The sequence below is a fragment of the Paenibacillus macquariensis genome, assembly GCF_900156375.1.
Taxonomy (GTDB): Bacteria; Bacillota; Bacilli; order Paenibacillales; family Paenibacillaceae; genus Paenibacillus_AQ; species Paenibacillus_AQ macquariensis.
This window is the reverse complement of record NZ_FTNK01000017.1, coordinates 57,672-115,342: the sequence shown is the minus strand read 5'-3', so window position 1 is coordinate 115,342 and position 57,671 is coordinate 57,672. Positions and strand designations below refer to the sequence as shown.

Here is a 57,671-nt window from a genome sequence, read left to right as displayed (position 1 = left end):
ATTACGATATCTGCGCTCGTCCTCCTAACAAATATGACTTCATCCGTATGGTTGATGGCTCCATTTGGTGCCAGTTGTGTCTTAGCATTTGGAATGTGGAATGCACCATTATCTCAGCCTAGGAATATTATTGGAGGTCATCTCATATCAACGTTTGTTGGCCTAGCGACATATACGATGTTCGGTAACGCGCCTTGGGTGATTGGCTTGGCGGTTGGTTTAGCTATTGCGCTCATGATGCTGACCAAGACAACACATCCACCGGCTGGAGCTGACCCACTCATTGTTATACTTGGTGCTTATAGTTGGAGTTATTTAATCACGCCAGTGTTGCTCGGTTCGTTAATCATTGTGTTCTTCGCGTTGATCTTGAATAATTTACGTAGTAACCGACAATATCCAACTTTTTGGATATGATATGAGTCTGTCCTAATGTTTGGCTATGGTTATGTTATGGAGTGAATGTAGCAAAATATCGAATTAACTTTAAAACACCGAGTAGGTGTTTTTTTATTATTTCTGAGACTTAAAGTGTGAGTTCAAAAAGTCAGATTTTCAGCACCGAGTTGATGCTTACGATGCTGCGTTTCTTTGAAACGCTTCAGAAGGTTGGATGAAGTAAGGGAGTGATGCGTCGAGGACAGAGTCTTGTAGTCTGGGCGATTAACGAAGGTCGTCAGGCTGCTCGTGAGGTCGATTGTTATCTCATGAGAAGTAGTACTTTGCCATGATAGGGTATAAGTTGGGGCACCTTAATAGGCTAGTTATGGCGTGTGAATAACGAGTAACGGGTCAAACATGGTGCCTATGGTATGACATCATAGGAGCGGGAATATCATTTATTTATAATAAGAGCAGTTGCTACAGAGATTCTCTCCGTAATAACTGCTTTTTGGATCGCATGCAGGAAATATACGTCAAACAAATCTTGACAAATGAACGTGAATATTAGGAAGATGTATCTAGAAACTGCCAAAGATTAGAATACGAGGTGGATACAGATCCAATGTTAGAGAACATTGATGGTTATGTGATAGATCTAGATGGAACGGTGTATAAAGGAAAACAGGTTATCGACGGGGTAATGGATAGCATTGCTTATATAAGGTCCATCGGCAAACGCGTAGTATTCTTGAGTAATCGTGGCAATATATCGAGACATATGTGCCATGATAAATTGGTCGGGATGGGCATCGATGTTAGGGAAGAAGAAATCCTGCTGACTTCCACTGTAACGGCCACCTATTTAAGAAACCATGCTGAAGGCGCTCAGGTATGGGTATTGGGTGAACAAGGATTGCGAGATGAGTTAGTCCTTGCTGGGCTTATGTTAGCAGAGAAACCAGAAGAGACAGAATGGCTTGTCATTACGTTACATGAGACGCTTACCTATAAGGAATTAAATGAAGCTTTTAGGGCTGTAAGGCATGGCGCTCGGATGATTGCTACGAATGCAGATAAGACTTTCCCAGGAGATGAAGGGGATTCCATTGATGTTGCAGGCATGATCGGTGCGCTAGAGTATACGACGGATCAGAAGGTGGAGGTTGTGATAGGCAAACCTTCCATTTTGATGGCAGAAGCGGCACTTGAAGTTCTGGGTCTTCCAGCTGAACGATGTATGATGATTGGTGATAGTCTAGTGTCCGATATTGGACTCGGTAAGAATGCTGGTATGATAACAACACTCGTATTGACTGGTTCCGTAAGTAGGGAAGAAGCGGAATTGAGTGATGTCCAACCGGATTACATATGGAATTCACTAAGCGATTTGAAAGAGATACTGGAATCAGAAACAGTTCCAAAGTAAGCATAAGCTTACAACACACAGAAATAGGAGTAGGAAGAGGAATAGGAGGGATAAATCAATGATACAACCATACTCATCAGATCATTGTATACGTAACGAAAGAGAGGCAGGAATAGCCTTACTAGCAGATCAATTAGCTATAAAATTTGCAGAACGTGCATCGAAACATGACAGAGATGGTTCATTTCCCTTTGATAATTTTGTAGACTTACGAGATTCTAGATATCTGAAACTAACGGTACCGAAGAAATATGGTGGGGAAGAATTATCCCTATATGAAATGTTACTAGCACAGGAGAGAATTGCACGTGGAGACGGTTCTACGGCGCTAGCTGTCGGTTGGCATATGGCACTTATTCTCAGTCTTAGATATACGAATCGTTGGTCTGAAGACTTGTTCTCACGTTTCAGTGCTGAAGTGGTGAAAGACGGAGCTATCATTAATCATTTTGCTAGTGAGCTGGCAACGGGAAGTCCAACCCGTGGCGGTAAACCTCAGACTACAGCCGCTAAAGTAGTGGGTGGTTGGTCCATTAGTGGACGTAAAACGTACAGTACGTTAAGCCCGATTGTAGAGCATTTTACGATTTCAGCAGGGATTGAGGGTAATGATGAGGTTGGTGAGTTTTTTGTTCGAAAGGGTCCTGGATTTAGCTTGGTAGAGACTTGGGATACACTAGGTATGCGTGCCACAGGCAGTCATGACGTTATTCTAGATAACGTATTTGTTCCTGACGAAGAAGTCATTAGCTTGTCTGGTCTAGAGAAGCAACGTCAAGTGACGGATGATGGCAGCGGATCACTTATGCATATTCCTGCATGTTATATCGGTATCGCTTATGCAGCTCGTTCCTTTGCAATCGATTTCGCTAAGAACTACAAGCCGAACAGTCTGCCAGGACCCATTGCGGATCTTCCACGTATTCAGCAACAGATTGGGGAGATGGAAGCTGATCTGATTACGGCACGTACACTGCTCTATTCCATAGCTGATCGATGGGATCGAGATCCTGATGGAAGAGTGGCTCTGAAGCCTGATCTTGGTCTTGCTAAATACATTGCAACCAATCATGCCCTACGTATCGTAGACAAAGCCATGCGTATCGTTGGAGCGACGAGTCTTTCACGTAACCTCCCATTAGAGAGAATGTATCGTGATGTACGTGCGGGGCTCCATAACCCCCCAATGGACGATGTTGTCCTTCAGAACTTAGCTAAACGTGCGATTCAAGAATAGCACAATTAAATTTCTCGTAAAAGAAACGGTTATCGTCCTTGAACAAGAGGGCGGCAGAGCCGTTTCTTTTTTAAATATATATGCAAACCATTTTTTCATTTTAAAATCCCCCCAATGATAGAATCCATCAAGGAAGATTACTATTTATGACGTATGATGTTTTTAAATATTATATTGGAAGATTGGGTGACTTCAGGTTCGGGTAATCATTTTGTAGTAAAATGAAGATAATGGTAATTTAATAGAAGGGGACTTAGATCGAAGTATAGGAACTTAGTAGGAAAAAATCATGTAAATGCTCGAATTCCTAATGTTTTTGTCTCCATTTGCCGATATTTGAAGTAACTATACTAATCTAAAATGAGAACTGGAGGGAATTAACATTGATTATTAGATTCAAACAATCTTTCATTATGACATTAATCCTAATTGTAAGTTTGGCTAGTGCGGGGACGTCTTGGGCAGCTGAAACTCCGACAGTGGTATTGGAGAAACTTATTCTTTCTAAGAATGAAATATCTGTTGAAAATGGGACACAGGCAACAGTTACTGTAGCGGCTCTTAGCAGTGATGCTACAAAGAAAGATGTAACAGAATTAACGAAATGGACCAATCCTGATGATACGATTGCAACGATATATAACGGTAAGATTGTTGCTAAGAAGGAAGGTACCATCACAGTCATTGCTAATTACGGAAATAAGACAGAAGAACTTAAAATTATTGTAACCAAACAGGTGAAATCTTTAACGAAGAGTGTAAATAGTCTTGAGCTTCGTAAAGGGAAAACGGGAAGCATTAAATTAAAAGCAAATTATACGGATAATTCTACACCTGAGGACGTTACGGTTAAAGCCGATTGGTCTTCTAATAATGAGACCATCGCGACAGTTGTAGATGGTGAAGTTACGGCACATAGTGCAGGAACAGCTACGATTACAGCTACTTACGGCAAACAGACGGTTACCGTAGAAGTGAATGTTGAAATTGTGTCCCGACTTGATCTTAGTGTGGATCAGCTGTCTTTATTGTTAAAGGAATCCCAACCGGTAACATTAACAGCGACGTATCCGAATGGGGAAGCGACGGATGTACCTACCGACGTAACTAAAGATGCGGTATGGACAACGAGCAATAAGAAGGTTGCAGATGTCGTTAAAGGTGTGGTTACTGCCTACGGGGCAGGAACAGCAACCATTACAGCTAGTTACGGAACGGAATCAATCAAACTTGATGTTGATGTTGATACGACTCGTAAATTGGTAGTTAGTAATCAGAATGTTTACTTAAGTCTTGATAAAGCGACAGGTAAGTTACAGGAAACACTCAAATTAGAGGCTGTATATCCTGATAATAAGAACGTCGATGTCACAAGTCTTGCAACATGGACTTCTAGCAATACTGCAGTCGCTTATGTTAACAAAGGAACAATCTCTGCTGAAGGATCTGGATCAGCAACGATTACTGCGAAATATGGGGATAAAACTGTAACGGTTAAGGTAGATGTTGATATTGCGCGCCACCTGGAACTTATTGAAAAAGTGGGAATGAGTGTTGGACAAAGTAAGGATTTGGAGCTTAATGCTTCTTACGCTGATGTCACTGGCAAAACAAATGTGGCTGATAAGGCTGTATGGAGTTCTAGTGATGAGTCTATCGTCTATGTATCAAAGGGTAAGATTTCAGCTTATAAAATGGGTGAAGCTACGATTACTGCCACGTATGGTGGAGTTACTGTAAAGACGAAGGTTAGTGTAGATGTTCCGATCTCTATATCACTGAGTACCAAAACAGTAGATATCAAAGAAGAGAAATCATATGCGGCGACGCTTGATGCAGTGTATGACATTAAAGATGCAACAAAGAATGTTAATTTGACAAGCAAAGCAGAATGGAGCACCAGTGATGAGAAAGTTGCTGAAGTAAACAGTGATGGCGTAATCAAAGGAGTTGCTAAAGGAACAGCTACGATTACTGCTTTGTATAACAAGACGAAATACACGTTGAAAGTAAACGTTGGATTGGTAAGCGTGCTTGAAGCAGATACACAACTTATTATACTAAGCTCTGTAGCTGATGTGGACAGTAAGATAGGGAAGACTAAAACTATCGTACTCAAGGCAAAGAGCTCAGCTGGTCTGAACGAGGAGATCTTGGCAACAGATGTGACTTGGAAGTCAAGTAATCCATCTGTAGCGGGAGTGTCAGATGGTAAAGTAACAGGGTATACCAAAGGTAAAGCTACAATTACTGCTGAATATGGCGGTCAGAAAGTGACTGTTTCGGTTGAAGTGGATATGATTCAAAGCATCGAAGCGACACATCATTCTGTTGATTTGAAAACAGGATTGAATGGACCGAAAGAGCAGCAGGTTAAAGTTACGGCTACATTCAGTGATGGAACAGCGATCGATGTCACGAATTCAGCTGAATGGAAGACTTCCAGTTATAAAATTGCAACAGTGAATAAAGGGAAAATAACGGCTGTAGCATATGGTAAAACAAAAGTTACCGTTAAATATGCAGGTAAAACGCTAAGTATTCCAGTAGAAGTAGATATGTTGAAATATTTACAGACGAATGAAGTTAGCCTGAAGATGAAAGTTAAAGATGAGGTTCAGATTACTGCAACAGCGACTTACGTTGATGGAAGCGAAGATAACGTATCTAAAGCAGCGTTATGGACTTCATCGAAGATCCTAGCAGCTACTGTGAAAGATGGTAAGATCAAAGCTACCGGAAAAGGGAAAGCAACGATCACCATTAGTTATGGCGGTAAGAAAACAAAAGTGATGGTTGTTGTAGAATAGTTCTAGTCAACAACGTATCAAGCGAACAAATAAAGAGTGGGCATCTGTTAAATACAGATGCCCACTCTTCTTGTTTATTTGCATAGAGAATATTTACATGTTCATTACTCGACATTCTCTACGTTAAATACGGGGATAGACGTTAACTCATCTTGTATATAAGTATCTTCATATCCTTTGAGGGTACCTGTTAACGTAACGTTACCCTCATAGAAGTTGAAGGTACCGGTAAGTTTGACGTAAGTGTCCCCCATCATAGCAAAGGCTTCACTATATCCAGGTTGGATGATTGTTGTGGTGAACTTAACCTTCCCATTAGGGTGTGAGAGGAGATCTTCCACGGCAATATCAATGAAATCTTGTTGTACACCAACAAATTGATAACTATCCCCGGTACGTTGGAACATGGCTACTTGCCCTACACCTTCTTCGGAGTCTGGATTCATCATGATCAACATTCCGCTAGAATCGACTTGGAATCCATCGGCATTTAGTTGAAACAGGGTGACCATAGTATCGGATTGTACCTCAATGGCTGTATAAAGGGCTTGTCGAGTAGAAGAATCTCCTTTAATAAGGATGACAGGGAGGTCCTTGGTACTCAGTGAACTCTCAATGGAAATGTCTTGGATCAATCCACCTTGTTGCAAATCTTGGCTTGTCAGCACCTTTATATTGTTCTCACTGTCGAGTGTTCCGTAGTAAACGATATTCTGATCATCCGTTCCAATCACGTATACTAAAGCCCCATAACGTTTACTTCCACTACTAACATGCTTAAATACGCGTGTAGCATCACCGTTTTGTAGGATACGGATCGGATCATGGATATTCCATGCGAGCTGAGCATCCTTCACTTCAAGGCTAGTATCCTTGAATTCTTTAATCCCGTTGTAGATGGCAAAGGCTTTCTCGAACTCTGCCTTAATTACGTTGCGCTTAGCAGCCTTCATCCAGGTACTTATTTGTTTATTGATGAAAGTCTCCACAGATGACTTGAAAGATACCGTGTGGACAAAGCCGATGTAGCTCTTAGCATGAGTAGCAAAGATTGAATAACTTTCTTTCTTCGCATCATTCTCTAAGAATGTTCTCACAAGAGCTTCGGATTGATTCGTAATCCATGTCGCTTGTACATCATTGGACTTATAGAGTTTGAGCATCGCTGCGGATTCATCTAATAGTGCTTGGAATTGGCCACTTGCAGCCATACGGGCCATTTTCCGATTATCATAGGCTGTGAATTTGTCATAGAGTTCAGATCTCTTTTGTTTCTCATCTCCGAAGAATACGTCCGGTATCGCTAATAAATTCCACTTGAAAGACTCATCAGTATATTGATTGTCATCTAGATTATGTTGCATTTGTTCTAAAAAGCTTTTTTTAAAGAGTTGGTAGTAACTTATGAAGTCCCCAGAAATGTCATATTTAGCAGATAACTGGCGATAATAGGGTTCATAAGGGTTATTTCCATTCATATAAATGCCTCGAACATCTTGTAAACTACGATACACCGTCATGAGTTGTTCGAAATCTTGATCATCGGAAGCCTTCTCAGCTAGTTGATCGATATCTCGAAGTTTGGCATTGATCTCCGTGATAGGTGCCAACTCCTGTAATCGGGAGGAAATCAGACTTTCTTTATAATGAATCGAATGGTTGCGATGAGCTTTCTCATACAAGGATTCCGCCTCAATTAAGTCTTTAAGAACATACAGGCGATCAGCCTCTGTTAGTGTAGTAATCTTCTGGTGGATGTTATAACCTTTCATACCAATGAGAATCAACATAGATGCACAACAACATATTAAAAGATTTCGCAGGGTTAGCATTCTTAATATCGTCATAGTCTTATAACCTCTTTAACTTATCTATTGAAAATCGGAATCCCATTCATATAGTTCACGACGGATTACAGCTACTTCTTCAGCTAGATTGCCCCAATAGGACTCTGGATGCTGTTGAATCATTCGGTATAATCGTAAGAATCGATCTTTGGGAATGTTGCGGGCATAACGTCGAATGAACTCGGGGTAAGCCTCCACATACTTTTTCAATCGAATAGCTGCTCCAGCGACACTTGAGAGAATTTCAACACCGTTCTCCATTTCCAGTATATGAGCTTCATAGGCTAGAATATAACGAATGGAGCTATTCTTGATGAGTTCGCGCTGAACCTTAGCAACTTCACCAATGTAGGCTGCGAGATCCGTATCGAAGCTGTCTATGAGTAGTGGTTCTACCCTTAGATCCATATCTTTACGCAGTACAAAAGATTGAAGGAGTACGACCTGTTGCAGACGGATTTTGTCATTCTGAACGAGTGTACTGATCTCCCGCAACATTTCATACGTTAGGAGTTCGTCGTCTTTCAAGGCAGCTACCGCAAGCTTTCGATTACGCTTGATATCCTCTATGATACGTGGCTGTTCTTGTTCGAATAGCGTCTCCATTTCTGAAGGAACTTCAAAAGGCAACATTCTTCTTTGAACGAACCACAGCAAAGCGATGAGTAAGATGGCAGCTGCAGCACTAAGGATCATTTGTAGGAAGGACTGACCGAAATAAACACCCACTAAACCAATGAACAATGCTATTAGTCTTTCATTGAGCATGGTACGCTTAACCTTAGAGGTTACCCGCTGAGGGATAGAGACAAGTGTAGCCTTACCACACTGACTGCATTCAGTTTCCCAAAGGACAGTGAAATGCTGGCAATGTCGGCACACCCTCAACTTTTCATAAGCATAACGCGTCTTAATATAGGGTTTAAAAGTAACGGCTCTTTTTTTAGTCATGGCGATCACTCTTTGGATTGATTAGGGATAGCAGTTTGAGATCTAACTCATCTAAAGAGGGGGTGTGTTTACGGTGTTTCATATAAATAGCCGATTTGACAGCAACAAAAAGAATCAAAATGGCCAAGCAAACGTATGTAATCATATCAGTTTCCTTTCTTGGATCGGTATGCGGCATTTTTCCTTGATACATTGAAGTTTTAAGGTTTTAATTATATCATAACATCATACTAATGGTAGAATTTAGCTTATGTAGGGACATCATCCATTCGTGTATTGATATTATTTTAATACTTCTTAAGGATCTACTAAGAGATTCTTAAGACTTTTCACCTAGAGTGGAATAGATGAGCCTTCACTTTCGTAATTCATCTCATAAAAAAAGGGGTACAACTATGCTTCGAAGAAACCAACTCACACTCCGTATACTGGTGGTTATATCGTTATTGTTACTTCCATCTTCTTACGTATTCAGAATACAGGAAGTTGCAGCTGCACAACAGTCTTCACAAATTGATGCCATGTTAGTCGTGGATGCAAGTAATTCCATGAAGAAAAGCGATCCCAATAAGATCGGTAACGAAGCAATGAAAATGTTCATTGATATGTTATCCGTCAAAGGTGACAAGGTCGGAATCATATCGTATACAGACCAGATCCAGCGAGAGAAAGCACTGCTTGAGATTCAATCTGCCGCAGACAAAGAAGATTTGAAGAATTTCATTGACCAGCTCGATCGGGGTGCATATACCGATACCGCTATAGGGATAAGAGAGGCTGTGAAAGTTCTACAACAGGGATCTGATCCCACACATGAACCCATGATCGTATTGCTAGCCGATGGTAACAATGATCTGAATGAGGCAACAGGTCGAACAGAGAAGCAATCAGCACAAGAGTTAGACCAAGCTATCGCAGATGCGAATAAAAAAGGTATTCCGGTATATACGATTGGTCTGAATGCCGACGGAAAATTAAATAAAGATGCATTAGCCGATATTTCAAAGAAAACCGGCGGTAAAGCATTCTCGACCAATACTGCGGATGATTTGCCACAAATATTAAGTGAAATCTTCGCCAGTCATCTGAAACTTAAGATTGTACCTATCCAGTCGATGACTGGGAATGGAAACTTCCAAGAGGTTACCATTAATGTGCCCAATGCGAATGTGCTAGAAGCGAACATCTCTATCATGTCAGCACAGCCAGTCGAGGTCAAATTAACAGACCCGACAGGAGCAGTTAAGCAGATTCCTGCAAATGACATTCTTTACTCGAAATCTAAAAGCTACTCGTTACTCAAGCTGATCACCCCAACAAAGGGAGATTGGAAGCTTCAAGTGAAAGGTGTAGCCAAGGATAAAATCGATATTAATCTAGTGTTTAACTATGATATTGAGCTTACGATGGATCCTCTTCCAAGTAGTACGTATAAGAAGGGTGACAAGATCGATATCGTCTCATATTTAACAAGTAATGGTCAAAAGTTACAAAATAGTACACTTTATCAGAATATGAATGCTAAGCTAGTTGTGAAAGATTTGGATAGTGGTGATACGAAAGAAGTACTATTAACTAACCCAGGTGACCGTTTCACAGGTACCTATAAGATCGCAGATGAGCATGATTATGAGCTCACAGTGATAGCGGAGGATAGCAGTCTTTATCGGGAGACAGAGGTCGTAAAGATTAGTGCCAAGCCCGGTGGAGCAAGTGTAACTCCAACACCTAAGCCAACAACACCCGTAACAGATGAGAAGAAGGAAGGCTTCCCTATTCTACTTGTAGTGGGCGGCGTGATCGCACTTGCTGCGGTTCTTGCAGCAGCATACTTCATTCTATCGGCATATAAAAAGGCTAATAAAGGCTTCATTGGACAGATGGTCATTGAAATTCGAGATGAGAATACGGGGGAGAAGACGTATCCACAATATAAGAAGTTGAACGGATTCAAAGGTAAGATCACCCTTCATCAGCTGTTACAGCTTGCACCTGAACTGAAGGAGACGGAGAAGATCCTCTTCGTACCAAGTAAGAATGACCGAATTCTAATCAAGAACGGGTCAACGGTGAATATCGAGAAATCAGGGCGCGTGATTGATGCTATAAATGGTTTTGAATTAAAAGGCGGAGATCGTATCACGCTTTCCTTACAGAGTGTAGATAAGACGATAATGTTAGAGTATTTGGTGTAAGTATAGGATCAAAATGTTAATAGAGCTACAAACATTAGGCTTACGCATGTCCGCTACGATAACGGATTGTCCTTCCGATCGCTGTTGCCCTCCGATTTCCTGATTATATACCGCTTCAGCGGTAGAAATCAGAGGGCAAAGGCGAACGCTATCGCTTCTTCAGGACAATTCCGCCATCTTCGCTACTTCTGGGCAACCCAGTGTTTTCTGCAAAATTAAAAGATTCTGAGCCTAGACATAGATAGTTTTAGCATAAAACCAAAGGATGCTCACGAAGCCGAGTAGTACTTCGTGAAATCAAGATAATGCTTACGAAGCGAGCTTTACTTCGTAAAGCTTTTAGGAGGAACAACAATGAAACCAGTAGTTAGAGAACATATTCAACAATTAGACGTTTCATTAGGCGGAGGGATCGTCAGTGATAAGATCCGCGTGGATACGATTGATAATCCAATCCTTATTATTGGGCTTGGAGGTACGGGGATTGATGCGTTATTACGTCTGAAATATCAGATTAACCGTAGATTTAAGTTGCCAGAAGATCCGTTGTCCAAGAAGAAACGCGATAAGCCGGATAATGTGGAGTTTCTAGCTTTTGAGACGAATGAACAAGATCGTGGTAAGAAGTACAAAGGTGTAGGACTCGATCCTATCAATGAGTTCGTGTTGCTCTCTAACGCTGAGATTGGTGGGTTGCTACAGAATCGTAGTGTGCTTGAACCATATATTACCGATTGGTTGTCACCTGAGATGAGCATTACAGATGGGATGAATGGGGCTGCTGGGGTTCGCCAAGCAGGTCGATTACTGTTATTCACGAAGATCAATCAAGTCGTACAGGCAATAGACAAGAAGATTAAGACGTTATCCGTCGGCACCAATAAGAAACTTATGGTGTTCATGCTTACGGGATTAGCCGGAGGTACGGGTAGTGGTTGTTTCTTAGATATCGCGTACATTGTACGAGGTATTATTGAGCGCGACCATGGTTCCGCAGGGGTTGACCGTGTGAATACACTGGGGTATTTGTTTACGCCAGATATTAACTTATCCAACAAGAGCTTGAGTGAACATACACGTGAATATATTAAGAAGAATGGTTATGCCGCACTTAAAGAACTCGATTATTGGATGAACGTGGACAGTCGCGGTGAGCGATTCCAGCAGCGGTATGGCAATATTTTGACGGTAAATTCACCACTTCCACCGTTTAACCTCTGTCATCTGATTTCTGCGACCAATACCGAAGGCAAGTTACTAGAGAATGCTTATGACTACTGCATGAACGTAACGGCTGAGAACATTACGAACTTTATGGCTAGTGAAGAGAAAGCTTCAGGTGAAGAATTCGCTATCCATGACTATATAAGCAACATTAGTACGAATATCGCACAGATGAACAAGATGTATCCAGCGAACTATGATTATAATATTATCGGTGCTTCATCCGCTGTGTTACCGATTGAAGAGATGACGACGTACTTGGCATTCCGGTTATTTGGCAAAATGGAGAAGATGTTCGAGAAGGCTCCAAGTCAGGATGAAGTCGAGACATTTGCCCGTAAGCTTGGGATTGATCTAGACACAATGGTGAAGACCTTTGAATCCCGTGTGCCAGAGCCACTACCAGGATTTGAGAATAGTGAGCGCTTAAGTTATAGCAATGTGGTGAAGAATCAGGTTGTTAATATGGATACGGAGCTTGAACAGAATTTCTTGGCACGTGCACGAGAAGAGTACATTAAAGCGAAGAAGCAGTTGCCAGGTGAGATTGTAGGACAGTTCACGGAGCAGATTCGTCGTATTTTCCTACATCCTGAACAAGGACCATTCTTTGTATCACGCCTTATTTATACGGAAAAAGGATTCAGTTTGCTCAAAATGCTACTCTCCTATATCGAGACACTTCGTGAGAACTTACACCGTATTCCACGTGATATTGAAGCAGCAAGAGAGCAAGCTAATGAGAGACTTGGAGATGCCAAGAGTGCATTTGTCTCGAAAGATAAGAAGAAGAACATTTATATCGAAGCGAAGATTAATGAATACTGGCTTCAAGCTGATGTAGAACGTACAGAGCAGATGATTGAGTTCTATGAAGATCTTCATGAACTCTTGAACAATGAGAATACTCGCATTTATAACGTATATACAGAAATTTTGAACGCATTGAATGCTATCTTTGAGAAAAATGGTGAGATTCTGATTGAAGGTGACGAACAGTCCGATCATAAAGGTAACAAAACATACTATTGGAATCTTGTGAGTGTGCCGGATATTTCGAAAGTCATTGGTAAAATGATGGAAAGTAAAGATGTGGATGATCTCATTCGTGACTTTACACTTGAACTTTTGAATCATTCGAATCAATGGGTGAGGGAACAAGAAGTAGATATTGTAAGCTCTATTTCGGAGTTCCTAGGGGATAAATTCGGTGATTTGATCACGCAGTCGATGGAAGATTTCTTAATCATGAAATTCGGCCATGAAGAATCTATCGAGAAATTTGTGGAGCGTAATATCGCAAGTAAGCTAGATGAGGAAGCCGTGCCTGTATTCCATTTGAGTAATAGTTCCGGCAACTTATATTTCCCTTCATGGGGATTTGTGTCCGTCCCTGTTGGGGCGCCGAGCATTCTTAAGGGAATTCGTAACTATCAGGATAATTCCGTTGGCAAGTCTCATTTCACGATAAAAGAGAGCCAAGTGAAGAACCGTATTTTCTGGTTGAATACGAAGAACGGCGTACCGTTGTTCGTCTACACACCACTTAAAGTGTATGAAGAAAGTTATGAGCGGACGATTCTAGATAAAGAAGGCATAGGTCGCCACTTGGTACAGACTGACAAGGCCAACTGGACGTATCTTCCTTCACCAATCCCTGAGAGATCTTGGGGCGAGACGTATATGAACACACGTGTTCAATCCTATAATGCTCGTGTGCGTAATGAATTTGTTAAGGCATTGTCATTGAAGGTTATCGTGGAGAAAGACATCGATCAGAATACAAGTAATCGATTTACAGTTGTGACGACGCAGCCTTTCAGTCTGAGCGAACACCTTCGTGGCTTCGATCTTCAGCTGGATTCAGCTAAACCGAATCTTGGAGAAGTGAAACGTGCGCTGAACGAGTTGAAGCGTTTGCTATCACAGGGACTTGAGAAAGTATCTAGCAAAGATATCTTCGGTAGTATTTCTGAAGATTTAGCCAAAGAGAACTTGATTCGTACTCCTGAGCTAATCACACGTGTACGAGAAGAAACAGCTAAATACGATATGATTAGTACCAAGGCTACTGAATTCGAATTATTGTTGAATCAGCACCAAGTGGAAGAGAAATGGTTCGATCAATTTATTGAAGCGCTATACACGGAGACGATTACAAAAAAAGGTGCACTCTATGTCTATGATCGTGATCCAGAGGAAGAAGCTTGGGAACCTTTCGCTAATCTGATGAAGAGTCAGAATTATGTGGAGTTCGAGGTGTTCGGGCATTTCCTAGGACTGGATGAGAAGAGTAAGAGCACATTACTTCGTAAATCAGCACGCCGTGGTACGGAGCTAACAGCATCAGAAGACATCACATCATTGATAGCGAAGCTAGATGAATTGTATGAAACGTTCCTTAATGGTCGAGATCAATTGGAATATGAGAAGATTGAACTTGCGAATGGAGAAGAAACGTATCAATTCTACAAGCAGATGTTGTCTAAATTAAACGATATTCGTAGAAAGTTGAAATAATCATGAAGGAACTACTGAAAAGGTTCGCCACGGAATATGCCATTGCGGAAGAGAAGCTCGATGGAAGGGAAGACGACCAGAGTAGCATTCATTATCCTGCTGTGTTTGTATTCATTGGCGATAAAGTATCAGATGCGATTGAACCGATCATGGAGATTCATGATAAGAAATGGGACAATAGTGCCGGAGTGATGTACGTTCACGTGGCTTCTGAAGGTGGGGCAGGGAATGATCATTCCCTGAAGCCAACGGATGGTCATTCAACGAATCATTCGGGTGTTCAATCTAGCATGGATCGTGACGACAAGTCGACGACGCAATCCCGTCTTACTCGGTTCGAACTACCTCGTCCGACAGAGGGCAGCGGAAACACGGGAGTAGGTATAGGTGAAAGCGCAGATACAAGTACAAGTACAAGTACAAGTACAAGTACAAGTACAAGTACAAGTACAAGTACAAGTACAGGCGTAAACACAAATGGTGCCAAGAGCCTGCGTAAAGATCTTTATACTAGCTTTTATGAGAATGAGCGCCATTTATTCGAGCTGAATCGTGCTCTGCGGCAAGTGAGTCATAACATATCGGATTTCGGTAGAATGTATTCCTCATTCGACCGAATCCATCTTACTTTCATTACGCGGGTCGATGACCCGCTTAATGTATTCTTACCGGAAATATCACTCCTAGCCAAATCCATCTTTAGCCAGTCTTTTAAGTCTGTGCAGATGGATTTGTATGGGTTAATCAGTGAGAAGGAAGTAGAAGCCTTCGGACATAGTCATTCTGTCGGGGTAGCGTTTCTTCGTGAACTGGAATACATGCAACAAAGCGATTATACGTTCTCGGCGAATCTTCATGTGACGGAGGATGGGATATCGATTCCTGTAACCCATGCACCGTCGCCACTTTTTGAACTGGCATATTTATTGTCGGATAAGAACGAACGTGGGATTTCCTTGTTCGATAATATGCAGGACAACTACGAGATTATCTGTCACGTTAATCTATTGAAGAACCGTAAGCGGAAAGATGTTCAGCAGCAATCGAGTAATCGGAACTACAATAATATGTCTTTCAAAAGTAACATCAAGTCGGAGTCGGGTCGGGAAGGGTTCGTATCTGCGGGATTCTCCAAAGTAAAACGGCCCAATCAGTCGATTGCGCTGGCGGTACTATACCACTTCTATAGACAGATGATTACTCGCATGAAGAATGGCGTACAGTTAACGAACAAAGGCAAACTAGCATTCTTCGGTATCGATCCGCAAGCGATCTCCAATCGGGTGAAAGCTCTGATGCCGGATGAAGATAAGATTGAAGAAATGACTGGTATAATGATGCATCAGACGAGCTTCAATGCATTGAAGCGTCTGACACTTCATGAAGCAGAGCATGAAGTGTATGGAGACGGATGCGAGACGTATTTCCGTAATAATTATGTGACAGAAATTCAAGCACGCTTAGACGATATCAAGATAGGCGATGAATTGTCGCTGAGCGTTAAGAAGCAGATGAATGAACGTCCAGAGATTGGGTTCTTCCAAGTCGCCGAATGGAGCGATGAGTTAGATCAATCGGGTAGTGTGATGAGTGATTTACGAAGTACCATTCGTGAGACTTCGAATGAACTTGAATCAGCGAAAGCTGAGCTTGCGCAATGTTACCTTAGCATTGTGGAGGAACAATCCTTCTCTCGTCTTCCTCTGATGGATAAGCATAATCTACGTAGTTTCATCCGTTATTTACTTGATACCGTATATCGGAGAAAACGTCATATTCTACAACTTGAAACAGAGCTTAAGCTTCATCAGCGTGTGGAAGCCGAGTTAAGTCATATGCATAAACATTATAGACAACAAGCGGAACAAATGGAGAGATTAGAAGAAACGCTACGTGTGGCAGCTCTGGAAAGTATCCGTACAGCAGATGATTATATCGGACAAAATATTATGGAATATTACGAAGTCGTGACCGAGGATGTTGTGCGTGACATTGAGGCCAAGCGAGGGACTTCCGTCTTCTTCGAAGACCGATACCTTGGGAGCATAACAGGACTTTTAGATGTAGGAATGGATCATTTGGTGGAGAGACTCATCCACATCTGTCGTAATAACATTCTAACAGCTGAGCCATTTGCCCAGACGTTCGAAGAGGAATTACTACGCCGCGCGAATGTTACAATCGATTATAGTAACAAACAAGTCTTATCGAAAGATGATTTGTTTAAGAAACTGTATCGAACGTTGGAAGATCATGCGGCAATTAACGTTCGGTTGTTGGATTACACGCAGGAACATCGCTACGAGGAGAAATATTTCTTTGGGGACGCAGAGAGTGAATTCATTCGCTACTCCCTTGGTGCAGACGAGACATCACGAATCTACAAACTGGGTTATGTTCATGAGAAACGAAGTAGCGGCGTAGAGAAGCTGAATTTAATGGGTGGATTCCATATCGAAGACCTGATGTACTATCGAAATGGTAAAATGTATTATGAGACTTACCTGAAGAATGGGTATGAGTTCCATGGTCTAGATCCGAGCCTATTATCCGAGCTTCGCTAATAAGACGCACGTTAATCCATTTTAGAGGGGATGTTTAAAGATGCAACGCAAAATAAATCTACTAATGCTGTTGTTCAGCGTTATTGGTGGTGCCATTGGTTGTGTAATTGGAGAGGTAATCTTGAACCGCCTATACGGAGATTGGCCGACGATTGTGGTCATAGGGTTATATTGTGGGGTAGTCGCGTTATCTATCGCTATCATGTGTCTGATTGCTGAGATGATTGATCCTCGGTTGAATGGTCCATCATGGAGACAACGTTATGTAGGAACATCATGGAAGTTACTAGTTCCTGCTTCGTTAGTTATGGTATTCATGGTTGGTCTGATACTTGAACTACTATACGGGCTAAATATAGGTACTGTAAAGCCAGTCAAGGATATTGTATTCGTCATCGATAATTCCGGAAGTATGCGGGAGACCGATCCGAACAACGGACGTTATGAAGCAGCTAAAAGCCTTGTTGGACAAATGGATAAGGATAAGCGAGTGGCGGTCATTGAGTTCAGTACTGAAGCGAAATTGATTCAACCTTTTGTTACGGTAAAAGACGCCGCTACGAAAGACGAAGTGTATGCTACCATTGATAGGCTTCAGGCGACTGATGGTGGAACAGATATTGCACTCGCGCTCAAGGAATCCATGCAACATATCAACGATCAACAACTAGGTAATCGAGGGACGATGGTTATTCTGCTCTCTGATGGATTTAGTGACATGGATTTGAATACCGTGTTAGCAGACTATGAGCAACAGGGTATCGTCATTAATACGGTAGGCATGAGTGCCGTCAGCTCGGATGGTTCGAGATTACTTAATGATATTGCTAATCGAACGAACGGAGAGTTTATCGATGTAGACAATGTAGATAATCTTTCATTAGCTTTTCAACAAATATATGACAGAATCGGAAATCGGACGCTTCTAACAGAACGAACTGGACCGATGCATGATAGCACTTACTATTCGGTGTTCCGCATTATTGCAATCATGGCTATAGGCGCAGCGATTGGTTTGGCACTTGGATTAGTATTTGATAACCGCCATCTTGCACGGAGCTTTGGTATTGGTGGAAGCGTGGCTGGGTTAATCTCAGGGTTAGTGCTAGAATTTGGTCTAACAGGACATTCGATGAGCGATAGTATGATTCGCTTGTTAGCTTGTCTAATATTAGCGGGTATTATAGCAGCCTTCACATTAATTGTGCCGATTAAAGAGAATGGTCGTATACAAGAAGGTAGACATAGACCAGGACACGCAGGTGTCATTACAGAAGGATATGAACGAAAAAAAGGTAGTAGTAAGGGATTTTAGTCGTAGGGGGCGAGTGAAGTATGCAATACATGCATGCGGACTTAGACACGCCAGTCATACGTGAGCTGGTACATCAAGTGGACGAAGATCGTTGTATTCTACGTTGGCATTGGCCCGAGGGTATTCAGGCCGTCTACATACATCGTGCTGCAGCGGACGAATCAATGCTAGAGGATCAACCAGCAATCCATAGCCTAAGGTTATATACCCGAGATGAGTATAAGGCTAATAAAGGGTATCACGAACGGATGCAGGGTATTGGTGGATGGGTGTATACAGTGTTTGCTTGTTGGATCGATGGTGGCGAACCCATGCTCATTCTTCAAGATGATGGACAGAACCGTAAAGTTGTAAGCACAGGCAAATCACAGATTAAATACGGCATTAAGCAGAAACATGGTTTATTTCAAAAGAATAAAACGATCCAAATGCGGGTGACGACAGAAGTCCCCATCGCCAAAGACGTTCTATGCTACGTTAGGAAACACGGCAGCAATCCAACCCATAAGACAGATGGCACCGTGTATCCTTTCGTTCAGCATTTCAACCCGGGCAGAACCATCCTGCCCGCCATCGAGGTAGGCAAAAACGATTTCGTCCGTATATTCTTCACCGACGGCCCGAAATACGGCCAGTTGTACGAGTTGATGCCGGAGTGAGCAGTAATTGAGTAATCGAAGTTGGCGGAATCAGCGAAGTAGCAAAGTAATTGGAGTAACCGAAGAGGCAGAATTAGCGAAGTATGAAGGTAAAGGCTTTAAAGGATATTGACGACGTAAGTTTTGAGAAAGAGTACTTCCTGAGAATGATAGCTAATGCTGAGACGCAGCGAAGGGGACGGAATTATTCTGTAGAAGCGTAAGCGGTCGCCTACAAGTTTTCCGTAGGAAAACTACTTCGAAAGCATATGCTTGACTTCGGATTTCTACCGCCATAGGCGGTATATAATCAGGAAATCCGAGGTCAACAGCGATCGAAGAACAATCCGTACCCGTAGCGTCCACCATCCACCACTATTCTTAAGCATCTTTCCGTAAAACTTTAAGGAGGAAACATATGGGGATTTTCGATATATTCAAAAAGAAACCACAAGCGGAACCCAAGCCGCTGTTCTATGATATTGTGTGTCCGTTCTGTTTCGAGAAATTCACGCCTGAAGCGGTCGTGTTCCGCGCCGCACATCATCGTGAAGATGATGAGAACTACGCGCTAGGCGAAGATAATGAGCTGAACAGATACCGTGAGCGCTTCGGTCTTGATACGGTAGATGACATTGAAGCGATCATCCACCCTACGGATATTCCAGAAGAGCATCGGATTTATTCGGATCACGTGCTGATCGGGCTGAACGACCGCTATGGTGTGCTTACCCGCAGAAGACTATGCCCGAAATGTCATAATGAGTTGCCAGTTACTTCTGGTAAAGTGCCGAGCAACATTATCTCGATCGTCGGTGCATCTCAAGTAGGTAAGTCAGTGTATATGACATCCTTAATCCATACGCTACAGAATACGACAGCGGACAATTTCGATGCGGCTTGTATGCCATTGAATGCGGAGATCAGTCGTAAGTTCCGTACGATGTACGAAGAACCATTGTTCGAACGTGGGGATCTGCTAGCTTCTACGCAGAAAGAGAAGATGCAAGAGCCTTTTATTTTCCAATTCGTATTCAAGGATGAGAGTAAGCCACCGCTTACGCTTGTGTTCTTCGATGTCGCGGGCGAAGGTATGGTCGATCAGGATTATCTAGGTCTGCATGGACAGCATATCAAGAATTCAGCGGGTATCCTATTCATGGTCGATCCGCTGCAAATCCGCTCGATTCGTGAGAAGATTAAGATTAAATTCGGGGATACTGAAGGCGGATGGGTGTCGCAATATGATGAACCACGCGATGTGGTACTCACCATGTTCGGTGACTTCATTGCCTATGAAGATAAAGGGAAAACGGATATTCCGACTGCTGTCGTGCTGACGAAGAGCGATATGCTTCATTCGTTGAAAGATGAAGAGGGCGAATATATTAAGTCTAATAGTAATATTTTTAATAATATGGTGCATCGCAAGACGCTTAACTTAACTGAATTCGAGAATATTGACGGGGAAATTCGCCATTTCATTGAGAAGGTGGATCGCCCGTTCAAAGGAACAATGGATGTGTACTTCGCCAATACAGCTTATTTCGCGGTGTCGGCACTAGGAAGTAATCCCGTAGACCAGAAGTTACAAGGCGTAGCAAGCCCAATTCGGGTGGATGAACCGTTCATTTGGCTACTGTATCAACTAATGTATATCGAGGGGAGCGAGGAATAGTGGAGAACACGACTCCCCAACCCATTCAGCAGCAACTATATACACGGGAGCGGCGCGGGATTTTCAGGTCAACAGAAGGTTTCGATACGATCGGAAGATCGAAAGGGTTAGATCATTCTTTTATCAAAAAAACGCTCCATCCGTTCTGCGCATACGATGCACCAGCTGAATTGTTAGCACGCGGTGAGAAAGATACGGCTGTGTACCCAGATGCGCTGCATCTCTATCATACGGATAACGATCAGACGGTCATTGGGCGTAGTGTGTATCAATCGGCGGATTTCACGGGACTTCGGAGTGCTTTTTTTACACATAACTATGTTATTCCTAGAGAGCGTTCCGAAGATGTTGTTACGGATTATGCGGCATGGCTTCATGCAGATTTCGTTGAGACATATGATATTGAGCAAGGCGTGGATCTACCTGAACTGAATACAGTGCCTACCAAGGGTGTTACAAGACCAATAGATTCGGCTAGCGTTCTGGCAAGTCTGAATATAGATGAGAAGATGTTCAAGCAACTGTTATTCGCGGTGATGACCGCAACGACAGTGAAGAAAAAGGTATATATCGCGCTTGATGTACCTGCGGAACAGATATCGACCTATGCGAAGCAATTGCTTGAAGTCTTGTATGGCAGTATGCCGTATGCTTTCCGCAAGTTACTTGGGTTCTTAACCTATGCGAATGAGCCTCAGAGTAAAAAAGGGATTCATGTCATGTTCGTCGAGAGAGGTAGTCTTCGTCCAGGGGATCGCAATGTGGAGAAGGATTTTGCATTCGATCTTGTAGCGAAGCGGGTTGCGAATGTAGATGTTGATCCTTCGAAACAACCCTATTTAGATTTCGCTTGGAGTAATCTAGGGCGTCCAGATCGCGCAGAACATTTCTATCAGTTCGCTGAGGAGATGCTAGCAGATATGGATATGATGCGTAGAACATCGGTGTCTAGCTACAATGAACTGTCTGTCTTTTATCAGATTGAAGAAGGTAACGAAACGTTGTTTGATGACAATAAAACCACAGTGCTGCGGGGCATATTGGATTACATGACAACACCGGAAGCGATATCGAGTAAAGTACGGTTGAATGATATTTTCCTCGCTCGGTTTGATCAGGAGTTCGATCTTATTAAGCAGGGACAAATACCGGAGCTTGCGATCGTAGAAGTCTTCAAGGATTATTACCGTATCTGTGGCAAGAGTAATGAGGGCAAAATTGTTACCTATCTCATGGTAGCGATAAGTCACGCTTTATCTGCGAAACGCAAAGAGGTTGTTGCTTCTTTCTATAAAGTGATAGAGAGTAATCCAAGACTCAGTAAAGCATTCTTCGACATGGTCTTGAGTAGTGGCTTCGCGAAGCAACTTTTTGAACCATATATTCTAGAGAAGTTTACTGTAGCGCCTAAATCGAAGGATGTCATGCAACTAGTTGGGGTATGGGGTAAGAGTCATCCGAGTGTGACTCGCGATGCTTATTTTGTAGATTTGGCGAAGGCTCAACTATTGGCGAAGCTCCGTAAGGAGTCTGATCCAGTACATGCTGTGAACACGCTGTTGGAACAACAAGTGAAGCTTGAGCGGGATTGGGAGATGAAGCAGCCCGGAGCGGGTGCGACGATGCCTGATTTTGCACTTATGGATCAACTTGCCTATGCGGCGAACCTCTTTTTGCTAACGGAAATAGATTTGGACAAGCTGACGAAAGATCAGTTATTAAATATCCAATTTCTTAAAGAACGCAAAGAAGTGAAGTTGTGGGCGTCGAAATTCGATGCGCGTATCAAGTCACAAGCTGCTGTGATGTTGTCGGCATATGCTTGGTTTAGCGATGTTCAACCTGACGAGAACTTGTTCAACGGACTAAGCCCAATGGAGCTAGATCGTGTACAACAGCTGGGTTGCCAATGGTTGCAGGAGTATATTGAACCTGAGCAATTCAGCCGATTGGCGCTCGCCTTCTATCAAGGTGGACAAGCTGGAATTAATTACTCGGGACTGTTGAATTTCGTGCGAAGACATGCCAAGGATCAAGAAGTCATCTATCAATTCATTCAATGGTCTGCTGGACAGCAAATGTTCGCAGGCGAACGAGGTCTTGTTCCCGCGTATGCTGCAGCAATTATCTCTTATTTCAAAAATCATGATAGAGATGCCTTTAAGAAAAAAGATCTGGTGAAGAAATACTTCCACGCTGCCAAACCTAAACTTAAACCTGTATATACTAAAGTTGAGACAGAACTATCTACGCCTTTCGTTAAATTCATTCGTCGTAATCGTAGACAACTGATGCGCACAATCGTATTTGCAGGATTCTTCCTTGTGGTCGTAGTCGGAGGACTGTTCGGGCTCCAAGCCATGGGTGTATTCGATAAAGAACCAGAGAAGATTGTTGCTGAGAATCCGATTCCTCCTGTGGTAGTAACACCTGAAGTCATCACGGATGAGATCGTGGTGTATGCAGAACCAGTAACATCAGCGGAGGGTAAAGTAGAAGGTAGTAAGCTTGTCTTTCTGATGAGGGACGCGGGCACTTGTAAGGCGTTCGATGCTAGCAGTATTACGCTTGGATCAACGGCTGGTGATGAACCGATAAATCTGACAGGACTCAAACCTGAGGTGCAGTGTGAAGCTGTGGTAGCGCCTGATACGGATGGTAAGAGTAAAGGTAAGACGGATAGTAGCGATGTATCTGGTGAAGGATCGACAACGCCTGAGGGATCAGATCCGAGTAGACAAGATGAGACAGCAGGTAGTGGATCTGGAGATACAAGTAAGGAAGACCAGTTAGAGGCTAATGGTTCTGAAGATAGTGTTAAGACAGATGAAGTAGCGGGTACAGAAACCGAAGATACCAGTAAGAAGGATGGGACTGCGGCTAAGGGTACGGAATCTGATCCGACAAGTAAGGAAGTTGGTAAGACCGACGATGTGAAGGGTACGGAAGGTACTTCGAACGCTGTAGACGGAACAACGGGAGCGGGGACACCAACACCTACTAAGCCTATTCTAAATCTAGCGGATTATAAGAACTCGATTACCGTGGTTTTATCGGATCTTATGATGGACACGTTGGATGATAGAGTTATTATGGTCGGTACACAATCGATCAGACTGATCGAGAAACCTACGTTGTAGGGAGAGTGTGTCTGTTAATGGATGGAATAGTAGTAGATATGGACTTGGAAAGACATCGTCGACGTTTGCTTGGGCTTAGCGTAGGTCAGACAACAGAGAGGAAGTATGGACATGGAGAAGGCAACATTCGCTGGCGGATGCTTTTGGTGTATGGTCACACCTTTTGAAGAACAGCCTGGTATTCACGGCATCGTATCGGGATTTATCGGGGGAACAACAGTGAACCCAACCTATGAAGAGATCAAGACAGGAACGACGGGTCATTATGAAGCAGTACAGATTACATTTGATCCGACCATTTTCCCATATGAGAAGCTACTTGAACTCTACTGGCCACAAATCGATCCGACGGATGCAGATGGACAGTTCCAGGATAGAGGACCGCAGTATCGGACAGCGATTTTCTATCATAATGAAGCGCAACTTGCAGCCGCACTTGTTTCTAAGGAGCAGGTAGCTGCAAGTGGTAGGTTTACTGATCCGATTGTGACTGAGATTATTCCCGCGGTGACTTTCTATGAAGCAGAGGAATATCATCAGGACTATCACCATAAGAACCCGAAGCACTATAAGGAAGATCGTGAGCAGTCGGGGAGAGATCCTTTTATTGCCGAGCATTGGGGAGAGTAAGCTTGAGTTGTTTTCAAAGAGACTAGTAAATAAGAAGAAATGAAATCGTTGGGCTTGCGGAAGTACCGGAAGACAGATTGCTCTAGTGAGCGGTCTGTCTTTTTTGTCTATATTTGGGGATATGGATAGTGGAGGAGAATATGATGACAGCGAATTATACTTACCAAGTCAATACGTTGTGCTGGGCTATGCAGAGAATGGTGATGTGATTGTAGAATCTCCGTATATCGAAAAGTGGATTGGGGCGATTAGAAGTGTTCTAGATCGAAGATGGCATGCAACAAAGTATTGGTTAATTCCAGCGCAGATGTCAGCCATCCTACCGCTAAGGAGCTAAGGATGGCTTGAATGCCATCCTTATTTCATTGTAGATATTTTTTATGAAGTTGCCTCTTTTAAAGTCAAGCAAGCCATTCTTAATAAAAAACAATTCCTAAAATAAGTTTTTGATACATTTTAGGGATTTGGATTTTTTTATAGAAGGACATGTCGATAATTTAGAGATATTTCAAATTTGTGTTGTTCTCGTTCTCCTTTACAAAGGCTATGATCAATAGTACATAAAACGATAAATAACTGTTCTAGGCAAGTATGAGCTGAACGCGACCAGTTACAGTGGTTATAATTTGAGCAGGACAAATAGGTGCAGAGCTTACATCAAAATAAGAGAGGTGTTTTCGTTTGCAGGATAATCTTTTTCGACTAACTACTGAGCAAGTTAATCAGAATTCTAAACATATTGATGAACAAGATGCAATGGGTATCGTCAAAATCATGAACAAGGAAGATGAGAATACCGTAGAGGCTGTTAGACGGCAATTACCACAAATTGCATTGGCAATTGATGCGATAGTTGAAAGGCTATCTGACGGAGGACGAATGTTTTATGTTGGTGCAGGCACGAGCGGTCGTCTTGGTGTTTTGGATGCATCGGAATGTGTACCAACTTTTGGGGTGCCGGCTGAAATGGTACAAGGAATTATGGCAGGAGGAGAACAAGCATTGCATTCATCTCTTCTTGATGGACTTGAAGATGATTTTGATTTGGGACAAAATTCTGTTTCAGATTACAAAATGACTGAGAAAGACGTTGTAGTAGGTATAACAGCAAGTGGAAGAACACCATTTGTTTTGGGTGCATTACAGAAAGCCCAAGAGAACAATATTTTTACAATAGGGTTGTGTAACAATGACGAACCTAGCATGAAATCTTATTGCAATATTGTTATCGCACCGGTTGTAGGTCCTGAAGTTATTGTGGGTTCTACTCGATTGAAATCCGGAACATCACAGAAAATGGTTTTAAATATGCTATCAACAGGAAGCATGATCAAGCTTGGCAAGGTGTATGACAATTATATGGTTGATGTAGTGCCAAATAACGAGAAATTGATTGTACGTGCCGTTCGAATCGTAAAGGAAATCACAGGGATTGATACGGTATCTGCAACAAAGTATCTTGAACTTTCAGGTATGAATGCGAAAGTTGCAATTATAATGATTTTAACTGAATCGTCGAAAGAAGAGGCGGAAGAACTGCTTACTAAGTCTAATGGCTTCATTGCAAAAGCCATTAAACTAAGAGTGAATTAAATGGATTATATAGTTGGCATTGATAGTGGAGGAACCAAAACTCATATTAAAATTGCTTCGATGGAACAACAGATAGTATATGAAAATTTCGGTTCTTCCGGAAATATATATTCAAATTCAGTTGAAACCCTAACGCAGAATTTCAGAGACTTGATTTTTTCTGGTATAGATTCATTGAGGTTCTCAGTCAAAGATTGTCAAGGCATAGCAATCGGATCTGCAGGTATTCGTCAACAAAATGATGGACAGCTTTTAAAAGATATTCTAACTTCATTTGGTTTTTTCTGTAAAATTACTATTACAGACGATGCACATATTGCATTGTGTGGCGGTTTGGGAAAAACAGAAGGGATTGTGCTAATCTCAGGAACCGGTTCAATTTGTTATGGCAGAAATTCAGTTGGTGAAACGATGATATGTGGTGGTTATGGACATTTGTTGAGCGACGAAGGTTCTGCTTATCATATTGCTATGCAGGCGATGCGCTCCATTTTGCAAAGTATAGATTTTCGGCTACCATTTACGACATTGACACAGTATTTTTGTGAAGAACTTCAATTAAGCGACCCCATTGAACTAATTCATTTTGTTAAAGATACAGTTGAAAAAGAAAAAATAGCAGCACTATCTCGAATTGTAGATAAAGTGGCCTTGAATGGCGATGAACTTGCAATTGCAATTTTAGAAAACTCGGCAACTGACTTGTTTACGATGATAAAAATAGTGTTTCAAAAATTGTTTGCAGATAAAGAGACGAATCTATTGCTTACGGGTTCTACGATAGAACATTGTATTATATTGAAAAACAAGTTGTATAGCTTAATTGAAAAAGAGCTACCTAATATTACAGTTTGTAAAAAATCACATGATGCAGCATATGGTGCTGTTTTGATTGCCTTAAAAAATAGTTTTCATCAAATGGATAGTAAGGACACCCACTAAAAAAATGGATCCTACGACGCTCTGGCCGGCCAATCACAAAATGGTGACTGTAAAAACTAGAATTTGGGCTCAGAAGACAACTTCGTTCAGCTTGCGTGCATCAGGATCAGGTAAAAGGTAAAGGGCGTGTCTACACGATTACTTATACCTCCACAGACCATGCCGGCAACCAGACGGTGGCGACAACCACCGTAACCGTACCGGGCATGATCAATCGGAAGGTTCCTCGACGAGAGGGGCTTTTTTGTTGCATATTCACATATCTCATTATGATGTTTAACAATGTACATCAAAGAGACTCTGTTGGCGTAGATCTCCATCTGTGAGGTATTTGGAATGGGATGATAAATTTATGGTAATCATTCTTCACGATTTTTTAAAATCGTTAACTTGTATTCCGATAATGAGACGCCAAAATACTTTTTAAACGTCGTATAGAAATAATTCGACTTCTCAATTCCACATAGATCGAGAATATCGTTGATTGGCATATTATTTTGTTCCAAATAATACTTTAGATTCTCCATACGAATCAATGTGATATATTCTGCTACAGATTTACCTGTCGAGTTTTTAAATATCTTCCCCAAGTATACCGATGATAACGAAAGCATTTCTGCACAGCTATTTAGGGATAGATTTTTATCACGATAGTTTTCCTGGATATATTCAATCGTGCGCGTTACGATTTCAGTCTTCTTGCGATCCTTTGAACTATTCTTTATCTCAATCACCTTATCAATCATCTCAAAGAACGCTTCCTGCATCTCATCAAGCGTTTCTAATCCAGTAACTTTATGAAGTATTTGAATCGTCATATCATTAAATTGGGAAGGGGCGTCAGCCACGATCTGATTTAATGAATTGAAGATCGACGAGAACAGGTAAATCACGGAAGTTAGAATGTTATCAGTGTTAGTGCATTCGATCTTTTTAATGATTTCCCTGTATGTATCCTTCGCCTCGTTACCATGTCCAAGCATAAGTTCATTGATTAGTTGTTTTTCCTTAGATGTCGGGAACTTAAAGTTGCTGCCACTTTCGACATCTTGCAAAATGCTCGGTGTAATAATACTGGAATGACCATACTTAATCCGATACATGGACAGGTGAAGTGTTTTGGTGTAGACCGACTTCAATTGTTCAGGCGTTTCGATTTTATATCCAAGCGTGCCTGTTACCGAGAGCTTCAAGCTCTGCTTGATATAATTCTGAATTTGAGCTACAAGCGTATGGAACGAAGCGTACAACTCATCCATATTTCCTTCAAAAGAATTGATGTCTGCCAAGATCACCAGTTGATCAGGAGCGGTGTCGATCGTTTCGTTATTAAAATACTTAGCTGTAATTTCTTTGGCAATATTCGCAATGGCATATTTATATAAGGATCTGTCCGTTTCACTGAACTTCTCAATAAAATCGCGATAATAATCCAACTTTAACACATACATAAACAACTCATGATTGAAATTCAGATCTAGATCAAACTCTTTCCTGTCCGCTGGAAGCTGTCCTTGAGGAGGAGAGACCTGACCATTTAATACATTTTTTAAATATTCATTCTTCAAGAGGAGCGCATTATTTCTCTTCATGTTCTCCAAATCTACGGTTTTATCTAGAATGCCTTTGAAAGCATTCTTGATAAAAGCCATTTCATCCATTCCCTTATCGGACCTCGTATCAGGATTCAGCTTTTGTTTGATGTCATTCGTAAGCGCACCGATCGGTCGATACAACTTTTTAGAAGCCAGATAGGCATAAAACAGACCAAGTAAGAGGACAACCATGCAAAACACAATCGTAATCGTTCCATTCCTTTGGATCGGTGCAAAGACGGATTTGTATGGTGTCATACTTATAAACGTCCACCCTAACTCTTCCGAGAGCACATATGAAATAAAGTATTTCTTGCCATCAAGATTTTCGATAAACGTTCCGGACGAGCTGGTAGAGGAACTGATTTTTTGGAAATAGCCTTGATCTGCAATGTTCTTCAGAAATTGATCGGGGGAAGAGTGGTTCACGATGACACCGCTTTCATTTGCTACCAAAAACTCACTGCCGTCGTTATCCATCTTGTCGATCGATGAAATCATCGTTCTCAGCCAGTCAGCATCAACGTTTAGAATAATCGCATTATTGAAATTCTTCCAATTATCATTATTCGTATCAAACAGGACATACGTGTAGACGTTCGAAAATGGCTGATTTGCACCTACAGGGTTAGCTGCTGTTCTTGGAATTGGATAAAGTGTTGGAAAGGAATAGCTTTCTGTTTCATTAAGCATCTGTATGATTTCCTTATCAAAGAAATCGGAACTGTTATAGAAGGTATTTGAAGGCGTCGAGATGAAGGTGTCAATTTTACGATTATAGATGTAGGCAGATTTTATGTAAGTGTTCGGCGAGGAAAGAGAGCTCAGCGTTTGAATTGCCTTACTTGTAATCAAAATATCGTTATGGTTGCTATTGGCGAAGGCGATGATGGAGTTATTTAGAAAGAGTGATTGACAAAACTTATTAGCCAGCGAGTCCATGTATATCGCACTATAACTCGTCTTATGCAATATTTCTGCCTTCAGCTCCTTAAGCATGGTAATCGAAGAAGAACTGTAATTGTAATATAGGATGGATGAAAGAAGCAGGATGAGTGTGGTGATCGTGACGATGAAAGAGATGAAGAGTTTTTTATATATGCTCGAGCTGACTCTGAATACCTCCATGAATTCGAAACCTCTCTTTCTTATTTGTAATACAAGGTTATTACATTTTATAGGATAAATTGCTTAAAAGGAACTAAAAAAACCAACATGTAGGTCTTTTCATTGTTTTTTAAAGATTCAGCATTTATTTAGACCGTTTCAGATTTAAAAATTGGAGTTTTCTTAAAATTTATCGTTTCTTTTTTCGCATTCCAAAAGTAAACTTGGGATACAAAATAGAGCAAAGGAGAACAGAAATGGAAACGATAACTATCAAACCCAAAACCAAAAAAGTTCGTCGTCGCGTGCCCTTTTTCAGTGAAATCATTAAGAACAAAACATTCTATGCGATGATGCTTCCTGGCCTTCTCTTCATTATCGTCATTTATTACCTGCCCATGATGGGGGTTGTAATCGCTTTCCAGCAGTACAATCCTTTTAAGGGCATCCTTGGGAGTCCATGGGTCGGTTTCAAAAACTTCGAGTTTCTATTTAAATCGGATGCTCTGTTCCAAATCACCTTTAATACGATATTCTATAATGTGATTTTTTTGATTCTAGGAATAGGGCTTGCTCTTGTATTTGCTATTCTCATTGATTCGAATGGCAATCGTTTTCTTTCCGGCGCCTACAAAAGCATATTACTGCTTCCTTATTTATTATCATGGGTGGTTGCAGAATATTTGCTCTTTTCTTTCCTAAGCGTTGACCGGGGGATACTGAATCAAATGCTTCATTTTTTTGGAATTGAGCCTATTTCTTGGTACTCGGAACCGATCTACTGGAGGTTTATTTTACCGGCAGCGTATGTGTGGAAGAATGTAGGATACTTTGCTGTTATCTTTGCGGCAGGCATCTCAGGGATATCGACCGAGTACTATGAAGCTGCCAAAATGGACGGCGCGAATAAATTTCAGCAAGCCATTAAAATTACGATTCCGATGCTTATGCCCATCACCATCATTTTGATCCTATTACAGGTAGGAAAAATATTCTATGCCGCATTCGGAGATTGGGGCATGTTTTATAATCTGCCAAAAGATTCGGGCATATTGTTCAGCGCTACCAATGTTATTGACACCTATGTATACCGTTCATTAAAAGTCATGGGCGATTTCGGGATGTCATCAGCTGTTGGTCTATATCAGTCAGTGGTCGGATTTGTTCTTGTTCTAATAAGCAACTTCTTCATCCGGCGTTACGACAAAGACAGTGCATTGTTCTAGGAGGATAACATGATGAATCGACTTTCATTATCTAATTTTTTTGTAAATCTCATCTTTATCGTATATTCCGTCATATGCGTAGTCCCGCTGCTTATCTTACTTTCTGTCTCATTTACAAATGAGCAGTCTGTCTTCCAGAGCGGGTATAGCTTGATCCCACAGGATTTCAGTCTCGACGCATATAAGTATATTTTGATGGGGAATTCCCCGATCATTCGAGCCTATGGCATTACTATTTTTGTAACTTTGGTAGGTACGTTATTTCACCTTGTAATTTCTTCTATGTTTGCCTACAGTCTCTCTAGGCCTGAAGTGAAATACAGAAATATCGTTTCTTTTCTGGTGATATTCTGTTTGCTATTCAGTGGTGGATTAGTGCCGTGGTATATTTTACTGTCGAAGGTGCTTCATCTTAAAGATACGATCTTCGTTCTGATCGTTCCTTATCTGGTGTCATCGGTGAATGTAATGATTTTGCGTAACTTTTTCAGAACGATCCCGGAGTCGATCATCGAATCTGCGAGAATCGACGGATCCGGTGAATTCAATACTTTCTTAAAATTAGTCATTCCTTTATCCACGCCAGTGCTTGCAACAGTAGGGCTCTTCGTCGCTGTGTTCTACTGGAACGATTGGTTTACAGCAGCTCTCTTAATTGAGAATAGCAAGTTATATACACTCCAGTTTCTCCTACAATCCATCATGAATAACATCGCATTCTTACAAGGAAACTCCTTAACTGTTAAGGCAGCGGCGATGCAACCGGATGAAACGGCACGGATGGCAACATGTGTATTAGCCGTCGGTCCTATTGTAATCACGTATCCTTTCTTACAGAAGTATTTTGTCAAAGGACTTACGTTAGGCGCTGTAAAAGCGTAAATTTTGGCTTAACTGGGGGTATCCCCGTTCAGCATATAAAAAAAATGGAGGTCATTGCAGGATGAAAAAGAGAATAGTATTGAGCCTTATTACCGCATTCACGATTTTGCTCTCGGGGTGCAGTACCGACAAGCCCAACAGTGCTTCGACAAACGAACCTCAAAAAGAAACCAAGGTGGATCAACCTGAAGGAACAGGCGAAAAAGCATTGGAACCTGTAGAGCTTACGTATTACTTCCCTAACTCACCTCAAAAAGATCTGCAGACCGTAGAGGATGCTGTCAACAAACTGATACAGCCGAAGATTAATGCAACTGTTCGACTTAAGCTGATTGACTGGGGTACGTACGAAGAGAAAATGAAGGTTGTCTTAGGCTCAGGGGAACCATTCGACCTTGCATGGACCTCAACCGGACTGAATAACTATTATCAGAATGTGGCGAACGGATCATTTGCACCACTGAATGAACTCATTGACAAATATGCTCCTGAAACGAAAAAGGGAATTCCGGACATGTTCTTGAACGCCTTGAAGGTTAAAGGGGAAGTCTACGGCATACCAGTCTTCCAGCAATCCACGGCCGGATATGGATTCGAGATTCAAAAATCAGTAGCGGATAAGTATAAGCTTGATTGGAAATCGGTGACGAAATTGTCCGATTTAACGCCTTTCCTTGAAACAGTAAAGAAGAACGAGCCTAACCTTATTCCTTGGGAATATGCTCAGAATCTTGATCCATTCTTAACTGCACCGCCAATGTTTGGCTTGGAAACTCTAGGGGATGCCAAAACTCCAGGAGACCTTTACTTAAATGATGCTACTAAGGTGATTAATCAGTATGAAACTCCGGAATTTAAAGAATACATTACGATGATGAGAGACTGGTATACCAAAGGGTACTTAAGAAAAGAAGCTCCTACGCTGAAAGAAACTACAGCGGATCGCAAGGCAGGGAAGAATGCGCTCACGCTTGGTCAGATTGATATTGACTCACAGGCGTATGAAGCAGCTGGACTTGAATTTACAGGAAGAATGTCTAACTTTAATAAAGATGTCCATTCCTACGATATGCAATTTGTGAAACCGCTATTGACGACGGACAAAGCAGCTGCGACCATCACAGCGATTTCCGCTAATTCTCCAAACAAGGAAAGAGCTATGATGCTCCTGAACCTTTTGAATACAGACAAAGAAATTTACAATACGCTCGTATGGGGTGTTGAAGGAAAGCACTATAAGAAGGTTGCGGACAATCGCATTGAAGGACTCCCTGAGGGAGGCTATCAGATTTTTGCTCCTTGGGAGTTCGGTAACATGACACTCTCATATTTAGCCGATGGGGATCCGATCGGCGGAGAAGTGGACAACAAGTTTATCGATATGTGGGTAGACCTGAACAAGAATGCAATACCATCCAATGCGCTAGGATTCGTATTTGACTTCACGCCAGTGAAGACTGAGAAGGCAAATGTAGATGCTGTTATTGATGAACTATATTATGCGATCTCCAGTGGATCAATAGATCCGGAGAAGTACTTGCCGCAGTTCTTAGATAAACTGAAAAATGCAGGTACCGACACGATTCTTGCGGAAAAACAGAAACAACTCGATGAATGGAAAGCAGCAAACAAATAAGTAAATAAAATAAAACCGTTATGAGTACTTTCTGGGAACTTCAGTGTATTTTTCTAAATATACATTGAAGTTCTTTTTTTCATGAAAGGATTACTTATAGCTGCATAGACAGCAAGAAAAAAGCATCCCATAAAGAGTCCTCAATACGGGATGCGCATGAATGTAATCTTACTTAAAGCAAAGTAATCCATACCAGCAGACTTAAATTCAGCTGCAATCTTCTTAGCCGTGTATGCATTTATGGCCAAGACAGAAGGAGCAGATAGGTATTGATAGTTGTGGAACCTGATTCGTTGGCGGGAAGTGGAAGCCGCTATAGCGTCTACCTCTTTACGCCCCGCCACGCATCCAACTGCTTTTGCACTTCTTTCCTTACTTCGTCGATGCCTGCTTGTTTTAGCTCCTCGTTAAACTTGGAGAGGATCGTGTCAACATCGACAGACCCAGTCATGAGGCTTGGATAGTATTTCTTCCAAATCATCTCGATGTTATCGGGTTGGGCGGTCAACTTGGATAGATCAGGAGTAAAACCGAGCATGGTGGACTTGATTACTTCAGCGTTGTAATTGCGGAACTGATCCCATTTATCGAGGGGATCCGGGTTATCACCGCCCATGGTTTTCAGGATAAACCAGTTACCTTGTGTGTATTGTACTCCTGTATAGCTAGCTGGTGCATCTGGAATCAGGTCGCCGTGGTTATCTTTGCTAGGAATTAGAGCTGCTTGCCCTTGTTCATCCAGCGTGTAGTGCACGCCTTCAATACCGTAATTAAATAAGTTTCGTATTTCAGGGTCGGTATTGAGTAGATTCAGAAACTTGATACACTCAATTGGATGCTTGGTGTTGGCATTAACAGCCATGATTCCTCCACGGACGGATTCCGTGGTGACGACGGTGGGGGTTACGGGATACGATACAACCTTGTAGCCGCGATCCTTACTCCAAGAAGTATCCGGGACTGGGCCACCACCTGAGGACTTCCAGAATACTTTAGCCCCACGCTTAAGTCCTCCAGGCTCCCGTAGAGCTGCGTCCATGTTAATGAAGCCATCCTTGTAATAACTACGTAAAGTGTCTAATACTTGCCGTGCTTCCTTTGTTTCAAAGATATTCACGACCTGGGCGCTTGGGTCCAGTGATTTCACCATCAAGGGAACTTTATTGTTCACAATATATTCGTAGCCATAGAGTGCGAAGAAATTATGTGAATCCCGATCCAATTCCATGGGTATGTATGAAGGCTCTTTCTGTTGAATCATCCGGAGCAACGGGTTGAGCGATTCCAGCGTATTATACTTGGTAATGTCGATATTGTACTTTTCTACTATTGAAGCAGGGTACATCCAATAATCACGCACGGCCAACTCTTTATTGGTTGGTACACCGTAAATGCCTCCATCGTTCATTCGTACCCCTTGCCAAAAGGTTGGGTCAACATTGTCGTACAAATCTTTACCCAGACTTGTAAGGTAATCATCAAGTCTCAGCCATGACCCACGCATAGCGGTGTTTGCATAATTGGGTGCAAAAGCAATGTCGAAAGAGCTTCCTGAGGATATAAGCGTGTTCAGCCGATCTTCATACTCTTGCCAACCTACCTTAATATAGGTGATAGTAACACCAATTTTTCGAGCCATGATTTCATTGATTTTATCGTTTACGAGCTGCAGATCTTTATCGGGCTCTCCAATCGTGTAATAAATTAGATTAACAGGATCACCAACAAATTTAACATTGTCGTTCTGGCTAGACTCCCGGGAACAACCGGTCATATACGCTGTGAGCAGCAGTATAAGACTGATTGTCATGAAGATATATCTGTGTCTAGAGAGCTTTAGCATCGATATATTCTCCTTTCTGCCGAGTTCATTGTTAATTTTTTTCCCGAAGATCAGAGGGGGATTTACCGAAGAAGCTATGAAAGTGTGTATAGAAATAATTGAGATTGTTGTAGCCTACGGATAACGCGATATAAGAAATCTTCTCACGAGTCGATTGAATTCGTTCTTGTGCAAGGAGCATTCGATGAGCCATAAGGTATTCGGAGAATTTCATTTTGGTTTCCTTAAGAAATAATTGTCCAAGGTAGGTACTGTTCATTTGGAAGCGCTCTGCCACAGATTTCAAGGTAATATTCTGAGTAGACTCCGTTTTGATCATCAGTAGGATGCGGTTGACCAGTTTGGATAAGCTGTCATAGCTAACACCCAGTACCGGATCCTTGTTCAAACGCTCACTGCTAATATCACCTATCGTCCCACCCAGATCTTCAACAATAATCTTCTCAATAACTTGCTGTAGCTTTGTGCGTTCTACAGGCTTGAGTAGATAGTCTTTGACACCACAACGAAGGGCTTCTTGGGCATACTTGAATTCACTATAGCCGCTCATAATAACATATTTCGTAGAGATATGGAGCTCGTTGAGTTTGTGGATAGCTTCGTAGCTAAGATTATTGCCAACACAGACATCAAAAATTGCGATATCTGGTAGCAGTTCTACAACCTTGGATATGGCTACCTCCGTAGATTCACAGGTTTCGATCTGACTAAACCCGTATTGTTCCCAGTCCAGGATTCGCTTCATCCCCTCCAAAATCTGAGGTTCGTCATCCATAATCAGCAGTTTGTACATTCTCAGTCACCTCTTTTGAAATCCATACAGTAATTTTTACTCCAGCTTCCTCATTATTCTCAATCTCCATTGAATAGCTGTTTCCGTAGAAGAAATGAAGTCGCGTGTTTACGTTTCGTAAACCGATACTCTTGGATGAAGTATCATCATTGTTGGACAGTGTGCTTCGAACTGTTTTTAAACGCTCTGAATGAATACCACGCCCATTATCCATGAATTCTAATACATAGTGGTCTTCAGCTTCCCAGCCATTAACTACATATAGATTAAACTCATGATTAGCATTAAAGCCATGGATGAAAAAATTCTCAGCCAAAGGCTGCATCCAGAATTTCACGGTAGGGATGGAGAGTAACGTCGGCTCTACATTGACTTGATAATAAAAACGCTCCGGATACTTAAACTCCATAATCTCTAAGTACTTTTGCAGCAATTCTAGCTCACTTGCAATCGAAATGATATTCTCCTTTTTGACAATTTCACGATAGAGAGCCCCTAAGGTAGCAATTGCATCAGCTGTGTCTCTGTCCTGGTTAACAAGAGCAGTGGAGCGGATAACCTCTAACGTATTGTAAAGAAAATGAGGATTAATTTGATTCTGAAGTGCTTTCATTTCGGTTTCTTGCTGTTTCAGCTTAAGCAAATATTCGTTACGTATATGCTTATCTAACTGCTGAATCATATCGTCTAATTCCCTTGCGATCATACCATATTCATTTCGACGATAACGGGCAGGGCGATTAGGTGTGAAATTGGCTGTTTTCACGCGTCCAATCGATTGAATAATGCGGTGCAGGAAGCGGGCGTCATCCCGCATATTGTATACAATGAGCAGTAGTACGCTAATCATGGTCGTTAATATGATCAGAAAGATGGTGAGGAGCATCCTGGCATGCTGACGAATCAGCATAGATAAATCAATGATGCTAACGAATTTGAAATTGAACTTGGTGGATGGAAAGGTTACAAAAAATATAGGCTTAAAAAGACCCTTCGAAATATAACCATGACTACGTCCATTAGCCGTCGCCAGACGGAATAGTTCCTTCGAGTCTTGGTCCTGTCCATTACCGATAAGGTATATGTCACCGGAAGGACTGACTGCAGCAGCCTTACCAAATCGATAATTTTGTATAGATTTAAAGATTTGATCACTGCTAACCAAGAATCGTAGCTCCCCGAGTTCTTGAGATCCCAGTGCTCCATCCGATAGTTTCTTACGATATACGAATCCCTTTAGAATTGTATCGTTAAAAGCTTCATCTGTATTTGGAAGACCGAACATGAAACTTTCAATTCCGTTATCGGTAAAGCGTACAGCATTGCCATACTGATTGGTATGTAGACTAATCTGTGTAATTTCACCTTGCGCCCAGCTGTATAGGTAGGTTTTTATATCTTCTGGAAAAGAGATCAGCGGCTGTGAGAATTGGCTATTATGCAGTCTACTGGTTAAGTAACCTTCAACACTGCTGCTTAGAAAGCTACGAGTATCATCCATCAGACTATGATTGGAGTATATACGCTGCATGTAAGCCTCAATACGGTCAGCATCATACTGCAGCTCATTTTCTACACCAGTGAAAGCATTAGCAGCCTCAATACGGGCATCACCGACCCATTGATTCAGCAACATTGCACAAGTCAGAATACCAAGCGTGAGTCCAATAGTCATAACGAAGACGACATAGGCAATAAACTTGTGACGATAAATTTTGATTTGTAAAAAAGAGCTCATCCGACACCTCAATTACAGTAATTCGCCTTTAAGTAAGCGCTTACCACACTACTTTACCAGATTTATGCAAAGCTTCATAGATAGCAAAAAAAAGCATCCCATATAGAATGTCTCCATAAGGGATGCGCATGAATGTAATTTTACTTGAAGTAATTATTAATTTGCTCTTGAGCGGCCTTCATAATCGTGTCCATACCAGCAGACTTTAATTCGGCTACAATCTTCGGAACCATTTTCTCCGGATCGGATGCGCCTGTAATTACCTCATATTTGTATTTATCCCATACAGCTTGGCAATTCGCCACTTCGGTCTGAAGACTGGCAATGTCCAGTGCGAAACCTAGTGTAGTGGATGATGTCGCTGCATCATTCAGCTTTTTCACCTGTTCCCATTGATCTTCAGGAGCACCTTTTGTAACCGCTAGATTAAAGAAGGTACCTTGTGTGTAGGCAGCCAGCGGCCAAGTATCAGAAGTACGCTCGATTACCTTTTCACCATCGACATTCTTGTAGTCTACGCCTAACTCACCGAATGCGAGCATATTGCGTAGCTTTGGATCTGTGTTGACTAACTCGAGGTATTTCAATGCTTCCTTCTTATATTTCGAATTCGCAGAAATGGCGTTAAGGGAGCCTTGGATTGTACTCGTTGTATAAATAGGTCCAAAGTGCTGGAACATAGTATACTTTTGAACAGCATCATTGATTTGCCAGCTTACTTCTGCACCAGGAAATGCCTGAGCTGAAAAGAATGGTTGGCCTTTGTCTTTCTCGGTTTTAGTCGGAGCATCGGGGTTAATGAGGCCCTCTTTATACCAACCATGAAGGAGTTTTAGATTGTTCAGAATATCAGGCTGCTCGAGTACAGAGACAACAGTACGTGATGTATCGTCAGCTTTTACACCAACTGGAGGGAAGCCTAGTGTTAAATCGTCATATTCGTTAAAGAAACCACTTAAGCCATCACCTTGCGTCATTGGCATTGGGTAGAAGTTCTTGCCTTCAGCCTTCATAGCGTGCAGAGGCTTATCAAGATCCTGCAGTGTTTTGATACTGTTGATATCGATATTGTACTTCTGCACATATTTATCATCGAATACCCAATACTGCGTTAGTGCTGAATCCTTATAGGTCGGAACGGAATAATACTTGCCGTCAATCTTTGTGCCTTCCCATACCTTTTCAGGAATAGTTTTGTATAAGTCAGGGGTTTCACTTTGAACCAGATCAGAGATATCGGCCAGAGCACCCATAGCCACTTGCTTGCTGTATTTACCGCTGTTCGTGAACATAATGTCGAATGGTTCGCCAGTATTCACGATGGTGTTTATTTTTGTGTCCCATTCACCCCAGCTAGCTACCTTGATGTCAATTTTCACACCAATCTTCTCAGCCGTGTATGCATTCATGGCATCAACAGCTTTGCCGAAGTTATTAGGCACTTGGCCACCGATGGTCCACCAGACCAAAGTAGGAATATCCTTACTGGTTGTTGTGGCCTCCTTTGGTGTGTCTGTTGTCGTCGTAGATCCATCTGTTGTAGTGGCAGTCTTCGATCCGCTACAGGCAGTCACCATTAGTGTTAGAGCACAAAGTGTAGAGATGAACTTCCAAGATTTCTTCATTGCATTTCCCCCTTTTTGAAATTACATGATCGTACGATTCATACAGTGATCTATCATAAACCAAGCTTGCTTGGCTTATTTCGTCATTATCCTTTGACAGCGCCGACCGTTAGTCCAGAAATAAAGTACTTCTGGAAGAAAGGGTAGGCGAAAGCCACAGGCAGAACAATGAGAATGGCTACAGCCATGCGGGCAGATTCCTTCGGCATCGTTGCGACGAGTACTGCGTAGCTAACGCCCATACTTGCGGCATTTTTGGCGAGTGCATCTACATTGCTCATTAAGCTGTTAAGTAGTGCTTGCAGAGAATATAGGTTCTGGTTGTCGATATAAAGCATCGATTGGAACCAGTCATTCCAGTAAGCGAAGCAGAGAAACAGTCCAATTGTTGCAATTACCGGCAAGGAGATCGGTAGAATGATTGAGAAAAAGATTCGTAGCTGGCTCGCGCCATCTATTTCAGCAGATTCAATCAGTCCATCGGGAATCGTACTTCTGAAGAAGGTTTTACAAATGATGACGTTGAACGACGAGACAGCCAGCGGTAGAATAAGTGCCCAGATGCTGTCCTTTAGTCCTAATAAATTTGAATTAATGAAGTAACTGGATACCAAACCGCCATTGAATACCATTGGGATGAATACCACCCAGGTCAGAAAGCCCTTCAGCTTGTATGTTGGGCGAGAAATTACATAGCCCATGGAGGTAGTTAGGAATACACCGAGCACAGTACCAACCACTGTAACGAGTGCGGATACGCCGAACGCCCGCAGAATCATCGTTCCCTGCTTGACAATATAGATGTAAGCCTCTCCTGAGTAAGCAATCGGCAATAGATGGTATCCTGTCTCACGTATGGAAGCCTCACTGGAAAATGAAATGGATAGAACAACAATTACAGGTATGACACAGACCAGCGCCAAGAGGATGAAAATCAGGTTGAAAAAGATGTTCACGACGTTGTTTGTACGGTTAAATTTCTCAAGGCCCGAGTCGTAAGTAGTACGCGTTGTCATATTCTTACCTCCTTACATCATCGCGCTATCAGGATCAATTTTGCGAACAATCCAGTTAGCGGTTAGAATCGTTGCACAACCCAGAAAGGACTGTACGAATGCGGCAGCAGATGCCATCCCTACCGTAGCGCTTTTCAGTTGTTTAAAAACCATGACATCGATGGTGGTAGACACGTTGAACAGAGAATTGGAATCTCGCGTGACCTGATAGAACAAGCCAAAATCGGTATAGAATATGCGTCCAACTGCCAAAATGAACATCATGACGATAACTAGTTTGAGCATTGGTAATGTAATAAATCTCGTCTGCTGCCAAATCGAAGCGCCATCAATAACAGCTGCTTCATAATATGTGCTGTCAAGGCTTGTGATGGTTGCCAGATAAATGACCATACCATAGCCCAATCCTTTCCAGATATTTAAGAAAATCAGAAAGTATGGCCAGTATTCCGGCGCCATATACCAGTTAATAGGATCGCTGCCCATACTGACGAGCATTTGATTGACAATCCCTTTATCAAAACTTAGAAACGCCCAGCCTACAGCAGATACGACAACCCAAGATAAGAAGTAGGGTAGGAACATCATTGTCTGATAGACTTTACTTGCTCTGCGGCTGTGGAGTAGACCGATCATAATAGCGAATAGAACGGGCAGCACAATGCCTAGAACAATAAAAATAATATTGTAGCCAATGGTATTTCGAATAATAATCCAAGCGTCATTCGACTTGAATAAGAACTCGAAGTTTTTGAAGCCTACCCATGGACTGTTAAACACATTACTCAAGAAGCCACCACTAATTCTGAAATTTTTGAAGGCAATAATGGCCCCGAACATAGGCAAGAAACAAAACAGTATGTACCAAATCGTCGTCGGCAATGCCAAGATGGTTAGTTCCGTATCCTGCTTGTGCCAACGAAAAAGTAAGCGCTTTCGCTTTTCTTTTTGTTTGCCTTTAGAGCTCATGTCTGTCACTCCTTCGGGTTATTTTTCGCTTGAATTACACTTGTTAAGTTCATTGTATAAGAGAAGCATTAGATGCATCTAGACAACAAACTTGATACTATAGTCAACAAACGTTAGATTTGAAATACTATGTTCACAAAAAAACGGAAAAAGCGACTTAAGCCTCTCCGTTTTTCATAAAAAAGTGCTGGAAGCTAAGCAGATTCTCTGCTAACTCCCAGCACTTTTCATTTCCCTCGTAATAATCACTCAAATCTCAAATGCTCAGTGGTTCCAGCTTCCATCCTAAAAAACCGCAATAATCCTATCCAATATCCCCGTAATATCAAGAAACACAATAATAATAACTAACGGAATCACGAACCTCATAATGAAAAACCATATATTAAACGCAGTAGCCCCTAACCGAGAATGCTGTAATAGCTCCTCTCGCAAAGTGCTTTTCTTAATCTTAAGGGGTACGAAGATAGAGATTAACAACACGCCGAGTGGCATTAGTATATTACTAACTAAATAATCGGCTGAATCAAATAGATTCTTCGAGAAGATTAGAATGTCACTAAAGACACTATAGGATAATGCAGAGGGAATTCCCACCGCAAAGATTAGAATACCAACAATATATGCATGTTTCTTTCTCTTTCCCTCTTGTCCTTTAACGGTTGAGGCTACAATGATTTCTAACATCGAGAAAGCCGAAGTTAATGTGGCAAAGAGGAATAATGCTAAGAAACCGAATAAGAACACTTCTCCAAATATAATCTGATCAAACACAGCAGGCAATACAACGAACAACAACCCAGGTCCTTCAGCGGGTTCTAGACCTAGTGAGAATACAGCTGGGAAGATTGCTAATCCTGCCAATAATGCGATCAATAAATTCATGGCAACGATTGAAATGGCCGGTTGAATTAAGCTTTCTTTTTTGGAAAGATATGAACTATAGGTAACCATCACGGATACTCCGACACTTAGGGCGAAGAAAGCTTGACCCATCGCATACAGAATATTCTGAGATGTGATACGCGAGAAATCAGGTGCTAGAAAGAATTTCACACCTTCCATCGCGTTATCGAGTGTCAGTGAGCGAATGATTAGAACGATGAATAGGACGAATAACGTGGGCATTAAGATTTTACTGACTTTTTCAATGCCATTCTGAATCCCTTTAGCCACCACTAATACGGTAACAGCCAGAAATACGAATTGAGCTCCAATAACCAAGATAGGATTGCCTATCGTCAGGTTAAAGACAGATCCATAATCTGCGCCCTCACTAATGATTCGTCCGAACAATCCTTTTACGAAATAGATAACGATCCAACCACCAATGACACTATAGAAAGATAATAATAGGAAACAGGTGAATACCCCTAACTTACCGATCCAATGCCAATGCGTATTAGGAGCTAGACTACGATAAGCGCTAATGGCTTCTTTTTGCGTGCTTCTACCAATAATGAACTCTGCTAATAACAAGGGGAAACCCATAAATAAAGAGAACATGATAAATAGAAGAAAGAATGCACCGCCCCCACTGATACCCGTTACGTAAGGAAGCTTCCATATTGCGCCTACCCCTATTGCTGAACCTGCTGCTGATAAAATAAAACCGATTTTCGATGACCATTGCTCTGATGTCTGCACACAAATCAATCCAATCTATATTTATTATGTCTTCTATATAATGTAAAAGACAAAAAAAGCCACATCTCTATCTTTAACGATAGGGACGTGGCTATTCACGCGGTACCACCCTAATTGGAAACAATACGTGTTTCCCACTTGGTTAAAATAACGGTTTAATCCGTTTCTATACTAATTTCATTTAAGATACAGTATAAAAAAAGCTCGAAGAATGAAATTCACCTAATCTTTGTATCAGTTTGCACCAACCACTGATTCTCTGTTCACAGGGAGACCGGCTTAATAATGTTCTTGTCGTCGCTCATTGCATATTCATAATAATAAACGAAATTATAGTATGCTAGCACCTTAGAGGTCAAGCTCTTTAATCACAGTTTAATATAATATTAGTAGCATAGATCCGATTGAGCGTCAGGAATGTGGGTTATTTCAGAAAAAGTGTTAGCCTAATATCGTTATAATCAATCTTTCCATGTCATTGCAATAAATAAGTATGGTAAGTTAGTTAAGAATGTTAAAAACCATATTTACCCAAAGGAGTGACTTGAGTGTATATTAATCTCCAAGGATGGATTGTAGAAGCAGATATTATGAGCATGCAAGTGGCTATGGAATCAGGTGCCATGAGCTCGGAAGAATTAGTACGAATATACGTAGACAGAATACATAAGTACGACGCAGACATTAATTCAATATTAGAAATCAATCCAGATGCGATTCAAATTGCGAGGGATTTAGATAAAGAACGCCAAGAAACGGGAAGTCGTGGGAAGCTACATGGTATTCCGATGCTATTGAAAGATAATTTGGACACAGGCGATAACATGCATACGAGTGCGGGTTCAGTGGCTTTAGCCGATTCCTTTGCTGCAACGGATTCATTCGTAGCGTCTAAGCTTCGGTTAGCGGGTGCGGTTGCGAATATGTCCGAATGGTCGAATTTCATGTCGAGTAGGATGCCAGCGGGCTACAGTTCACGAGGAGGACTCGTGCTAAACCCCTATGGGCCAGGCGAGATATTCATTAGTGGTTCTAGTTCTGGATCTGCGGCAGCTGTAGCTTCAAATTTTGCAGCGGTAGCAATAGGTACGGAAACAGCTGGATCTATTGTGGGTCCTGCATGTCAAAGTTTCCTCGTAGGTATCAAACCGACGGTTGGACTTGTTAGCCGAGCAGGCGTAATACCTATTTCAGTGAGCCAAGATACGCCGGGACCGATCGTTAGGACCGTTACGGATGCGGCTATTATCTTAGGAGCATTAACGGGCATTGACGACAAAGATGATGCGACACGTTCGAGCGAAGGCTGTTCTTATGGTGACTATACCTCATTCTTAGATGCTGACTATATACGACAAGCAAGAATAGGTATTCCTAGACATTATTATAAGCACTTAGATGAAGAAAGACTGGCTATTATGGAAGCAGCGATACTGACATTGAGGAATGCAGGCGCTACGATTGTAGATCCCGTTAGTCTTCACATAGAACACAATGATTGGAACAATGACGTGATCTGTTATGAATTTAAAAAAGGTCTCGATCAGTATTTATCACAATTATCTGATTCCGTACCAGTACACTCGTTGCAGGAATTAATCGAATATAATGAGAACCATGCCGAGGTTGCTTTGAAATATGGGCAGGATACGCTGATTAGGTCAGCAGCATCAACATTGACTGAGCAAGAGTATCGTCAGAAGAAGCAAGAATATGATGCGCTAGCACTTACAAAGGGTATAGATTATGTGTTAGAACAACATGGGTTAGATGCATTAATGTTACCTGGAGATGTGGATGGGATGTTTATTGCAGCACGGTTGGGATATCCGTTGATTACGGTTCCAGCAGGGTATTCAACAACAGGAGTCGTTGACTCCGATGGTGATTCGACTAAGGGTCCTTTTGGCGTCGTATTTTCCGGCAAAGCATTTAGTGAACCTACGTTAATCCAAATAGCATACGGCTTCGAACAGGCAACGAATTATCGTTATCCACCTGATGTGGGTTAGAGGAGGGAAAGTTATGAAACTTGCAGAAGCATTGGTTCTAAGAGCAGATAGCCAACGGAAAGTAGCGCAGCTGAAACAAAGACTAGAGAGAGTTGTAAAGGTACAAGAAGGTGAAGAACCTGGCGAGGATCCTGGTGTTCTTTTGGCAGAATTGAATAGAAGTCTAGAAGAATTAACAGGTTGGATAAAAAGAATCAATAAGACGAATTCAGCCATTCCATTCGATTCAACCAGAAGCATTTCAGATGCGCTTGCTGAACGTGATCATTATATGCAAAAGAGAAAAATATTAAATGAATTACTTGAAATCGCCTCTATTAAGCAGGATCGATTCAGTCGTTCTGAAGTGAAGTTCTATAGAACAGTAAACGTGAATGACCTCCAGAAGCAAGTAGATGAACTGTCTAAGAATTACCGAGAACTTGATTTCAGAATACAAGAAAAGAATTGGACGATTGACTTAATAGAGAATTAAACCAAGTTGGTAACCCTAGTCAATAAAGGTGAGTACAACCCGCCAACGGGTAGTTGGACTAAAAGGATGCAGGGCCATATCTAGGCAATAACTAATTAGCCCAGTATTGTAACAAGAGTGCGACAGCATGCAATTAGGGAGTATTCATTATTGTAACTACCATGTACTGATTTATGGATTAGGGTGAGGGTGGGTTCGGGGACTTGTGGTTCATGCTCAAAAGTAGATCATTCTTATGGTTGTTCAAAAAATGATTTAGACAATATATGACCCGACCTCCGATAGATGTGCTATCTCAGATCGGGTCTTGTTGTTGTATCTCAATACATGTGATGTCATTAAGTTACATAAATGTGATAAGTTATTCAAGGATGTCTAAATCCATTTGCAAGTAGTAGTTTAGATACATAGGAGGCTAATCATGCAAGTACAAGAAGTAAAAGATGCTTATGGAAGTAATCAATGGATGGATTGGCTTAAGATCTGGATAAGACCAAGAGAGATGATGAGGCATATTATTAATAAACCAACAAATACAGGCGTAGTAATATTACTTCTGCTACTAGGTGGGTTTATCTTCGCTATGAATAAAGCAGCTTCAGACAGTATGGCTGATTCAATGCCGTTAGATACGCTATTTATAACAATAATATGCGCTACAATTATTGGAGCAATTATTTATTATTTTTTAATAGGGGGATTGTTCTACTGGGTAGGTTCATTATTAGGTGGAACTGGTTCATATCGTGATGTTCGTTTGTCATTGGCTTATGCATACATTCCAACTATATTAAAACTACTAATTTGGATACCATCTCTTATCTTGTTTGGAACAGAAAACTTTACTTCAGATACTCCAAGGATGGATAGTAGTGACGGTTTACTAATTACATATTTAATTGTTGAAGTAATTGATTTTATTATAGGTATTTGGGGAATTTTTATTTACTTAAAGTGCCTTGGAGAGGCACATAGGTTTTCTGCTTGGAAGGCTTTGTTAACGGTGATATTACCGTTGATAATATCACTCGTAATTGTGTTTATATTCCTAGTTATTTTAAATGCGATTTGAGAGGGGTAACATTTAAGATGATTAATAATCTATACGAGACTCAGTTACAAGTTAAGGATCTCAATACCTCGATTGCATTCTTTGAGAAGTTGGGATTAGAGCTGGCGTTATTAAAGAGTGAAAGAAAAATGGCTTTCTTCAACATTGGGAAAGACAGACAGCTTTTAGGGATACGAGAAGTTCCGACCGGAGCTGAAGTAAGTAAACGGCACTTCGCTTTTGGTGTTGATCTATCTGATCTGATGAAAAGCTATGGACTGGCTTGCGGAGCGGGGTATACAACCATTAAACTCAGTGGGTAAAGAGGCTAATGAGCCAGTCGTTCATACTTGGATGCCTGCAGCTGCTGTTTATTTCAATGATCCTGATGGAAATGAATTGGAGTTCATTTCTTGGCTACAAGACGAACCACAGGATATTGGATATATACCTTACTTAAGTGAATGGAACGAACTAACTAAAAGTAATAAGTGAAGAGAAATTAAGAATTAGTATAATTTAATAGAAGCTTAGCTCACCAATTAGCTCCTGTTAATGCTTGAAGACGACAATATATGACCCTACTTATGCTTAGGTCGGGTCATTATTTAGTAGATACTATAAAGAAATATGGCATGCTTGGGTTCTTTTATACTTTGGCATATTTACCTTCAGCCGCTTCAACTAGATGCTCATATAACATAAATTCCCATATATAATTCATATAGGTCTTGATAGGGAGGGAACCAATCATGGATTTGAATCCAAACAATACACAAGAGAATGATTTGCCAAAAGGTTTGGCTAAACCAGCGCTACGTGCACTTGCTAATCATGGTCTCTCGAGATTGGAGCAGGTCGCGAAGCTTAGCGAGAAGGAACTTAGGGAACTACATGGCATAGGTCCGAACGCAATAAAGCAACTTCGTCTCGCATTAGAGGTTAAAGGTCTAACTTTCTCTGATAAATAACGAATTTGTGATCTGGAAGATTAGCCGAAACGTGAGCTTAACAAGGTACGAGTAGGAGGAATGCGATTAATGAATAGAAGAGCAGCAGGGATGATCTTTATTAGTATTGGCGCTTTCTTGTATGGCATTCGATATATTAGTGCAGCGATCTTTGGATCTAACGCATCCGCATGGAATGAATCTCTATTTCAAGCTATGTTGGATTCGGTGGGAAGTGGGCCATTGATCTTAAGTGTGTTGTCTTTGATTATTGGAATTATTTACTTGATCATCTCCGAGTTCGGGGAGTCATTAAAGGCTAACATGGCACAAGTTAAAAGCAATTGGAATAGGAGTTGGAATGAGCCCGATCCTGATTCTAATAAAGAAAATGAATGAGTAATTATCACTCTCGCTTCTAATTAAAGTAGTGCTTTGTGAGTGCTACGAGCGTGTGGAAATACAGATTGCTTTTACGAGCACTCTGTATTTTTTTGTCTTATCATGTTGTTTGTTGTTGTGTTTTTTGGAGGATAATGGGTCACGAATAGCGAATAAAGTTGGAGGTGTAGAAAAATAAGTATCAAATAGGAGGCCCTATGAACAAGGAACTAGCTCCATCAGGAGAAGCCATTTTTCGGTATGAGGAAAGAAAAGAGGACTTCACACTTGCATCCGGAAACGACGAAGCTATTAAGGTTATTTCAGAGCATGTTGAGAAATACATAGGGGAAATTGATGGTGTCTATCATGAGATCATATCTGATCTTGTGCATTTAGATATTATTATAGTGAAGCCAACGAAGGGAAAAAACTATTATACATTAGTTACATGTGGCATGAGTAATTTACCAATGACGGTCCCTGAGGGTGCTGATAACTTCAGATTTGCTGAATTAGTCATATGTCTACCTAGTGAGTGGAAGATGTCGGATGAAGCATTTAAGCAAGACGAGAATTATTGGCCTATCCTTTGGTTGAAGAAGCTAGCAAGATTTCCACATGAGTATCAAACTTGGCTATACCACGCACATACGATTCCTAATGGAGATCCAGCGCAACCATTCGCTCCAAACACGGAGTTCTCTGGAATGATCCTATCCATTCCTACAACAGTGGATGATGCCAACGGCTTTTTCACTTTAGAATTAGCTAACGGTAATAGAATACATTTCTTTAGTCTGATTCCTATTTATACGAAAGAAATGGATTTTAAATTGAAGAAGGGAGCCGATGCTCTCATTGAAAAATTAGAACAAGCTGGAGTCAATGAGATAGTGGATCTGAAGAGAAAGAGCGTATGTAAGACGTCCTTTTGGAAGTTTTAAAAGGGAGGGGCCAAGTAACATAACATAAAGACAGATTGTTCTAACGAGCAGTCTGTCTTTATTGTTGTATGAATTTCTTACAATATCATGGGATATTATGGAGTATAATAGAGTGGTTAGCCGAACACAACAAGCTATACCAAATCCAAGAGAGCAATATGCAGAGGTGTGACATGCAACCACGTTCAGAGACTATAAAGAGTAAACATGAAAGTGAAATTAAAAGTAACGTTAAAAGTAAAATTAATAATGAAAAACAAAGTGAACGTCATTATTTTGAATTAGGCATATGTGTAGTTTCAGCCCTAATTTCAGGTAGCTTTTTTACTATACAAATAATAAGCAAAGTGGATATAAATACGTTTATCCAGACATTTGTACAAGTGAACATAACATTCACCTTATCTATTGCAGCATTAGTTGCAAGTCTGGGAGCTTTCAGATGGGAACATTACATAAAAGGACTTACTCATGGTGGTCTGAGGGATAAATATGAGCGTCGAAAATATATTCTTAAACACGCAAAAAAGCCATTGTATCGAGTTATATGGATAAATAGCGTATTTATTATAGTGAACTTAATTACTTTACAATCCGGATCCATTGTGTTGAAAGGGACTACACTTGCACGGTATGCAGGACCTTTGTTAGTCATTAATTATATTTTGATTGCTACATGTTTGATTATGGGACTTATTTTAATATACACATCCATGCGATATATGAAAGAGCTCATTTTTAAATGATTGAGAGTATACAAGGGGAAGCATCTGAAGACAGATTACTCGAATGAGCAGTCTGTTTTTTTGTGTTTTTTAACCCTTGTTTAGAAAGTTTTTATACTTTCTTTAGAGGCAGAATACACCTGACAACTACAATATCTTTAGGGGACTCACCCTAGGGAAGGGAGTTGTTGATAGTGAAATGGCTATTAGAAGGCTGGGGAAGATCAGTTGTTAGATTCCGATGGATCATCGTGTGTGTGTGGCTCGTTATTGCAGTGGTATTTGGAGGTATATATTCGGGTCAGTTAGAACCACTATTAACGGGTGGTGGATGGGGAGTTCCTGGCTCAGGTTCCTATAATGCCTATCACGCGATTTCCGAGAAATTTGAATCGAGAAGTACGACGTCGATGTCGTTTGTCATACAAGATACCAATAATAAAGTCGGCTCAGTAGCCTATTCGGAACGGGTAACAGCGATCAAGGAATTACTAATGAAAGAAGAAGCGATTGAGAGTGTTTATACATGGCTAGATGCACCAGAGGAAATGAAGGCTCAGTTCCAGAATGAGCAAGGAAATGTCACCATCGGGTTTATCGAGATGAACATTGACGAAGGTTTTGCACAGAAGGTGCTACCCGAAATTCAAGAGAGAGTATCTGCTAAAATGCAATCTCATGACGTGGATGTGACCATATTAGGGGCTCCTGCATTATGGGGTGAGGTGAATGCGGCGTGTCAGGCAGGACTGGCTACAGCGCATCTGTATGCTATTCCAATCGTTATTTTGGTATTGCTATTGGTATTTAGATCAGTCGTGTCCTCGATAATGCCATTGCTATTAGCAGGCTTCTCTATTGCGATCACCATGGGTGTGTTGTCCTTCATCGCGAAAGAAACAGAACTATCCGTCTTCATTCTCGATTCAGCTATGATGATTGGTATCGGGGTCGGTATCGACTTTGCACTTATATTTGTATCAAGGTTCAGAGAGGAGCTACTGACCTCACCTTTGAATATAAAAAAGGTCATTTCTACAACCATGTATACAGCGGGTCATGCGATTCTATTCTCCAGTCTGACGATTATGGGAGCCATGTCAGCGCTCTTGTTTGTTCAAATTGCAGCAGTTAGATCTATGGCCTTAGGGATCATTGTCGTTGTCTTGTTCTTACTGTTAACGAGTATGAGCCTACTACCAGCGGTGATGTCTATCTTAGGTAACAAAGTAAATGCTTTATCAATTCCTAAACGTCTGTTATCTAAGAAATCCAAAGGCTGGTACAACATGTCCCATCGCGTGATGAAGCGACCTGTGCTGTATTTAATCGGTTCAGTCATCATATTAGGCTTACTAGCCTTGCCAGCTTTAGAGTTAGAGACATCGACACCAGATGTGAGGATGCTATCAGAGGATTCAGGTGCTCGTAAAGGAGTAGATACGCTTCAAGATGCATTTGGTATAGGTTTTCCGTCCCCGATTCAGATCGTGATACAAGCATCCGAGATGTGGGACTGACTCGAGCGATCAAAGAGGATTATGATTTAATCATTCTTGATCTTATGCTTCCTAAGGTGGATGGATTCGAAATTTGCCGTCAGATTCGTCTGGAAAAAGATATCCCAATTCTGATGATCACCGCTATGAAAGGGGATATCGATATCATCCGTGGACTGGGTTTAGGAGCGGACGATTATATGACGAAGCCTTTTAGCCCGAGTGAGATGGTGGCTCGGGTGAAAGCCCACATAGCTCGTTATGATCGTTTGGTTGGGGGTGTGACTCGCAATCAGGATCGCATGACTATTCGTGGTCTCACCATAGATAAAGCTTCGCGAAGAGTGCTTTTGAATGAACAAGAGATCATTTTTACAACAAAGGAATTCGAACTTCTAGCGTACCTAGCTGCTAATTTAGATAGAGTATTAAGTAAGGATATGATTTTTGAAAGAGTCTGGGGTATGGATGCTGCAGGAGATGTTGCTACCGTTACCGTGCATATTGGGAAGATCAGAGAAAAGATAGAAGCGGACCCGTCCTCTCCGCAGTACATCGAGACCATTTGGGGAGTAGGCTATCGATTTATAGCGTAATTCAGTTCGTTGTGCAGTTAACAACCATGGTGCGATCGAGAGGGGACCGAAATGTTATTTTGAATAGATGAATTAAAGGAAGTAGCTGATGACAGATCGCTTTTTTAAATAAAAAAGTGGTTTGTTTTTTTGTATGAATTTCTAATGAGTTCGTTGTAATTTATGGAGTATAATGGAAGGGTTGATTGATACTCATAGCTATCATCTTTGGAATCGTTATAAGTACACACAGTAGAACCGCAGAAATTCATTCAGATTTACAGAGAATAAAAGAAAAATTAGGAATTAATGATGAAGATGAGTTCAATATGACTGATCAGGAGATTGAAGAAGAGTTAGAACAATTTATAGAATCAGAATCAGATGATATGGATACTAAGAAGAATTAGATAAAATCATTATTTTTAAGGGGGAGAACTTCCTATGAAGATAAAGGTCTTTACATTGTTATTCATGGTTAGTGTGTTATTCACATGGTCTTTGACAGCTATGGCAAATTCAACTATAGAAATTGTGTTTAATGGGACCGATGTTACGTCTGAATTCTCAACGAATCTAGTTGGTAATACTGTGTTTGTTCCCATAGAATCCTTGAACTCCAGACTGAAATTTGGATTCTTGGTGGGTTCGACTCCAAATCTGATTATTCTTGAAAGTAATGAGTATACGATTTATCTAACCATTGGTAGCACTACGATGAAGAAGAATGATGAAATTCTGAAATTGAAAAGTCCCCCATTCGCCAAAGATGGAGTAACGTGGGTACCCCTTAGGGCTGTTGCTGAAGGATTTGATTCAAAGGTAGTGTGGGATCAACATACTAACTTGGTAAGCGTAATAACGAAAGGGAAAGTTGAAAAATAACAATGAATACATCATTCGAATAACCATAAAATAAAGGTATAGCTTAGAGATCAAACAAGAGGTGATAACAATGCAGGATATTACTCAATTAATAACGGAGAATATATATGCTTTTATTATTATATTGTTTGTATTCCCGATCATAATGACGATATGTCTGCTTGTTATATTCAAAAAACTGTTTAAAAGGAAATTATGATTATTCCAATAAAGGGTGAACACATTGAATAAAAAGAATGAGCAGGACATTCTCAAGGATATATTCATGTTAGGCCAAATGAAATATAAGACACTGATCACGTGGTTATATTATTTAGGCATGTTAGGCGTTTTATATGAGTCTACTGTTTTTGGACAATATATATCCATCACAAATACCTATATTAAGTCAGTAAATACGGGCGATGGATTCTATACAGGACAACCAACCAATAATAGTGCCCTTGGGGTCATTGCAGGAAGCATATGTTTTGTATTGTTATTTGTTGTATGGAAGATATGCTGTGAACTATTGTTACTTATATTTAACGTATTATCTATTAATACAATGAAGAGAACGCAGGAAACTAATAATGATACAGGTATATCTGAGGAAATCGGATGTTGAAAAAGCCAAAAAGGATGGTAGATTTATAACAATGACATCTAATGAGAGAATCGTAAGACATTTCTGGCAGTTATTTGACGCAGCGGAGTTCGAGGAAGCGGGTAATCTACTGCAACCTAATGCCATCATAAGATGGTGGAACACTCGGGAAGAATTTAAAGGAGCAGACAAATTTATTGAGGCCAACAGGATATATCCGGGTAGATGGAGAATCACTGTTGAAAGACTGGAGTCTATTAATAATCTAATCATCACTGTCGTTAAAGTGGTGGGTCAGGATATAAGTTTTTATACGACCTCATTTTTCACACTTGAGGAAGAACGAATCATAAGAATCGACGAATACTGGGCGGAGAATTCAGAACCTCCTGACTGGAGAGTAGAAGCGGCTCTTTCCGTACAATTTTAAAAAATATTGAATAAAAGAATAAGAAAAGAGGAAAGTATGATGGGAATTCAAATTGTTAATCTTGCAGATAGAATGGAATATTATGAAACCGTATGTCAGTGGATTTGGAAGCAGTGGGGTAGTGACAAACCAATCGAGAATGTTAAATATGCCGTATTACATAATTCCCAGACAGATCGTGTACCCATGACATTTGTGGCGCTAGAAGGTGATGAACCTGTAGGCACAGTATCTTTTTGGATGAATGATCTATCCTGCAGACAGGATCTTTCCCCTTGGTTGGCATGCCTGTATGTTAGCGAAGAGCATAGAGGTAAAGGGATACCAAGAGAACTACAACATCGTGTCATAGAAGAAGCGAAGAAGTTAGGATATAACGAGTTATATTTAATTACGACGCATGATGATTATTATGAAAGATCTGGTTGGGATTTCATAGAGAGAGCACCGAAGTCTAACGGAGACTTCACCAAGATATATCGTAAGGATCTAAGAATATGACCCTTAAGATCGTTGAGGTATCATCCAGTCATACCGATTTATCCATCCTTATAAAGAAGCTAGATGAATATCTACTAGAGAAATACCCAACAGAAGAAATCTTCGGTGTTGATTTCACGGATCCCAAGGTAAATGACATTACGTTTATTGTTGCATATTTAAATGAAATGCCAGTTGGTTGTGGAGCAATCAGAGAGATAGACAAGGAAAGTACGGAGTTAAAGAGATTCTTCGTGGAACAAGATTTCAGAAATAGAGGCATTGCATATGAGATATTAATGGAGCTCGAGCATAGAGCTAAGACATTGGGATATACATGTATTAAATTAGAAGCGGGTGAACCGCAAGCGGAGGCTTTATCATTTTATCGAAAGCATGGGTACTATCAAATAGATAGATTTGGAGAATATGTAGCATGTGAATCCAGTGTATGTTATGAGAAGAAATTGAATGTATGATTCTCTATTGTATATAGGAGGTAACGATGACAAGAGTTCTAATGATCAGTGATATTCATGGATGTTGTGATTCATTTAATGAATTGTTGGAAGTTCTAAATTACCACTCATCTAAGGATCAATTGATTGTATTAGGTGATTATGTGGATAGAGGACCCAAGAGCAGGGAAACTGTTGATAGAGTCATAGACTTGGTGGAGAACCATCATGTGATTGCCTTACGTGGTAACCATGATCAGAGATTGGTTGATCTAATAAGAACTGATAACTCGGTGGTAAAGTCGAAGTTTCTAGAACATGGGGGCTTACAAACCCTTCAAAGCTATTGTGATTTCATTAATGATTCAGTGGATGATACTCAATTTCAAGAAGCTATAGATTACATCAGGAGCCACTTTATTGCACATATTGATTTTTTAGAATCGTTACCCTTATATCATGAGGATAAAGAGCATATATATGTACACGCGGGTCTAAATCCTCAATATAAGAATTGGAAAGAGCAGCCAACGCATGATTTCATGTATATTAAGTCGGAATTCCACCGCTCGAAGTCAATTGCGGATAAGACGGTTATATTTGGACACACCAGAACGATTGAACTTCAGCAATCTGCAGACATCTGGTTCAATCAAGATAAGATTGGGATAGACGGTGGATGTGCTTATGGATTGCAGTTGAATTGTCTGATATATAAAGATGGATCTTATGAGTCAGAACATATTAAGAATTTGAAGTGATGCCAGGTATATCTAAACAGTAAGCAATTCTCGGATATTTGCGACGAGAACATTATGTATTCTTGGGGAGTGAAAGGGGAGCTAGGATGAATCTCGCGAATAAAATTACCGTTGCACGGATTTGCTTAATACCCTTATTTATTTTGTCTTTTTCACAATATCCCCAGTGGCTGGCTGATGAGAGTCCTTTCTTTAGCTTTATGAATCAATACGGAATTAACATTGCTATTGTAGTATTTATCGTAGCTTCGGGAACAGACAAGTTAGATGGTTATATTGCAAGAAAGTACAATCAAATCACTAACTTGGGGAAATTGCTAGATCCATTAGCGGATAAGTTATTGATATCGGTTGCCTTAATTATGATGGTCCAGTCTGGAATGATTCCTTCTTGGATGGCGGTTATTATCATCGGTCGAGAGTTCATCATTACAAGTCTAAGAATGATAGCATCCGAACAAGGAATCGCCCTAGCGGCAGATCACTTTGGTAAAATAAAAATGGTTATGCAAGTGGTTGCTATTGCAGCTATTTTATTAGATAACTATCCTTTTGATTTGCTAACTAGCATTAAAATTGATTATTTTCTTATGCTTATAGCTGTTGGTCTGACCGTGTTCTCTGGATTCAACTATATAATAAGGAATTTCAAAACACTTAGGTTAGGTAGTATGAAATGACTACTTTGAGGCTTATTAAGTTATTGGGTCATAAATCAGGAAGAAAATATTCTTATAACAAAGCGTTTTCGCTACTTTTATTGTTTTCTGGTTGTCCGAATGTCTAAAGTACTCTCATGAAATAGTCAAACAACACATGATCCGGTCTAAGATAGGAACTATCTGTGGTCGGGTCATGTTGTATAGGGGGAGTTAGATGGAATCATAAAAGCGGTGACTTCTATGGCGAAAGTGATTCCAGGTAGATTTGCAGCTGAAATGCATGTACCGGCAGTTGGAACAAGAGAGACATCTAGAAGGAGAATGGGTGGGGATAATAATCCAGCTGTTCCGACGCCTACGAATCCAGAATAGTATTGATTTATCTATCGGTTGAATTTATAACATGGTTCCTACAAACCGATAAAGTTAAAAACATCGTATCCGTATGTACGGGCTCACTTAATCAGACATTGTTATTACAAATGCATACATGAAAGGGTGAGAAACATGCTACAAGCGATCATATTTGATCTAGATGGTACCTTACTCGATCGCGATCTTTCATTAAAAAATTTCGTTGAACATCAATATGATCGTTACGATGCATTTCATCATGTGGAGAAAGACGTGTGGGTTCAACGATTTATTGATCTGGATCAGAGAGGTTACGTGTGGAAAGATCGTGTCTATCAATCTCTAATTCATGAATTTGAGGTCAAGCTAGATTGGCAAGACCTATTGGATGATTATGTTGAAGGCTTTCAGAAGCATTGTGTTGGATTTGCTGGGATGGTTGAAATGCTAGATTTTTTACAAGAAAAGAATTTGAAATTGGGTATGATCACAAATGGGTATGAGCAATTTCAGGATAACAATATACAAGCCTTTAACATCAGTCATTATTTTGAAGTGATTCTGATATCAGAACGTGAAGGAATAAGAAAGCCGGATCCAGAAATATTCTTAAGGGCTGTGAATGAGCTTGGCGTGAAGCCGGAAGAGTCCATATATGTAGGTGATCACCCAAATAATGATATTGAAGCCAGTCTTGATGTGGGTATGAGATCAATTTGGAAAAAAGATGAAATGTATAATCCACCTGTGGATTATACATGGACGATTAAAGAGTTAAGTGAGATAAGAGATATTGTTGCGGGCCTAGGAACTCAAGAAATATGATTAAATATCAATTAGTTCTGGATGTTGCAGGAGTCATCGTAACCAATCTTTCGCCAACATATTGGGTGGAGATGTCTGCATTATCGGGCGTTTCTTATGAGTTCTTACATAATCAATTTAAGCATGAAATACGCGAGTTACTGTGGACGGGAAAGATAAGTGAGGAAGAGTTTTGGGAATGGATAATTAGACAATGTCCATCGATTGAAACCCATGAAGCCCAATCCATGTTGTATAAACACCTGAGGACCTTACCAGCATTTGATTATATTCCTGGTTGGAGTGAAGTAGCCGACATTCATCTCCTTAGTAATCATCGCCAAGAATGGTTGGAGCCTTTGTTAGAACCAATATGGCCATATTTAAAGAGCATTACAATATCAAGTTCAGTTGGATTGTGTAAACCACGTCCTGAAATTTATACAATCGTTAATGCTAAATTGG

At 41.0% G+C, this 57,671-nt stretch carries 49 protein-coding genes, 2 pseudogenes and 1 other annotated feature (2 of these 52 cut by a window edge); of the genes and pseudogenes, 40 read left to right on the top strand and 11 right to left on the bottom strand.

Annotation, left to right across the window (positions count from 1 at the left end):
* From BW961_RS23405 to BW961_RS23390, 4 genes are all read left to right on the top strand, one after another.
* Positions 1–417, top strand: partial view of an HPP family protein gene (locus BW961_RS23405; protein WP_068592477.1) — the 3' portion only. Its footprint begins 138 nt before the window's first position; only the last 417 of its 555 coding nucleotides appear in the window; its start codon lies beyond the left edge, outside the window; the stop codon is at positions 415–417.
* Positions 418–1,006: 589 nt separating this feature from the next.
* The gene (locus tag BW961_RS23400) at positions 1,007–1,810 is read left to right on the top strand and encodes an HAD-IIA family hydrolase (protein ID WP_068592478.1); all 804 of its coding nucleotides are present in this window, start codon (positions 1,007–1,009) and stop codon (positions 1,808–1,810) included.
* Positions 1,811–1,868: 58 nt separating this feature from the next.
* The gene (locus tag BW961_RS23395) at positions 1,869–3,047 is read left to right on the top strand and encodes an acyl-CoA dehydrogenase family protein (protein WP_068592479.1); all 1,179 of its coding nucleotides are present in this window, start codon (positions 1,869–1,871) and stop codon (positions 3,045–3,047) included.
* 383 nt (positions 3,048–3,430) lie between these two features.
* Positions 3,431–5,857: an Ig-like domain-containing protein gene (locus BW961_RS23390; RefSeq protein ID WP_244556039.1), complete on the top strand. Its 2,427-nt coding sequence runs from the start codon at positions 3,431–3,433 to the stop codon at positions 5,855–5,857.
* A 104-nt stretch (positions 5,858–5,961) separates the two neighbouring features.
* Here BW961_RS23390 and BW961_RS23385 read toward each other — a convergent pair whose 3' ends face one another.
* Both BW961_RS23385 and BW961_RS23380 read right to left on the bottom strand, forming a co-directional pair.
* Positions 5,962–7,704 carry a hypothetical protein gene (locus BW961_RS23385; protein ID WP_068592483.1) on the bottom strand — a complete coding sequence of 581 codons (1,743 nt, stop codon included), beginning with the start codon at positions 7,702–7,704 and terminating at the stop codon, positions 5,962–5,964.
* Between the two features lie 24 nt (positions 7,705–7,728).
* Positions 7,729–8,655: a hypothetical protein gene (locus BW961_RS23380; protein WP_068592484.1), complete on the bottom strand. Its 927-nt coding sequence runs from the start codon at positions 8,653–8,655 to the stop codon at positions 7,729–7,731.
* A gap of 395 nt (positions 8,656–9,050) precedes the next feature.
* Between BW961_RS23380 and BW961_RS23375 the strand changes: the two genes are divergently transcribed.
* From BW961_RS23375 to BW961_RS23325, 12 genes are all read left to right on the top strand, one after another.
* The gene (locus BW961_RS23375) at positions 9,051–10,850 is read left to right on the top strand and encodes a vWA domain-containing protein (RefSeq protein WP_068592486.1); all 1,800 of its coding nucleotides are present in this window, start codon (positions 9,051–9,053) and stop codon (positions 10,848–10,850) included.
* Between the two features lie 354 nt (positions 10,851–11,204).
* A complete protein-coding gene (locus BW961_RS23370; protein ID WP_068592488.1) occupies positions 11,205–14,594 on the top strand; it encodes a tubulin-like doman-containing protein in 3,390 nt (1,129 codons plus the stop codon).
* Positions 14,595–14,596: 2 nt separating this feature from the next.
* A complete protein-coding gene (locus BW961_RS23365) occupies positions 14,597–17,158 on the top strand; it encodes a transcription initiation factor TFIID (RefSeq protein WP_076577003.1) in 2,562 nt (853 codons plus the stop codon).
* A 40-nt stretch (positions 17,159–17,198) separates the two neighbouring features.
* Positions 17,199–18,473, top strand: coding sequence for a vWA domain-containing protein (locus BW961_RS23360; RefSeq protein ID WP_068592492.1), 1,275 nt, complete (start codon positions 17,199–17,201; stop codon positions 18,471–18,473).
* 20 nt (positions 18,474–18,493) lie between these two features.
* The gene (locus BW961_RS23355) at positions 18,494–19,132 is read left to right on the top strand and encodes a beta-mannanase (protein WP_068592494.1); all 639 of its coding nucleotides are present in this window, start codon (positions 18,494–18,496) and stop codon (positions 19,130–19,132) included.
* A gap of 397 nt (positions 19,133–19,529) precedes the next feature.
* The gene (locus BW961_RS23350; RefSeq protein ID WP_068592496.1) at positions 19,530–20,789 is read left to right on the top strand and encodes a TRAFAC clade GTPase domain-containing protein; all 1,260 of its coding nucleotides are present in this window, start codon (positions 19,530–19,532) and stop codon (positions 20,787–20,789) included.
* The gene (locus BW961_RS23345; RefSeq protein WP_068592502.1) at positions 20,789–23,929 is read left to right on the top strand and encodes a GAP1-N2 domain-containing protein; all 3,141 of its coding nucleotides are present in this window, start codon (positions 20,789–20,791) and stop codon (positions 23,927–23,929) included. The genes BW961_RS23350 and BW961_RS23345 overlap by 1 nt, the downstream gene beginning before the upstream one ends.
* 17 nt (positions 23,930–23,946) lie before the next feature.
* Positions 23,947–24,096 (top strand): hypothetical protein, encoded by a 150-nt coding sequence (locus BW961_RS30690; protein WP_156510180.1) that lies wholly within the window; start codon positions 23,947–23,949, stop codon positions 24,094–24,096.
* Positions 24,041–24,559 (top strand): peptide-methionine (S)-S-oxide reductase MsrA, encoded by a 519-nt coding sequence (msrA, locus tag BW961_RS23340; RefSeq protein ID WP_068592504.1) that lies wholly within the window; start codon positions 24,041–24,043, stop codon positions 24,557–24,559. The genes BW961_RS30690 and msrA overlap by 56 nt, the downstream gene beginning before the upstream one ends.
* 103 nt (positions 24,560–24,662) lie before the next feature.
* Positions 24,663–24,896 (top strand): hypothetical protein, encoded by a 234-nt coding sequence (locus BW961_RS23335; protein WP_139331729.1) that lies wholly within the window; start codon positions 24,663–24,665, stop codon positions 24,894–24,896.
* Positions 24,897–25,240: 344 nt separating this feature from the next.
* Positions 25,241–26,152 (top strand): N-acetylmuramic acid 6-phosphate etherase, encoded by a 912-nt coding sequence (gene murQ, locus BW961_RS23330; RefSeq protein WP_068592508.1) that lies wholly within the window; start codon positions 25,241–25,243, stop codon positions 26,150–26,152.
* A complete protein-coding gene (locus BW961_RS23325) occupies positions 26,153–27,094 on the top strand; it encodes a BadF/BadG/BcrA/BcrD ATPase family protein (RefSeq protein WP_068592510.1) in 942 nt (313 codons plus the stop codon).
* Positions 27,095–27,453: 359 nt separating this feature from the next.
* Here BW961_RS23325 and BW961_RS23320 read toward each other — a convergent pair whose 3' ends face one another.
* A complete protein-coding gene (locus tag BW961_RS23320) occupies positions 27,454–29,817 on the bottom strand; it encodes a helix-turn-helix domain-containing protein (protein WP_068592512.1) in 2,364 nt (787 codons plus the stop codon).
* A gap of 236 nt (positions 29,818–30,053) precedes the next feature.
* Between BW961_RS23320 and BW961_RS23315 the strand changes: the two genes are divergently transcribed.
* The 3 genes from BW961_RS23315 to BW961_RS23305 all read left to right on the top strand — a co-directional run bounded on the left by BW961_RS23315 (position 30,054) and on the right by BW961_RS23305 (position 33,540).
* Positions 30,054–31,022: an ABC transporter permease gene (locus tag BW961_RS23315; RefSeq protein ID WP_068592514.1), complete on the top strand. Its 969-nt coding sequence runs from the start codon at positions 30,054–30,056 to the stop codon at positions 31,020–31,022.
* Between the two features lie 9 nt (positions 31,023–31,031).
* Positions 31,032–31,904, top strand: coding sequence for a carbohydrate ABC transporter permease (locus BW961_RS23310; protein ID WP_244556038.1), 873 nt, complete (start codon positions 31,032–31,034; stop codon positions 31,902–31,904).
* Between the two features lie 61 nt (positions 31,905–31,965).
* Complete coding sequence (locus BW961_RS23305) at positions 31,966–33,540, top strand: ABC transporter substrate-binding protein (protein ID WP_068592517.1); 1,575 nt, start codon at positions 31,966–31,968, stop codon at positions 33,538–33,540.
* Between the two features lie 140 nt (positions 33,541–33,680).
* On the opposite strand, the gene BW961_RS30040 is transcribed toward BW961_RS23305, so the two are convergent.
* The 8 genes from BW961_RS30040 to BW961_RS23270 form a co-directional block, all read right to left on the bottom strand.
* A complete protein-coding gene (locus BW961_RS30040) occupies positions 33,681–33,884 on the bottom strand; it encodes a hypothetical protein (protein WP_139331728.1) in 204 nt (67 codons plus the stop codon).
* Positions 33,863–35,383 carry an ABC transporter substrate-binding protein gene (locus BW961_RS23300; RefSeq protein WP_068592519.1) on the bottom strand — a complete coding sequence of 507 codons (1,521 nt, stop codon included), beginning with the start codon at positions 35,381–35,383 and terminating at the stop codon, positions 33,863–33,865. The genes BW961_RS30040 and BW961_RS23300 overlap by 22 nt, the downstream gene beginning before the upstream one ends.
* A 31-nt stretch (positions 35,384–35,414) precedes the next feature.
* On the bottom strand, positions 35,415–36,176 hold the full coding sequence (locus BW961_RS23295) for a response regulator transcription factor (protein ID WP_068592521.1): 762 nt from the start codon (positions 36,174–36,176) through the stop codon (positions 35,415–35,417).
* Positions 36,151–37,914 (bottom strand): sensor histidine kinase, encoded by a 1,764-nt coding sequence (locus BW961_RS23290; RefSeq protein WP_068592523.1) that lies wholly within the window; start codon positions 37,912–37,914, stop codon positions 36,151–36,153. The genes BW961_RS23295 and BW961_RS23290 overlap by 26 nt, the downstream gene beginning before the upstream one ends.
* A 140-nt stretch (positions 37,915–38,054) precedes the next feature.
* Positions 38,055–39,539, bottom strand: coding sequence for an ABC transporter substrate-binding protein (locus tag BW961_RS23285; protein WP_068592524.1), 1,485 nt, complete (start codon positions 39,537–39,539; stop codon positions 38,055–38,057).
* An 86-nt stretch (positions 39,540–39,625) separates the two neighbouring features.
* The gene (locus tag BW961_RS23280; protein ID WP_068592527.1) at positions 39,626–40,555 is read right to left on the bottom strand and encodes a carbohydrate ABC transporter permease; all 930 of its coding nucleotides are present in this window, start codon (positions 40,553–40,555) and stop codon (positions 39,626–39,628) included.
* Between the two features lie 12 nt (positions 40,556–40,567).
* Positions 40,568–41,524 carry an ABC transporter permease gene (locus BW961_RS23275; protein WP_076577000.1) on the bottom strand — a complete coding sequence of 319 codons (957 nt, stop codon included), beginning with the start codon at positions 41,522–41,524 and terminating at the stop codon, positions 40,568–40,570.
* A gap of 285 nt (positions 41,525–41,809) precedes the next feature.
* A complete protein-coding gene (locus BW961_RS23270; protein ID WP_068592531.1) occupies positions 41,810–43,171 on the bottom strand; it encodes a sodium-dependent transporter in 1,362 nt (453 codons plus the stop codon).
* A gap of 78 nt (positions 43,172–43,249) precedes the next feature.
* Positions 43,250–43,478, bottom strand: a binding site (T-box leader).
* Positions 43,479–43,719: 241 nt separating this feature from the next.
* Between BW961_RS23270 and BW961_RS23265 the strand changes: the two genes are divergently transcribed.
* The 21 genes and pseudogenes from BW961_RS23265 to BW961_RS23170 all read left to right on the top strand — a co-directional run.
* Positions 43,720–45,183, top strand: coding sequence for an amidase family protein (locus BW961_RS23265; RefSeq protein WP_068592532.1), 1,464 nt, complete (start codon positions 43,720–43,722; stop codon positions 45,181–45,183).
* Positions 45,184–45,196: 13 nt separating this feature from the next.
* Positions 45,197–45,658 (top strand): DIP1984 family protein, encoded by a 462-nt coding sequence (locus BW961_RS23260; protein WP_068592534.1) that lies wholly within the window; start codon positions 45,197–45,199, stop codon positions 45,656–45,658.
* 421 nt (positions 45,659–46,079) lie between these two features.
* A complete protein-coding gene (locus BW961_RS23255; RefSeq protein WP_244556037.1) occupies positions 46,080–46,730 on the top strand; it encodes a Yip1 family protein in 651 nt (216 codons plus the stop codon).
* 17 nt (positions 46,731–46,747) lie between these two features.
* Positions 46,748–47,204, top strand: a pseudogene (locus BW961_RS23250) (VOC family protein).
* A 257-nt stretch (positions 47,205–47,461) separates the two neighbouring features.
* Positions 47,462–47,680: a helix-hairpin-helix domain-containing protein gene (locus BW961_RS23245; protein ID WP_068592536.1), complete on the top strand. Its 219-nt coding sequence runs from the start codon at positions 47,462–47,464 to the stop codon at positions 47,678–47,680.
* 69 nt (positions 47,681–47,749) lie between these two features.
* A complete protein-coding gene (locus tag BW961_RS23240) occupies positions 47,750–48,058 on the top strand; it encodes a hypothetical protein (protein ID WP_068592537.1) in 309 nt (102 codons plus the stop codon).
* 200 nt (positions 48,059–48,258) lie between these two features.
* Positions 48,259–48,987: a suppressor of fused domain protein gene (locus BW961_RS23235; protein WP_068592539.1), complete on the top strand. Its 729-nt coding sequence runs from the start codon at positions 48,259–48,261 to the stop codon at positions 48,985–48,987.
* A 173-nt stretch (positions 48,988–49,160) separates the two neighbouring features.
* The gene (locus BW961_RS23230) at positions 49,161–49,733 is read left to right on the top strand and encodes a hypothetical protein (RefSeq protein WP_156510182.1); all 573 of its coding nucleotides are present in this window, start codon (positions 49,161–49,163) and stop codon (positions 49,731–49,733) included.
* 173 nt (positions 49,734–49,906) lie between these two features.
* Entirely contained in the window at positions 49,907–51,232 is a 1,326-nt protein-coding gene (locus BW961_RS23225) for an MMPL family transporter (RefSeq protein WP_068592544.1), read from the top strand.
* Positions 51,220–51,807, top strand: a pseudogene (locus BW961_RS23220) (winged helix-turn-helix domain-containing protein); the annotation flags it as partial. The gene BW961_RS23225 and the pseudogene BW961_RS23220, both read left to right, overlap by 13 nt.
* A 185-nt stretch (positions 51,808–51,992) precedes the next feature.
* Positions 51,993–52,196, top strand: a complete 204-nt coding sequence (locus tag BW961_RS23215; protein ID WP_068592546.1) for a hypothetical protein — start codon at positions 51,993–51,995, stop codon at positions 52,194–52,196.
* A 34-nt stretch (positions 52,197–52,230) separates the two neighbouring features.
* Positions 52,231–52,671 carry a copper amine oxidase N-terminal domain-containing protein gene (locus tag BW961_RS23210; protein WP_068592548.1) on the top strand — a complete coding sequence of 147 codons (441 nt, stop codon included), beginning with the start codon at positions 52,231–52,233 and terminating at the stop codon, positions 52,669–52,671.
* Between the two features lie 223 nt (positions 52,672–52,894).
* The gene (locus BW961_RS23205; protein WP_068592553.1) at positions 52,895–53,278 is read left to right on the top strand and encodes a hypothetical protein; all 384 of its coding nucleotides are present in this window, start codon (positions 52,895–52,897) and stop codon (positions 53,276–53,278) included.
* Positions 53,244–53,687 carry a nuclear transport factor 2-like protein gene (locus tag BW961_RS23200; RefSeq protein WP_068592554.1) on the top strand — a complete coding sequence of 148 codons (444 nt, stop codon included), beginning with the start codon at positions 53,244–53,246 and terminating at the stop codon, positions 53,685–53,687. Before BW961_RS23205 ends, BW961_RS23200 begins: the two co-directional genes overlap by 35 nt.
* A 36-nt stretch (positions 53,688–53,723) precedes the next feature.
* A complete protein-coding gene (locus BW961_RS23195) occupies positions 53,724–54,188 on the top strand; it encodes a GNAT family N-acetyltransferase (protein ID WP_244556036.1) in 465 nt (154 codons plus the stop codon).
* Positions 54,185–54,646 (top strand): GNAT family N-acetyltransferase, encoded by a 462-nt coding sequence (locus BW961_RS23190; RefSeq protein WP_068592556.1) that lies wholly within the window; start codon positions 54,185–54,187, stop codon positions 54,644–54,646. The genes BW961_RS23195 and BW961_RS23190 overlap by 4 nt, the downstream gene beginning before the upstream one ends.
* Positions 54,647–54,672: 26 nt before the next feature.
* Positions 54,673–55,386 carry a metallophosphoesterase family protein gene (locus BW961_RS23185; protein WP_068592557.1) on the top strand — a complete coding sequence of 238 codons (714 nt, stop codon included), beginning with the start codon at positions 54,673–54,675 and terminating at the stop codon, positions 55,384–55,386.
* Positions 55,387–55,472: 86 nt separating this feature from the next.
* The gene (gene pgsA, locus BW961_RS23180) at positions 55,473–56,066 is read left to right on the top strand and encodes a CDP-diacylglycerol--glycerol-3-phosphate 3-phosphatidyltransferase (RefSeq protein ID WP_068592559.1); all 594 of its coding nucleotides are present in this window, start codon (positions 55,473–55,475) and stop codon (positions 56,064–56,066) included.
* A gap of 222 nt (positions 56,067–56,288) precedes the next feature.
* On the top strand, positions 56,289–56,420 hold the full coding sequence (locus tag BW961_RS31630) for a hypothetical protein (protein ID WP_280175221.1): 132 nt from the start codon (positions 56,289–56,291) through the stop codon (positions 56,418–56,420).
* A 135-nt stretch (positions 56,421–56,555) separates the two neighbouring features.
* A complete protein-coding gene (locus tag BW961_RS23175) occupies positions 56,556–57,227 on the top strand; it encodes an HAD family hydrolase (RefSeq protein WP_068592561.1) in 672 nt (223 codons plus the stop codon).
* Positions 57,224–57,671, top strand: the 5' portion of a protein-coding gene (locus BW961_RS23170; protein ID WP_068592563.1) for an HAD family hydrolase. 140 nt of this gene lie beyond the right edge of the window; the window shows 448 of its 588 coding nt (coding positions 1–448); the start codon lies at positions 57,224–57,226; its stop codon lies beyond the right edge, outside the window. The genes BW961_RS23175 and BW961_RS23170 overlap by 4 nt, the downstream gene beginning before the upstream one ends.

Excerpts from the sequence above, each read along its gene's own strand:
- BW961_RS23195 (WP_244556036.1), top strand. The coding sequence starts at position 53,724 with ATGATGGGAATTCAAATTGTTAATCTTGCAGATAGAATGGAATATTAT.
- BW961_RS23290 (WP_068592523.1), bottom strand. The coding sequence starts at position 37,914 with ATGAGCTCTTTTTTACAAATCAAAATTTATCGTCACAAGTTTATTGCC.
- BW961_RS23380 (WP_068592484.1), bottom strand. The coding sequence starts at position 8,655 with ATGACTAAAAAAAGAGCCGTTACTTTTAAACCCTATATTAAGACGCGT.
- BW961_RS23385 (WP_068592483.1), bottom strand. The coding sequence starts at position 7,704 with ATGACGATATTAAGAATGCTAACCCTGCGAAATCTTTTAATATGTTGT.
- BW961_RS30690 (WP_156510180.1), top strand. The coding sequence starts at position 23,947 with ATGGATGGAATAGTAGTAGATATGGACTTGGAAAGACATCGTCGACGT.
- BW961_RS23395 (WP_068592479.1), top strand. The coding sequence starts at position 1,869 with ATGATACAACCATACTCATCAGATCATTGTATACGTAACGAAAGAGAG.
- BW961_RS23240 (WP_068592537.1), top strand. The coding sequence starts at position 47,750 with ATGAATAGAAGAGCAGCAGGGATGATCTTTATTAGTATTGGCGCTTTC.
- BW961_RS23400 (WP_068592478.1), top strand. The coding sequence starts at position 1,007 with ATGTTAGAGAACATTGATGGTTATGTGATAGATCTAGATGGAACGGTG.
- BW961_RS23325 (WP_068592510.1), top strand. The coding sequence starts at position 26,153 with ATGGATTATATAGTTGGCATTGATAGTGGAGGAACCAAAACTCATATT.
- BW961_RS23185 (WP_068592557.1), top strand. The coding sequence starts at position 54,673 with ATGACAAGAGTTCTAATGATCAGTGATATTCATGGATGTTGTGATTCA.
- BW961_RS23305 (WP_068592517.1), top strand. The coding sequence starts at position 31,966 with ATGAAAAAGAGAATAGTATTGAGCCTTATTACCGCATTCACGATTTTG.
- pgsA (WP_068592559.1), top strand. The coding sequence starts at position 55,473 with ATGAATCTCGCGAATAAAATTACCGTTGCACGGATTTGCTTAATACCC.
- msrA (WP_068592504.1), top strand. The coding sequence starts at position 24,041 with ATGGAGAAGGCAACATTCGCTGGCGGATGCTTTTGGTGTATGGTCACA.
- BW961_RS23280 (WP_068592527.1), bottom strand. The coding sequence starts at position 40,555 with ATGACAACGCGTACTACTTACGACTCGGGCCTTGAGAAATTTAACCGT.
- BW961_RS23355 (WP_068592494.1), top strand. The coding sequence starts at position 18,494 with ATGCAATACATGCATGCGGACTTAGACACGCCAGTCATACGTGAGCTG.
- BW961_RS23375 (WP_068592486.1), top strand. The coding sequence starts at position 9,051 with ATGCTTCGAAGAAACCAACTCACACTCCGTATACTGGTGGTTATATCG.
- BW961_RS23370 (WP_068592488.1), top strand. The coding sequence starts at position 11,205 with ATGAAACCAGTAGTTAGAGAACATATTCAACAATTAGACGTTTCATTA.
- BW961_RS23190 (WP_068592556.1), top strand. The coding sequence starts at position 54,185 with ATGACCCTTAAGATCGTTGAGGTATCATCCAGTCATACCGATTTATCC.
- BW961_RS23200 (WP_068592554.1), top strand. The coding sequence starts at position 53,244 with ATGATACAGGTATATCTGAGGAAATCGGATGTTGAAAAAGCCAAAAAG.
- BW961_RS23235 (WP_068592539.1), top strand. The coding sequence starts at position 48,259 with ATGAACAAGGAACTAGCTCCATCAGGAGAAGCCATTTTTCGGTATGAG.
- BW961_RS23175 (WP_068592561.1), top strand. The coding sequence starts at position 56,556 with ATGCTACAAGCGATCATATTTGATCTAGATGGTACCTTACTCGATCGC.
- BW961_RS23245 (WP_068592536.1), top strand. The coding sequence starts at position 47,462 with ATGGATTTGAATCCAAACAATACACAAGAGAATGATTTGCCAAAAGGT.
- BW961_RS23255 (WP_244556037.1), top strand. The coding sequence starts at position 46,080 with ATGCAAGTACAAGAAGTAAAAGATGCTTATGGAAGTAATCAATGGATG.
- BW961_RS23365 (WP_076577003.1), top strand. The coding sequence starts at position 14,597 with ATGAAGGAACTACTGAAAAGGTTCGCCACGGAATATGCCATTGCGGAA.
- BW961_RS23285 (WP_068592524.1), bottom strand. The coding sequence starts at position 39,539 with ATGAAGAAATCTTGGAAGTTCATCTCTACACTTTGTGCTCTAACACTA.
- BW961_RS23360 (WP_068592492.1), top strand. The coding sequence starts at position 17,199 with ATGCAACGCAAAATAAATCTACTAATGCTGTTGTTCAGCGTTATTGGT.
- BW961_RS23260 (WP_068592534.1), top strand. The coding sequence starts at position 45,197 with ATGAAACTTGCAGAAGCATTGGTTCTAAGAGCAGATAGCCAACGGAAA.
- BW961_RS23315 (WP_068592514.1), top strand. The coding sequence starts at position 30,054 with ATGGAAACGATAACTATCAAACCCAAAACCAAAAAAGTTCGTCGTCGC.
- BW961_RS23295 (WP_068592521.1), bottom strand. The coding sequence starts at position 36,176 with ATGTACAAACTGCTGATTATGGATGACGAACCTCAGATTTTGGAGGGG.
- BW961_RS31630 (WP_280175221.1), top strand. The coding sequence starts at position 56,289 with ATGGCGAAAGTGATTCCAGGTAGATTTGCAGCTGAAATGCATGTACCG.
- BW961_RS23230 (WP_156510182.1), top strand. The coding sequence starts at position 49,161 with ATGCAACCACGTTCAGAGACTATAAAGAGTAAACATGAAAGTGAAATT.
- BW961_RS23210 (WP_068592548.1), top strand. The coding sequence starts at position 52,231 with ATGAAGATAAAGGTCTTTACATTGTTATTCATGGTTAGTGTGTTATTC.
- BW961_RS23275 (WP_076577000.1), bottom strand. The coding sequence starts at position 41,524 with ATGAGCTCTAAAGGCAAACAAAAAGAAAAGCGAAAGCGCTTACTTTTT.
- BW961_RS23310 (WP_244556038.1), top strand. The coding sequence starts at position 31,032 with ATGATGAATCGACTTTCATTATCTAATTTTTTTGTAAATCTCATCTTT.
- BW961_RS23300 (WP_068592519.1), bottom strand. The coding sequence starts at position 35,383 with ATGCTAAAGCTCTCTAGACACAGATATATCTTCATGACAATCAGTCTT.
- BW961_RS23320 (WP_068592512.1), bottom strand. The coding sequence starts at position 29,817 with ATGGAGGTATTCAGAGTCAGCTCGAGCATATATAAAAAACTCTTCATC.
- BW961_RS23350 (WP_068592496.1), top strand. The coding sequence starts at position 19,530 with ATGGGGATTTTCGATATATTCAAAAAGAAACCACAAGCGGAACCCAAG.